The sequence below is a fragment of the Duganella radicis genome (assembly GCF_009720825.1).
Classification (GTDB): domain Bacteria; phylum Pseudomonadota; class Gammaproteobacteria; order Burkholderiales; family Burkholderiaceae_D; genus Rugamonas; species Rugamonas radicis.
On the sequence record NZ_WNKY01000010.1, the window covers coordinates 1 to 55230 of the forward strand.

A 55230-nucleotide genomic window follows, 5' to 3' on the forward strand; every position below is an offset into this window, starting at 1 on the left:
GGCCACCGCGACCTCGCCTGCCGCAGGTCCCGCCGCCGCAGGCACGAAATCCGCTGCCGCGACGACGACCGCCACCGGCACTGCGACCGCCGGCGCCAGGCCTGCCGCCGCGCCGGCTGCGCCTGCCGCCGCCAACACATCCAAGGAGCCGGCACGATGAATCGTCCGCACTACATCCTGCTTCCTGTCAGCCCGCTGTTCATCGCCTTCAGCCTGTTTGGCGCCTTCCTGCTGAACCTCCTGCCCTGGGGCCAGTTCATCGGCGTGCCCGATTTCGTGGCGCTGGTGCTGGTGTTCTGGGGCGTGCATCAGCCGCGCAAGGTCGGCATCGGCACCGCCTTCTTCCTCGGCCTGCTGATGGACGTGCACGACGCCACGCTGCTGGGCGAGAACGCGCTGTCCTACACGCTGCTGTCCTACTTCGCCATCATGTTGCACCGCCGTGTGCTGTGGTTCCCGATCTGGACGCAAGCCATGCACGTGTTCCCGCTGCTGCTGATGGCGCAGTCGGTGCAACTGGTGGTGCGCTTCTTCGTGTCCGGCAAATTCCCCGGCTGGTTCTACTTCATCGAAAGCGTGGTGGCCTCGCTCCTGTGGCCGCTGGCCACCTGGCTGCTGCTGGCGCCGCAACGCCGCGCGGTAGACCGCGACCATACCCGCCCGATTTAACTCCGCGTCCATAGCATGACTGAAATTAAGGACAACCAGCGCGAACTCCAGCAGTTCCGCCTGCGCCTGACGGTGCTGGGCGGACTGGTATTTTTCTGCTTCGCCCTGCTGCTGCTGCGCTTCATCTGGCTACAAGTGGTGAAGTACAGCGACTTCGCCGTGAAGGCGGAAGAGAACCGCATCGCCATCGTGCCCATCGTGCCGAACCGCGGCCTGATTTTGGACCGCAACGGCGTGGTCCTGGCCCGCAACTACTCGGCTTTCACGCTGGAGATCACGCCGTCCAAGCTGCACACCACACTGGACGAAGCCATCGACGAGCTGTCCAAGCTGGTGACGGTGGACATCAAGGACCGCAAGCGCTTCAAGAAACTGCTGGACGAATCCAAAGGCTTCGAGAGCGTGCCGCTGCGCACCCGCCTGACCGACGAGGAAGTGGCGCGCTTCAGCGCGCAGCGCTTCCGCTTCCCCGGCGTGGAAGTGCAGGCGCGTTTGTTCCGCCAGTACCCGCTGGGCGAAACCGCCTCGCACGTGATCGGCTACATCGGCCGCATCAACCAGTCCGAGGTCAAGGCCATCGAAGCCACCGACGACGGCCCGAATTACAAGGGCACCGATCATATCGGCAAGGAAGGCCTGGAGAAAAGCTACGAGAAGCAACTGCACGGCCAAACCGGCTACGAGGAAGTGGAAGTATCGGCCGGCGGCCGCGCCATCCGCACGCTCTCGCGCACCGCCGCCACGCCAGGCAATAACCTGATCCTGTCGATCGACATCGAACTGCAAAAAGTGGTGGAAGAAGCCTTCGGCGAATGGCGCGGCGCGTTTGTCGCCATCGAACCGGAAACCGGCGACATCCTGGCCTACGTCTCGCGCCCCGGCTATGACCCCAACCTGTTCGTCGACGGCATCGACTCGCAAAGCTGGAACGACCTGAATACCTCGCTGGACCGGCCGATGGTGAATCGTCCGCTGTCCGGCACCTACGCGCCGGGTTCCACCTTCAAGCCCTTCATGGCGCTGGCCGCGCTGGAACTGGGCAAGCGCAATCCGTCCACCGCGTATCCCGACCCCGGCTACTTCTACCTCGGCGGCCACAAATTCCGCGACGATAAAGTGGGTGGCCACGGCAACGTCGACCTGCGCCGCTCGGTCATCGTGTCCTGCAATACCTACTACTACCAGCTGGGTAACGACATGGGCATCGACGCCATCACCACCTTCATGAAGCCATTCGGCTTCGGCGAGAAAACCGGCATCGACCTCGATAATGAAAAGACCGGCGTGCTGCCGTCGAAAGAGTGGAAGCGCAAGCGCTTCAAGGGCAATGCCGGCAAGTGGGTGGGCGGCGACACCATCTCGGTTTCCAACGGCTCGGGCTACAACTCCTACACGCCGCTGCAAATCGCCCACGCCATGGCCAACCTGGCCAACAACGGCGTGGTGATGAAGCCGCACCTGGTGAAGATCATTGAGGACGGTGGCACGCGCGCGCGCAAGCTCACCGTGCCGAGCGAAAGCTACCGCATCCCGCTCAAGCAGGAAAACATCGACATCATCAAGAGCGCCATGGTGGGCGTGAACTCGGAGCCTGGCGGTACCGCCTACCGCGCCTTCGCCAATGCCGCCTACACCTCGGGCGGCAAGACCGGCACGGCGCAGGTGGTGGGCATCAAGGCCAACGAGAAGTACAACGCGTCGGCACTGGCCGAACGCCTGCGCGACAACGCGCTGTATACCGCGTTCGCACCGGCCGACAAGCCGAAGATCGTGGTCGCGATGGTGGTGGAAAACGCCGGCTGGGGCGCGGAGATCGCCGCGCCGATCGCGCGCAAGGCGCTGGACTTCTACCTGCTCGGCAAGCGCCCGACCGACAAGGAGACCACCAAGGTGCCGAAGGAAGACGCGGCCGAATTCGTGCCGATCGAAGATCCGGAAGCCGCCGAAGCCGCGGCCGCCGCAGCCGAGGCGCGGCGCGAACCTGCGCCAACGCCCGCGCCGCCGCCAACGCCAGCCGCCACCCCGGCCGCGCAGCCAGCGGCGCCGGTACGGAAGAAACAATAAGGAACACCCATCATGCGCATACACGAAAGACGTTCGCTGTGGCGTCGCATGCGGCCCTACTTCACCGTGTTTGACGGTCCGCTGACCGCGATCATCCTGATGCTGCTGACGGTCAGCCTGATCACGCTGTACTCGGCCAGCATCGGCATTCCCGGCAAGATGGAAGACCAGGTGCGCAACATCTTCCTGGCCTTCTTCGTCATGTGGCTGGTGGCGAACATCTCGCCGCAGATGATGATGCGGATCGCCGTGCCGGCTTACGCGTTCGGGGTGTTCCTGCTGGTGTGCGTGGCGCTGTTCGGCACCATCAAGCTGGGGGCGCGGCGCTGGCTGCACATCGGCGTGGTCGACATTCAGCCGTCGGAATTCATGAAGATCGTCACGCCGCTGATGCTGGCGTGGTTCTTTCAAAGCCGCGCCGGTCACCTGACGTGGAAGTCGTATGCGATTGCGGCGGTGCTGCTGGCGGTGCCGGTCGGCCTGATCGTGCGCCAGCCGGACCTCGGCACGGCGCTGCTGGTGGTCGCCGCCGGTTTTTGCGTGATCTTCCTGGCCGGGCTGGCGTGGAAAGCCTTGATCGGTTTATTCGTGGCTGGCGCGGCGGCGCTGCCGATTATCTGGTCGGTGCTGCACGACTACCAGCGCGAGCGCGTGATGACGCTGATCGACCCGACCACCGACCCGCTGGGCAAGGGCTTCCACATCATCCAGTCCACCATCGCGGTGGGTTCGGGCGGCATCACCGGCAAGGGCTGGACCCACGGCACCCAGGCCCACCTCGAATTCATCCCGGAGCGCACCACCGACTTTATCTTCGCCGTGTACTCGGAAGAATTTGGCCTGGTCGGTAACCTGATCCTGATGGTGCTTTACCTGCTGCTGATCGGCCGCGGCCTGATGATCGCCGGGAATGCACCCAACTTCTTCACCCGTCTGCTGGCCGGTGCGGTCACCATGATTTACTTCACCTACGCCTTCGTCAACATGGGCATGGTGAGCGGCATCCTGCCGGTGGTGGGCGTGCCGTTGCCGTTCATGAGCTATGGCGGCACAGCACTGCTGACGCTGGGCCTGGGCGGCGGCATTCTGATGAGCATCCAGCGCCACCGCAAACTGGTGCAGACCTGATGGGCCTCGCGGATAGCCGTTCGTGGTGGCAGCGCTTGCGCCCCTATGTGCTGGCGTTCGATGCGCCGCTGACGCTGATCATCGGCGCGCTGCTGTCGGTCGGCCTGATTACGCTGTATTCGGCCGGCATCGCCATTCCCGGCAAGGTGTGGGACCAGTTGCGCAATATCGCGGCGGCGGTGCTGGTGATGTGGTTGGTGGCGAACATTCCGCCGCAGACCATGATGCGGCTGGCCGTGCCGGCGTACGCGCTGGGCGTGGCCCTGCTGGTGGCGGTGGCGCTGTTTGGCGTCATCAAGGGCGGCTCGCGCCGCTGGCTGTATATCGGCACCCAGATCCAGCCTTCCGAATTGATGAAGATCGCCATGCCGCTGATGCTGGCGTGGTTCTTCCAGCGCGAGCAGGGGCATTTACGTTGGCAATCCTACGTTATCGCTGCGGTGCTGCTGGCGGTGCCGGCCTGGCTGATCGGGCGTCAGCCTGATCTCGGCACGGCGATGCTGGTCACCATGGCCGGCGCCAGCGTGATCTTCCTCGGCGGCTTGTCGTGGAAAGCGCTGGGCGCCTTGTTCGCTGTCGGCGCGGCCGGCTTGCCGGTGCTGTGGACTTTCATGCACGACTATCAGCGCGACCGCGTGCTGACGCTGATCGATCCCTATCACGACCCGCTGGGCAAAGGCTTCCACATCATCCAGTCGATGATCGCCATCGGCTCGGGCGGCGTGAGCGGCAAGGGCTGGACCAATGGCACGCAAGCGCACCTGGAATTCATCCCGGAGCGCACCACAGACTTTATCTTCGCCGTGTTCTCGGAGGAGTTCGGGCTGCTGGGTAACCTGGTGCTGCTGGTGCTGTATCTGCTGCTGATCTGGCGCGGCATGGCCATCGCGATGAACGCGCCGACGCTGTTCACGCGCCTGCTGGCCGGCGCCGTTACCATGATTTACTTCACCTACGCCTTCGTCAACATGGGCATGGTGAGCGGGATTATTCCGGTGGTGGGCGTGCCGCTGCCGTTCATGAGTTATGGCGGCACGGCGCTGATGACCCTCGGTCTCGGAGGCGGCATCCTGATGAGTGTGCAGCGCCATCGGTGATACTATCTCGCCCTATGCGCTTACAACGTCATCATTTACTTAATCTTTCGACCATTGCCACGGCGCTGGCGCTGGTCGGCTGCGGCAGTGCGCCGGTGGCCACGCAGCCTGCGCCGCGTCCCGTGCAGACCACGGGACCGGTGATCAAATCGCCATCGGCCCACAAGCCCGATCCATCGCTGCCGGTGCTGCCGCCCGCGAACTCGGGGCGCGGCGGCTACTATCAGGACGATGGTCCCGGCGACTCGCCGCCGCCCAACCTGGCCGATACGCCGGACGCCGAGGTGCGCAACGATCCGCTGCTCCCGCGCTCCAACCGTCCGTATGTGGTGTTTGGTAAAAGCTACACGCCGATCACCAACGACGAACCGTTCACGCAGATCGGCGTCGGCAGCTGGTATGGCAAAAAATTCCACGGCCAGCGCACGTCGTCCGGTGAACTGTACGACATGTACAAAATGACGGCCGCGCATCCCATCCTGCCGATTCCATCGTACGCGCGCCTGACCAATATGCTGAGCGGCGCCACCGTGGTGGTGCGCATCAACGACCGTGGCCCGTTCCACGCCAACCGCGCCATCGATGTCTCATACACAGCGGCGCTGAAACTGGGCTTGCTGGGCAAGGGCAGCCACGAACTGAAAATCGAACGCATCCTGCCGGAAGAAATCGACCGCATGTTGGCCACGCGTGAAGGCGTCTCCGGCACCAGCAAGGCACGCCTGACGCCGCAGCCGAAGGACCGTCTGGCGCAAGCCTCCAACGTGCCGACGCCCACCGTGACGGCCACGATGATCAATCAGCCGCTGGTGCTGACGCCGTCGGCGCCCGGCGGCGCGCCGAAAGATATTGAAACGCTGATGTTGGCCGACCGCGCACCGGCAGATTACGCCGCGCCAGTCGCCGCCACAGCGGGTGGCTTTTACTTGCAGCTGGGCGCCTATGCGCGCGCCGAAAACGCCGACGTCGTGCGCAGCAAGCTGGCGAGCAAACTGAATGGACTGGAAGTGGTGCAGGGCGGTTCGGTGTTCCGCCTGTTCAGCGGCCCGTTCACCACGCGCCAGGAAGCGCAGCAGGCGGCGCAAGGGCTGCCGTCGTCGCTGGGTCTCAAGCCCATCGTGGTGCAGCGCTGATTATTTGCAGGTGTGCAGTTCCGCGTTGGGGAAGCCAGCGCGGATTTTTTCCAGCCTGGCTTTGAGCTCGGTGTCGACGTCGCGGAACTGGAAGGCCAGCAGCTTGCTGCCACTCATGCGCGGCGCCACGCGCGCGGTGCGCACGCCTTGCTTCATCAAGGCCGCCAGCTGATTCTGCGCCGCGCCCTCGGTCTTGAACACGCCCAGCGAGATGCCCCAGCGCAGCGGCGAGTTATCCGACATGATGAAGTAATTGCTGATGCCCAGCGCGCGCAGTTCACCCGCCTTCTTGTCGGCACCTTCCTTGCTGCCTTGCGGCGGAATATAAACGATATAGCTCGATATCTCGCTGCCCGGCAGGTTGTGGCGCGACTGGCGGTCGCCCAGTTTCAGCGTTTCCAGCTGATTTTCGAAACGGCGCGCATCGGCCAGCACGAAGCTGCCGATTTCCAGGCAGGCTTCGGGCTTGACGTCCGGCGCTGCCGGTGCGGCGGCAACGCTGGCGGCGTTGGCCTTGTCGGCCGGGATGATGGCCAGCTTGTCGGCGTTCAGTTGGTTGAGCAGGCGCTCCGGTTCGTGTTCGTTGCCGCTGAAGTGGCCCAGATAGCCGCGGCCATACGCAAACAGCGCGGCGTTCACGGCGAGCAGGGACCAGAAAATAAACTTCAGCACAGGATGTTCCTCTATTCGGCGCTGCCGGCGGCGGCATGTAGTCCGATCAGCACAATGTTTTCAACGATACGGTACGGTACTTTCAGCATCGGCGCAATGTAGGGCGCGGCGCCGCCAGAGAGGATGCACTCGGCGGCTTGATGCTGGACGCAGGCATGTTCGATGGCGCCGCTCTGCGCGGCCAGGATGCCGCTCAGGATGGCGTCGTCGGTATTGTCCGCGAATCCATCCGGCAGCTTACCGTCTTGGGCGATCTGCGGCAACTGCGCGGTGTTGCGCGCCAGCGAGCTGGCCATCAGGCCCAGGCCCGGCAGGATCATCCCGCCGAGGAACACGCCCTCCGGCGTGATGGCGTCGATGGTGGTGGCGGTGCCGCAGTTGACCACGATGGCGCGCACACCCGGCGCCAGCGCGCGGCCGGCGATGGCGGCGGCAAAACGGTCGCAGCCCAGTTGCGCCGGATTGCGGTAGCCGTTGGTGACGCCCGCCAGCGACGGCAGTGAGGCGAACCATTCCACCGGCACTTGCGCCATGCAGCGTTGCAGCACATATTCCAGTTGCACGCGCAGGGCGTTGCCGGCGACGTTGGCGATCAGGATGCGCTTGACGCCATGCGTGGCGGCGGCTTCGCACCAGGCCAGTTCCAGTTGCGGCATGTCGGCATGGGCGGCGGCGCCGTGCGCGGTCCACTGGCCCAACTGTGCCCCCTGCGCGGCAGGGGCTACGAGGGCCCATTTGACGCGGGTGTTGCCGGCGTCGATCAGCAGAATCATGTTGGTGCTCCCGAGAGTCGCAGCGAGACGTCGCCGGACAGGATTTCTACGCGGCCGGCATCGGTGTCGAGCAGCAGGCGGCCGATGTCGTCGACGCCGGCGGCGCGTCCTTGTTGTACCACGGCGCCATTGTCCAGCAGGACCACTTCCTTGCCTTGCCACGCGTGCAGGGTGTTCCAGCGCTCGGCAAAGGGCGCGAAGCCGGTGTCGTCGAATTCGTCCAGCACGGCGGCCAGGCGGCTGAGCAGGGCTGCCATCAGCTGGTTGCGGTCCATTTGCGCCAGCCATGGGGCGCTGGCGACTTCGCGACCGATTTGTTGTTCCAGTTCGTCCGGCATCAGCAGGTTGATGCCGCAGCCGATGACGGCCCAGAGGGCGTCGTCGGTCTTCTGCGTTTCGACCAGGATGCCGGCCAGCTTGGCGCCATCGCGCAGCAGGTCGTTGGGCCATTTGATCCGCACCGGCACGCCGAGCGAGGCGATGGTTTCGGCCAGCGCCACGCCGACCGCCATCGGCAGGCCGGTCATCTTGTGCAGCGGGCCTTTGAAGCGCCACGCCAGCGAAAACATCAGCGCGGCGCCGGGTTTGGACAGCCAGCTGCGTCCAGCGCGGCCGCGGCCCGCGGTCTGGTTTTCGGCGATGCGCAGCGTCGGGCCATGCAGGTTGCCGATGCGGGCCAGCAGGTCGGCGTTGGTGGAGCCGGTTTCGGCGACGACTTCAATCGCCACGTGGGTCGCGGAGGTGGCGCAATGCGACGTGATGGCGGGCGCGGACAGCGCGGACGCGGTGCCCTGCGCCCGGGTCGGAGCCGGGGTGGCGTGGAGCGCGTCGTGCGCGGCGGAATGCTTGGTGCTCATGTCAATGCGGCGCGGCAGGGCCGGCGGTTTTACGGGGTTTATGCGGCGCTTTGCTGAACGTCCAATCGTAGATGGCGTTCGGCAGCATGCGCAGCAGCCTGGCGACGATGCCCATCTGCCACGGGATGACGGCGTAGCTGCGGCCGGCCGCGATCACGCCCGCCGCTGCTGCGGCGAATTTTTCAGGCGCCATCAGAAAGGGCATGGGATACGGATTCACTTGCGTCATCGGTGTGTCGATGTAGCCGGGGCAGATGGTGACCACGCGGATGCCATGCGGCTTCATCTCCAGCCGCAGCGATTCGCAGTAGCTGATCACCGCCGCCTTGGATGCGCTGTAGGCTTCCGCGCCGGGCAGGCCGCGTATGCCGGCCACGCTGCCGATGCCCACCAGCCGGCCCGGCGTGCGCTGTGCGCGCATGGGGGCGATGAAGGGCGCAAAGGTGGCGGCGGTGGCCACCACATTGGTGGCGATGATATCGGCGAAGACGGCGATGTCTTCCGCGTACTCGGTGAGCGTGCCGACCGAGATGCCGGCGTTGGCGATCACCACGTCCACGCCGCCCGCATGCGCGAGGAAGGCCTGCGCCGCCTCGTTGATGGCCGCATGGTCGCGTACATCCACCGCGTAGGCGCGGTGCCGCTGTGGGTTGGGGAGCGTGGAGATCAGAGCGGCGAGGGCCTCGCCGCGCCGGGCCAGCAGGCCTAGCGTGGCGCCCTGCGCCGCATACTGGCGGGCCAGTGCGGCGCCTAGGCCGCTGGATGCGCCGGTGATGAAGACGCGCAACGGCGTCATGCTTATTTCTTCTCTGCCTTGGCTTTGGCGACCAGCGCGTCCAGCACCTGCGTCACTTCACCGTGCAGGTCTGCCTCGGTCTTGGCGGCGTTGACGCCGGCATCCGCCATGGTCGGGGAGGTCATGTACTTGCCGTCGACGGCCAGCATCGGCCACGAGTCGACGTTGTAGGCATCCATCATGGCGATCGACTTGCGCACATGGCCGGCCACGCCGAAGCCGCGATAGGTGTCGATGAACTTCTGCTTGTCGATGCCTTGCCTGGCGATGAACTCAAACACCTGCTCGTCGCGGCGCAGCGGGTTGCGGTTGACGTGGATTTCCTTGAAGGCCTTGGCGTGCAGTTCAGGCGTCAGCACGCCCGTGGCTTCCAGCGTGAAGTACATTTTTTCCTGCGGCAGGTCGGTGCCCGGACGCGAGATGTGCATGCGCTTGAAGACGATGTTGTCGCCCTGTTTTTTCACCCAGGCGCTGAGCGACTCATCGAAGGCGGCGCAGTGCGGGCAGGCGTAGTCGAAGAACTCGATGATCTCGACCTTCTTGCCGGTGTCCACCGGTTGCGGCGCGGCCAGCGTCTTGTATTCCACGCCGTTCTTGGGATCGGCCGGGGAAGCGTTGGCGGTCAGCACGGCGGCGCTCAGCACCAGCGCCGGCAAGGCGAATTTCAGGAATCGCATCGTCACTCCTTATTTTTGATTGCGTACGACGGCAACGTCGATGCCGTTTTCGGACAGTTTGCTACGGACCTTGTTCATCGCCTCCACCTGATTGTAAGGGCCGAGGCGCACGCGATGCAGCACGCCGGTGTCGGTCGAACGGTCCGAGATATTGGCTTCGAAGCCCAGCAAGGCCAGCTTGGCGCGCGCGCTTTCGGCGTCGGCCACTTCGCGGAAGGCGCCGGCCTGCAGGTAGTAGATGAATTTGTCGTCGCCTGCGGCATCGGCGGCGGTGGCGGCTTTGGCCGCCGGCTGAGGCGTCACGTTGGCGGCGTTCGGCACGGCGGCAGCCGGCGTCGCCGGCTTGGCTGCCGGTGCGGTTGGCGTGCCCTGGATCTTGTCGACCACCGCTTGCAGCTGGTCGACCGCCGGTTTGGCCGGCGCGGCGGGGGCCGCGGGCGCTGGCTGCTGCTGATCCTTGGCGAAGTCCTTGGCCGCCGCGCGCGCCGCGTCCTTGTTGCCGTACAGCGGCTTGTTAGGGTCGGCGACTTGTCCCGCCGTTGGTTCCGCCGCCTTGCCCGGATGGCCCTTGTCCGTGAACGGCGTCGAGCCCTTGGTAATCATCAGCGCCACGACGACCGCGATACTCAGGCCGATGACCAGGCCGATAACGATGCCGACGAAGGTGTTGCCCTGCTGTTTGCTACGTGGAGTAAAGCTGGAGCGGAAATTCATTGTGCGGGATGTCCTTCGCAATTACATTTTGTTGGGAGCCGAAACGCCGATCAGCGCCAGGCCGTTGCGCAGCACCTGGCGGGTGGCGACCATCAGGGCGATACGCGCGGCTTTCAGCGCTTCGTCGTCCACCAGCACGCGCTCGGCGAAGTAGAAGCTGTGCAGGTTGGCGGCCAGGTCGCGCAGGTAGAACGCGATCTGGTGCGGGCCCAGTTCCGCCTGGGCGCGCGCCAGTGCTTCCGGATAGGCGGCCAGGGTGGCCAGCAGCGCGGCTTCGGTCGGCGCGGTCAGCGGCGACAGGTCGACATTGGCCAGCGACGCTTCGTCGCCGGTCCACTGTTCCAGCATGCGGCAGATGCGCGCGTGGGCGTACTGCACGTAATAGACCGGATTCTCGTCCGAGGTTTTCAGCGCGACGTCGACGTCGAACACGAATTCGGTGTCGGCTTTACGCGAGATCAGGAAGAAGCGCACGGCGTCGCGGCCCTTGGTGATGTCGCCGCCGCCCGACCATTCGATCAGGTCGCGCACGGTGACGTAGGAGCCGGCGCGCTTGGAGATCTTGACCTCTTCGCCGCCCTTCATCACGGTGACCATCTTGTGCAGCACGTAGTCCGGGAAGCCTTGCGGGATGCCGACGTTGACCGCTTGCAGGCCGGCGCGCACGCGGGCGATGGTGCCGTGGTGGTCGGAGCCCTGCACGTTGATGGCCTGGTTGAAGCCGCGCTGGAATTTGACGATGTGATAGGCCACGTCCGGCACGAAGTAGGTGTAGGTGCCGTCCTTCTTGCGCATCACGCGGTTCTTGTCGTCGCCGTAGTCTTCGGTGCGCAGCCAGAGGGCGCCGTCTTCCTCGTAGGTCTTGCCGGACTTGTTCAGCATGTCGACGGCGGCGTCCACCTTGCCGTCCGAGTACAGCGAGGATTCCAGGTAGTAGTTGTCGAACTTGACGCCGAAGGCTTGCAGGTCGATGTCCTGCTCATTGCGCAGGTAGGTCACGGCGAAGGCGCGGATCGATTCGATGTCTTCCACATCGCCCGAGGCGGTGGCTGGCGAGCCGTCCGATGCCGACACGGTTTTCCTGGCTTTGAAGTCTTCGGCGATGTCGGCGATGTAGTCGCCGTTGTAGGCCGATTCCGGCCATTCGGCGTCGCCCGGCTTGTGGCCGCGCAGGCGCGCCTGCACCGAGTTGGCCAGGGTCTGGATCTGCACGCCGGCGTCGTTGTAGTAGAACTCGCGGGTGACGTCGTAGCCTTGCGAGACAAACAGCGACGACAGCGCGTCGCCCAGCGCCGCTTGGCGGCCGTGGCCCACGTGCAGCGGGCCGGTCGGGTTGGCCGAGACGAATTCGATGATGACTTTCTTGCCCTTGCCGGCGTCGCCGGAACCGTAGGCGGCGCCCTGCGCCAGCACGGTCTTGACCACCGACTGCTTGGCGGCGGCGCTGACGCGCAGGTTGATGAAGCCGGGGCCGGCGATGTCGGCGCTGTCGATCAGGCCGTTGCGGGCCGGGTCGGCCAGCAGGGCGTCGACCAGCCTGGTGGCCAGCTCGCGCGGGTTCATTTTGAGCTGCTTGGCCAGCTGCATGGCGACGTTACAAGCCACATCGCCGTGCGACGGGTCGCGTGGTCGCTCCAGCACGACGTTGGCAACCACTTCGGTGCCGGCGAGAATAGGGGCGAGGGCGGCCTGGAACAGGGCGGTAATGTCTTGTTTTTGCTGGGCTAACATGCGCTTAAAAATTCATCAGATAGTGGAAACGGCCGACGCGCCAGCGCCGGCCAAACAGCGGTAATTATAGCTTAGTGGATGAACTTTGCCGCCGTGAAGGCGATGGTGCCGACCACGGCGGAGAGGGCGACGGCGGTGCCGACGAACCACTTGATAAGACGGGCCTCGAGCTTGGCGATGGCCTCGTGCGTTTTTGCGATGTCTTCCCGCGTCGCGTAATTGGATTTGATGACCGCGACGTCAGTTTCGACAGCGTGTACTCTTTCAAGCAAGGCCGCTCCCTGCTCTTCAAGCGTGATCACCTGATCGAGGATTTGATCGGTGGCGGAATCGGATTTTATCTGGCTAGCCATGTGCCGATACTACGCCTGAAAACACGTCAATGTTTGTGTCAAATCAAGCGGAACGGATACAAGTGTTTACATATGTCGTAATCGCCTTGTCATAGGCGCTGCTGTATACTGCGCGATCACAGCCGCCACCCATTCCGGAATTAGCATATGAACAAGCGTCCAACGCTCTCTTTGAAGTCGCCCGCCAAGCCCAAGCCGGCTGCGCCGAAACTGCGCTCCAGCCATGCGCGCGACCTGAAACCAGCGTTGCAGACCGGCTTTCAGACCAAACTCAAGCCCGATTCGCTGGCCTACAGCCTGATCGGCGCCGCCAATGCCATCGCCCAGGTGAAGACCGGCACCAACCTGCCGCAGGCGCTGGCCCAGGTGTGGTCGCAACAGGCGGACGTCACCCCGCAGGCGCGCGGCGCCATGCAGGACATCGCCTACCGCGCCATGCGCCAGCTCGGCCAGAGCGAGGCGCTGGTGGCCATGATGGCGCCCAAAGCCCCGGACCCGCTGGTCTCGGCCCTGCTGTCCTGCGCCCTGGCCCTGATGACGGCGCCGGACGAGACCCTGCCCTACGAAGAATTCACCGTGGTCGACCAGACCGTCTCCGCCGCCGACGCCCACCCGGACACCGCCCGCGCCAAGGGCATGGTCAACGCCGTGCTGCGCCGCTTCCTGCGCGAGCGCAAGGCGCTGCTGGACGCGGCCCTGCTGCAACCGGTAGCAAAATGGAACTATCCACAATGGTGGATCGACGCCGTCAAAACCGCCTGGCCGCAGGACTGGCAGGGCGTGCTGGCCACCGGCAACAGCGCGCCGCCGCTGACCCTGCGCATCAACGCCCGCAAGACCGGCATGGAGCAATATCTGGCCAAGCTGGCCGAGGCCGGCATGGCCGCGACCCGGATCGGCCCCTACGCCGTGCGACTGGACAAGCCGGTCGGCGTGCAGCTGATCCCCGGCTTCGCCGACGGCCTGGTCTCGGTGCAGGACGCCGGCGCCCAGCTGGCCGCGCCGCTGCTGGATGTGAAAGACGGCATGCGCGTGCTGGACGCCTGCGCCGCCCCCGGCGGCAAAACCTGCCACATCCTGGAGCTGGCCGAGGCCAAGGTCACGGCGCTGGACGCCGATCCCAAGCGCCTGGCCCGCGTCGGCGAGAACCTGGCGCGCCTGCAACTGCAAGCCACGCTCAAGCCGGCCGAAGCCCAGCACCAGGACTGGTGGGACGGCCAGCCGTTCGACCGCATCCTGGCCGACGTGCCGTGCACCGCCTCCGGCATCGTGCGCCGCCACCCGGATATCCGCTGGCTGCGCCGCAAGGCCGACACGCTCCAACTTGCAACACTTTCCGGCAAAATCCTCGACAACCTTTGGCAGATGCTGGCACCGGGTGGTAAATTGCTATTCGTGACATGTTCCTTGTGGCCGCAGGAATCCGAGGCGCAGGCAGCCGCTTTTGCTGTACGCAACAAGGCTGTCCGACTGGATGCCCCCGGTCAATTGCTCCCCGCCGGCGGCTCCGGGCAGGATCACGATGGTTTGTTCTACGCGCTGTTTGAGAAAAATGCGTAACCTCTTGAGTACCGGCCCACACGTGACTTTACGATTTTTTCGACTCCTGATCGGATCTCTGCTGATGCTGTTGGCATTGCTGCCGCAGCTGTCGCACGCCGCCGAAGGCGTGGAAATCCGTCGCGCGCTGGTCGAGGCGACCGAAGACGGCTACCGCCTCTCCGCCACCTACGGTTTTGAACTGAGCAACGAAATGGAGCAGGCGCTCCAGTACGGCAAAACCCTGTACTTCTACACCGAAATCGAATTCACCCGGCCGCGCTGGTACTGGTTTGACGAAAAAGCCATCACCGCGCGCCAAACCATCAGCCTGTCGTACAACGTGCTGACCCGCCAGTACAACGTGGCGGTCACCGGCAGCGTGCACCAGAGCTTCTCCTCGCTGGAAGACGCCCTGTTCCTGATCCGCCGTCCCAACCGCTGGCTGGTGGCGCCGCGCGGCGCGCTCAAGGTGGGCGAGGTCTACAACGTCAAGCTGAGCATGGGGCTGGACCCCAACTTCGTGCCCAAGCCGCTCAAGGTCAATGCCCTGAACAATAATGAGTGGCGCCTGGCGTCCGACAAGAAGTCCTTCCAGTACAGGGCCGAGTAAGTGAAGACGGCCCTGCGGTATTTTTTCGTCGTTGGCGGCGCCATCGTCAGCATTCTGCTATTCCTGCTGGCTTCGGCCTCCGACAATTCCGGCTTTTTCGACCGCTACTACGGCTGGCTGCTGGGCCTGAACGCGGCGGTGGCGGTGTCGCTGCTGCTGCTGGTGGCGGTGTCGCTGTTCCGCCTGTACGCCCGCTTCAAGGCCGGCAAGTTCGGCTCGCGCCTGATGACGCGGCTGGTGCTGCTGTTTGCCGCCATCGGCGTGCTGCCGGGACTGGTGATCTTCCTGGTGTCGGTGCAGTTCGTGTCCCATTCGATCGAGTCGTGGTTCAACGTGCCGGTGGAGCAGGCGCTGGAATCCGGCATCAACCTTAGCCGCGCCGGCCTGGACCGCGCGGTCGGCGAGCTGACCGTCACCGCCACCCGCACCGTGCAGGAACTGGCCGACCGCCCGTTCGGCACCGAGCGCGCCACGCTGGCGGCGGTGGTCAAGGGCGAGCCCGGCATGCTGAACGCCATCATCGTCGACGCCGAGGGCGGGCTGGTGGTCAGCGCCCGCGCCAGCCGTAGCGGCAACCTCAGCGCCGACCTGCCGACCCGCGACATGATGGCCAAGGTGAAGAAGGACGAGGTGTACGGCGCGCCCGAGGGCGGCAACGAGCTGCACAGCGACCTGGTCAACGCGCCCATGCCGGCCGAGGCGGTCAACCAGCTGCGCCTGCGCGTGCTGGTCGCCATTCCCGACCATGTCCAGCCCAACGGCACCCACCTGGCGCCGCGCTACCTGCAACTGCTGCAACTGGCGCCGGCCCAGCTGGCGGCCGACGGCGAAACCATCCGCGCCGCCTACGCCGACTACAAGGAGCGTTTCGACGCCCGCGTCGGCCTGCGCAAGATGTACATCGTGACGCTGACGCTGACCCTGCTGCTGGCGGTGTTTGGCGCCATCGCCAGCGCCTTCCTGATTGCCAGCGACCTGGCGCAGCCGCTGCTGCTGCTGGCCGAGGGCACGCGCGCGGTGGCCGAGGGCGACCTGTCGCCGCGGCCCATCGTCGCCACCTCCGACGAGCTGGGCACGCTGACCCAGTCCTTCAACACCATGACGCGCCAGCTGTCGGACGCCCGCAGCGCCGTCGAGCGCAACCGCGCGGCGCTGCAAAACGCCAAGGCCCACCTGGAATCGGTGCTGGCCAATATGTCGGCCGGGGTGATGGTGCTGGACCATGAATTCCACCTGATCAGCTGCAACGACTCGGTCGAGCGTATCCTGCAACAGGCCGGCGTCACCATGATCGGCCAGAAGCTGGACCAGATCGAGGGCTTGCAGGAATTCGGCGGCGCCATCGTGGCGGCGTTCGCGGCGCAGAACGCGCAGTCGGCGGCCGGGCGCAATATCGCGCGCCTGCACTGGCAGCGCCAGATCGAGGTGCCGCGGCCCTCGGCCGGGGTGGAAGGCAACGACCTGACCCTGCTGACGCGCGGCTCGCGCCTGCCGGTCGAGGGCGGCAGCGGCTACCTGGTGGTGTTTGACGATATTTCCGACGTGATCTCGGCCCAGCGCTCGATCGCCTGGGGCGAGGTGGCGCGCCGCCTGGCGCACGAAATCAAGAATCCGCTGACGCCGATCCAGCTGTCGGCCGAGCGCATGCAGATGAAGCTGGAACACAAGCTGATGCCGCCGGACGCCGAGCTGCTCAACAAGGGCACCGCCACCATCGTCAACCAGGTGGCGGCCATGAAGCGCATGGTGGACGACTTCCGCGACTACGCCAAGACGCCGCCGGCGGTGCTGGAGCCGCTCGACCTGAACGCGCTGGTGGACGAGATCCTGCACCTGTACATCAGCGGCGAAGGCAACGATATCATCCACCCGGCGCTGGGGCCCGGCCTGCCTTTGGTGATGGGCGATCCGACCCAGTTGCGGCAGGTCATCCACAACCTCTTGCAGAACGCGCAGGACGCCATGGCCGAGCTGCCGGACGGCGCACCGCAGGCACGCATTGACGTGATCACCGAAGCCATTCATTATCAGGGCGCGGACGGCAATACGCGCACGGCGGTGCGGCTGGCGATCAGCGACAACGGCCCCGGCTTCGCGCCGAAAATCCTGGCGCGGGCGTTTGAACCGTACGTCACCTCGAAGGCGCGCGGCACCGGCCTCGGCCTGGCGATGGTGAAAAAAATTATCGAAGAACATGGCGGACGGATCGATATCCAGAACCATGTCGATAGAAGTGGCGCGTCGGTGCTGATTTTGCTGTTAAAGTTAGCACCGGCGTCGCAAAATAGCTAAAGTGCTATGAACTACAAAAATCATTGCCGTCCATAGACGGCGAAATGAGGACAAGGGAAGATGGCAAACATTCTGGTGGTTGACGATGAAATGGGTATCCGCGAGTTGCTCTCGGAAATCTTGAGCGACGAGGGACATGCAATACAACTGGCGGAAAACGCCCAGCAGGCACGCGAAGCGCGCGCCCAGGGCGCGCCGGACCTGGTGCTGCTCGATATCTGGATGCCGGATACCGATGGCGTCACGCTGCTCAAGGAATGGCAGCGCGACGGCTTGCTGACCATGCCGGTGATCATGATGTCGGGCCACGCCACCATCGACACGGCGGTCGAAGCCACCCGCATCGGCGCCCTGAACTTCCTGGAAAAACCGATCGCCCTGCAAAAACTGCTGAAAGCGGTGCAGGCCGGCCTGACCCGTGCGCAGGAAACCGTGCGCGCGCCGGCGCTGGCGGCGCGTCCGGTGGTGGCGGCGCAGCCGGAAGAAGCCGTATCGACCGGCTTTGTCCAGCCGACCGCGTCGGCGCAGATCGCCGTGCGCGGCGGCGCCACCGTGGCCGGTGCCGACAACCACATGTTCAACCTGTCGTTCGATTTGCCGCTGCGCGAGGCGCGCGACGCCTTCGAACGCATGTACTTCGAACACCACCTGGGCCGCGAAGGCGGCAGCATGACGCGCGTGGCCGAAAAGACCGGTCTGGAGCGTACCCACCTGTACCGCAAGCTCAAGCAGCTGGGCGTGGAGCCGGGCAAACTGGCAAAGAAGGGCGTCTGACCCGGTGAGCAGTCCCACTGACACCGGGGCCGCCCATCACCGGCCGCCGGTGCCGACCTGGCTGGTCACCGGCCCCCGCGCCGGCGCGCGCGAGATGGCCATCGCGGCCCGTCTGCCCAAAGAGGGGGCCAGCGTCATCATTCTGGAGGGTTTGTCGGACGGTGGTTCGGCCTTATCCTTTGATCCCGCGGATGGACCGTTTCCGATTGAAACGACGCCGCAAGTGTTGCCGCAAGTAATACGAATTGCACCAGGCTGCCTGCATTGCAGCGGTAATCTGATTTTGCGAGTAACATTAAACCGTGTGCTGCGCCGCCCCCCCGCGTGGCTCTACATCAGCCTGGCCTCCGCCGAGCACCTGGAACAGCTGCGTTCCTGGTTGTCCGAGGCGCCCTACGGGGCTTTGCTGGATTTGCAAGACGACATCGCGGCCTGATCCCTGCCCGCTGATTGGCCTTGAAATGGTCCGCTTTTAGCCCCAACTGGGTGCTGAAGGCGGAAACGCAGATGTTCCGCCCCTTGTGAAAGGATGCAAAATGAACCTCATCTACAACAGCGAGCAATACAGTGTTGTTGAATTCGGCGCGGACCGCAACCTGGAGGCCTTGCGCTTCGGAGGTTATGAAATCGTCGACAAAGGTGGAAAACGGGAAATTTTCATTGCCGGCGTGCTGGCGCAAAACTTCCGGCGCGACGTCAACGAACTGATCGCGGGCGAGCCGACCATGGCTGAAATCGATGAATTCCTGGGCAGCTACGACGCGCTGATGAGCCAGCCGGTGCTGCTGCATTAAGCTAGGCTGGCCGCACATGGCGTGGTTATAATCACGTCATGTGCCAACTTCTAGGAATGAACTGCAATGTCCCGACCGACATTGTGTTCAGCTTTACCGGCTTTGCCATGCGTGGCGGCCAGACCGATACCCATCACGACGGCTGGGGCATCGCCTTCTTCGAGGGCGCCGGCGTGCGCCATTTCGTCGATCACCAGGCGGCCATCGCTTCGCCGATCGCCGAGCTGATCAAGCGTTATCCGATCAAATCCACCAACGTCATCGCCCACATCCGCAAGGCCACGCAGGGCGTGGTGGCGCTGGAAAACTGCCATCCCTTCGTGCGCGAGCTGTGGGGCCAGTACTGGGTGTTCGCCCACAACGGCGACCTGAAGGAATTCAACCCGGCGCTGGATGGCGCCTTCCGCCCGGTGGGCACCACCGACAGCGAACGGGCTTTCTGCTACCTGCTGCAACAGCTGCGCGCCCGCTTTGGCGAGCAGCGCCCGCCGCTGGAGCAGCTGCGCTCGGCCCTGAGCGCGCTGGTGCACGAGATCGCCACCCACGGCACCTTCAACATGATGCTGTCCTCGGGCGGCGAATTGTTTGCCCATTGTTCCACCAATCTGTTCTATCTGGTGCGCCAGCACCCGTTTGACACGGCCAAGCTGTCCGATGAGGATGTGAGCGTCGATTTTTCACAGGTCACCACGCCCAACGACCGGGTCGCCATCATCGTCACCCAGCCGCTGACCACCAACGAGCAGTGGACCGCCTTCCTGCCGGGCGAACTGAAACTATTTATCGACGGTTGCCCACAGGCTTAAAAATTTTGCGACACAGCCGCGCATTGCTGTCAAAATAAGCAAATGATCGACCTTACCCTACATGACACCGGCCCCCGCAGCCTGCGCGTGCGCGAGTTCTACCTGGGACGCCAGCCCATCCTGGACCGCAACCAAGCTTTGTTCGGCTATGAGTTGCTGTTCCGCAACGCTCCGGTCGGTCCGGCCCATGTGACCAATGACCTGACCGCGACGGCGGCGGTGATCGCCCACGCCTCGCAGCTGGGCATGGAAAAAACCATCGGCGACGCGCTCGGTTTCGTGAATGTGGACGCCACCGTCATCATGAGCGACATCTTCCCCTTCCTGCCGCGCGAGAAGGTGGTGCTGGAGATCATCAACACCATGCCGGCCACGCCGGAAGTCATCACCCGCATCCGCGAGCTGGCCGGCCACGGTTTCAGCTTCGCGCTGGACGATGTCACCGGCGAGAACCCGGACGTGCTGGCGCTGCTGCCGCTGGTCGACTACGTCAAGATGGACATGCGCAACATCCCGCTGTCCGCCCTGATGAAGCTGGCGCCGCGCTTCCGCCAGGACAAGAAAAAGCTGGTGGCGGAAAAGGTCGAAACGCGCGAGGAATTCAAGAATTGCCTGGACCTGGGCTTCGATTTCTTCCAGGGTTATTACTTTTCCAAGCCGGTCATCATGAGCGGCAAGAAGCTGTCGCCGTCGCAGCTGGCGGTGATGGAGCTGATGACGCTGGTCACTTCCGATGCCGACAACCAGGAAATCGAACGCGCCATCAAGCGCGACGTCTCGCTGGCCCTGAACCTGCTGCGGCTGGTGAACACGCCGGCGGTGGGCGCGCGCCAGCGCATCGATTCGCTGAGCCAGGCCGTGACCATTCTCGGCCGCCGGCAGTTGCAGCGCTGGCTGCAAATCATGCTGTACGCCGAGCCGAGCAAGCGCGGCCACAGCATGACGCCGCTGCTGATGCTGGCCACCACCCGTGGCCGTCTGCTGGAACTGTTGGCCGGCAAGCTGCGGCCCAGCCAGCGCGAGTCGGCCGATATCGCCTTCACGGTGGGCATCATGTCGCTGATGGATACGCTGTTCGGCATCGCCATGTCCGAGATTCTGGAGCAGATCCCGGTCAGCGACGAGGTGCGCGGCGCGCTGCTGCACCGCGCCGGTTTCTTTGGCGATTTGCTCAAGCTGGTCGAGTGCATCGAGCGCATTGAGGAAATGGACAGCCACATCGTGCCCACCCTGCGCGACCTCGCCATGTCCACCGACGAACTGGTGGAACTGGAAATGGCCGCGTTTGAATGGAGCGACAACGTGGTGCGCTACGCCCTGTAACGCACCACGCCCGGGTCAGGTCGCATGGCCCGCGCCCGGCCAGTGCTTGACCAGCTCCGGATCGGTGCGCATTTCCCACAGCGCCAGCACGGCCACGGCGACGCCGACGATCACCGAGTTCCACACCAGCTCCGGGTTATCGTCGATGCGCAGCACCCATGGCGACACCGCCACCCAGATCCCCACCAGCAGATTGAGCACCACGGCCCAGAAGTAGGTCTTGTACAGATCGAACGCCGCCAGCAGCACCAGCACCGCGCCCGAGATGAACGCGGTCCATGCCTGCAGCGACGGAACCGGGTAGCCGAATACCCACGGCGTGACGAAGAACCACAGGCCCAGCAGCAGGATCACCTGATCCTGCCAGCGTTTGACGGATGGATTGTTTGCCATATTGCCTCCCAAGTAGATGCCGCCGGCTGGCGGCGTTCTACTTAGTCCGGCAAGACATGCAAAAAGTTCAACCTCAGGAGAGGTTGGGGGCCAGCCAGCGCTCCAGTTCGGCCTTGTCGACGCCACGGCGCGCGGCCATGTCGCTGACCTGGTCGTCGCCGATTTTGCCGACCACGAAGTACTTCGATTCCGGGTGCGCGAAGTAGAAGCCCGACACCGCCGCGCCCGGATACATGGCGAACGAATCGGTCAGCTCCATGCCGATCTCGCCGGCCTGCATGGTGTTGAACATCTCGCGCTTGACGGTGTGCTCCGGGCAGGCCGGGTAGCCTGGCGCCGGACGGATGCCGAGGTACTTTTCGCCGATCAGCTCGTCGTTGCTGAGCTTTTCGTCGGCGGCGTAGCCCCACAGGTCGGTACGCACGCGCTCGTGCAGGTACTCGGCAAACGCTTCGGCCAGACGGTCGGCCAGCGATTTCAGCATGATCGACGAGTAGTCGTCGTGCGCGTCTTCAAAGCGCTTCTCGTGCTTCTCGATGCCCAGGCCGGCGGTCACGGCAAACATGCCGATGTAATCCTTGATGCCGCTGTCCTTCGGCGCGATGAAGTCGGACAGGCACTGGTTAGGGCGCTGCACGCCATCCACCACCGGCTTCACGCCTTGCTGGCGCAGGCCGTAGTAGGTGAAGTCCACGGTCGAACGCGTATCGTCGGTGTAGACCTCGATATCGTCGTCGTTGACGGTGTTGGCCGGCAGCAGCGAGATGACGCCGTTGGCGGTCAGCCAGCGGCCGTCGATCAGCTTCTTCAGCATGGCCTGGCCTTCTTCGAACACCTTGGTCGCGGCTTCGCCCACCACCTCGTCGGTCAGGATGGCCGGGAAGGGGCCGGCCAGGTCCCAGGTCTGGAAGAACGGGCCCCAGTCGATGTAGCGCGCGATGGTGGCCAGGTCGACATTCTTGAATTCGCGGCGGCCGATAAACTTTGGTTTGACCGGTGCGCTGGTACCTTCAAACGCCAGCTTCATCTTGTTGGCGCGCGCGTCGGCCAGCGACAGCATCGGCAGCGCCTTCTTGTTGGCGTGCTGTTCGCGGATGCGTTCGTAATCCTGTTCCAGTTCGGCGATGTACTGCGCGCGCGATTCCGGCGTCAGCAGCGACTGCGCCACCGAGACCGAGCGCGAGGCGTCCGGCACGTAGACCACGGGGCCGTCGTAGTTGTGGGCGATCTTCACCGCCGTGTGGGCGCGGCTGGTGGTGGCGCCGCCGATCAGCAGCGGGATCTTGAGCATGCGGAAGTGCTCGTCGCGCTGCATTTCCTTGGCCACGTGGGCCATCTCTTCCAGCGACGGCGTGATCAGGCCGGACAGGCCGATGATGTCGGCGTTCTCCAGCTTGGCTTTGGCCAGGATCTCCGAGGCCGGCACCATCACGCCCATGTTCACCACTTCGAAGTTATTGCACTGCAGGACCACCGAGACGATGTTCTTGCCGATGTCGTGCACGTCGCCCTTCACCGTGGCGATGACGATCTTGCCCTTCGGTTTGGCGACGATGCCGGTGCGTTTTTCTTCCGCCAGCTTTTCTTCCTCGATGAACGGAATCAGGTGGGCCACGGCCTGCTTCATCACGCGCGCCGATTTCACCACCTGCGGCAGGAACATCTTGCCCTGGCCGAACAGGTCGCCGACGATGTTCATGCCATCCATCAACGGGCCTTCGATCACGTGGATCGGCCGGCCGCCCTTGGCCGCCACGGCGGCGCGCATTTCTTCCGTGTCCTCGGTGATGAACTGGGTGATGCCGTGCACCAGCGCGTGCGCCAGGCGCTTCTCGACCGGGCCGTTGCGCCATTCCAGCGTGGCCGCTTCCTGCTTGCCGGCGCCGGCTTTCAGCGTGCCGGCGAATTCGATCATGCGTTCGGTGGCGTCTTCGCGGCGGTTCAGCACCACGTCTTCCACGCGCTCGCGCAGTTCGGCGGGCAGGTCGTCATACACGCCCACCATGCCGGCGTTGACGATGCCCATGGTCATGCCGGCCTTGATGGCGTGGTACAGGAACACGGTGTGGATGGCTTCACGCGCCGGGTCGTTGCCGCGGAACGAGAACGAGACGTTGGACACGCCGCCCGAGATCTTCGCGTGCGGCAGGTTTTCCTTGATCCAGCGGGTGGCGTTGATGAAGTCCACCGCGTAGTTGTTGTGTTCCTCGATACCGGTGGCGACCGCGAAGATGTTCGGGTCGAAGATGATGTCTTCCGGCGGGAAGCCGACTTTCCCGGTCAGCACCTGGTAGGCGCGGCCGCAGATTTCGATCTTGCGTTCGAAGGTATCTGCCTGGCCTTTTTCGTCGAAGGCCATGACGATGACGGCGGCGCCGTAAGCGCGGCACAGCTTCGCCTGGCGGATGAATTCCTCCTCGCCTTCCTTCATCGAGATCGAGTTGACGATGGATTTGCCCTGCACGCATTTCAGGCCCGCTTCGATCACCGACCATTTGGACGAGTCGATCATGATCGGCACGCGCGAGATGTCGGGTTCGGAGGCGATCAGGTTGAGGAAGCGGGTCATCGCGGCTTGCGAGTCCAGCATCGCCTCGTCCATGTTGATGTCGATGACCTGGGCGCCGTTTTCCACCTGCTGGCGCGCCACGCTCAAGGCCTCGTCGTACTGCTCGTTGAGGATCATGCGGGCGAAGGCCTTGGAGCCGGTGACGTTGGTGCGCTCGCCGACGTTGACGAACAGCGAGTTGTCATCGATGGTGAACGGCTCCAGGCCCGACAGGCGCTGGGCGATGTCCACTTGTGGCACGGCGCGTGGTGCGACGGTCGACAGAATCTCGCCGATGGCCTGGATGTGATCCGGCGTGGTGCCGCAGCAACCGCCCGCCACGTTGATGAAGCCCGCTTCGGCGAATTCCTTCAGCAGCGCCGAGGTGTCGGCCGGCAGTTCGTCGAAGCCGGTGTCGCTCATCGGGTTGGGCAGGCCGGCGTTGGGGTAGATGCAGACGAAGGTATCGGCGATCTGCGACAGCTCTTCGGCGTAGGGACGCATCAGCGCCGCGCCCAGCGCGCAGTTGAGGCCGATGGTCAGCGGCTTGGCGTGGCGCACCGAGTTCCAGAAGGCCGGCACGGTCTGGCCGGACAGGATGCGGCCGGAGGCGTCGGTCACGGTGCCGGAGATCATCAGCGGCAGGCGTTCCTGGGCTGGATGGTCTTCGTAGTATTTGTCGATGGCGAACAGCGCGGCCTTGCAATTCAGCGTGTCGAAGATGGTTTCCACCAGCAGCAGGTCGACGCCGCCGTCGATCAGGCCCTTGGTCTGTTCGTAGTAGGCGTCCACCAGTTGGTCGAAGGTGATGTTGCGCGCGCCGGGATCGTTGACGTCCGGCGAGATCGAGGCGGTTTTCGGCGTCGGGCCGAGGGCGCCGGCGACGAAGCGCGGTTTGTCGGCGCTGCTGTACTTGGCGGTGGCCGCGCGCGCCAGCCTGGCCGCTTCCACGTTCATCTCGTAGGCCAGGTGGCCCATGTAGTAATCGTCCTGCGCGATCCAGGTGGCGCCGAAGGTGTTGGTCTCGATGATATCGGCGCCGCCGGCCAGATAGCGCTCGTGGATTTCCTGGATCACGTGCGGCTGTGTCAGCGTCAGCAGCTCGTTATTGCCTTTGACGAACAGCTCGCGCGCGCCGCTATCCGCTGGCGCCGCGAAATCAATGAACTTGCCGTTCGGGCCGCCGCGATAGGCGGTTTCATCCAGTTTGTACTGCTGAATGATGGTGCCCATGGCGCCGTCGAGAATCATGATGCGGCGGGCGAGGATCTCGCGCAGCTGCGCATCGGTCTTGGACATGACGGGATGGGACACGGTGTTATTCATTTGATATCTCTAAGGTCATAGGGAAGCGCGCCCCAGGCTGAGGGCGGTCTGAGATTATACGGCATCCCTGAATAAGCTTCAGCCAAGAGAGGCATCGCCGCAACAATCTGCTGTTTCAGCCAGTAGCGCGGGCTAGCGCGTCGGTCAGGCGGTCGTTGCCCCAGTACATATCGGGGCCGACGAAGAAGGTGGGGGCGCCGAAGATGTGGAGGGATCTGGCTTCCTCGCCGCGGGCGCGCAGGCGGACTTTGTTGTCGTCGGATTGCGCGGCCGTCAGCAGGGCTGCGGCGTCCAGTCCGATGCCGGTGAGGATGGTGGCGATGACCGCTTCGCTGCCGATGTCTTCGTCGTGCTCGAAGTTGGCCAGCATGGTGCGGGCGCAGAACTCCGCCATCCAAGGCTGGTGTTCGCCCAGCAGCGCCACACGCGCCGCCAGCAGCGAGCGGCGCGGGAATTCGGACGGCTGCCGCCATGGCAGCCCGTATTTGGCGCATTCGCGCGGCATGTCCTGCCAGACGTAGTCGCCCTTGTCCTTTTGCAGCACGAACGGCGAGTTGTCCCAGCCCTGTTCCTTGAAGATGGGGCCCAGCAGGAACGGCTTCCACTGCACCGCCACCTCCTTTTGCCGCGCCAGCCGCAGCACGCTCAGGTAGCTGTAGTTGCTGGCAAAATCGAACCAGCAGGCGATTTCTTTCATGACGGTCTCCTAGGCGTAAATCAGCAGGCAACGGATTTCGATGCTTACCCGTGGCGGCGCATCCGGTGGTGCGGACGGATGTTCAAAAGCCGCGTGCGGCGTGTGGCAGGCCGGTGTCGCGGAATCGAACTGTTTGAAGATCAGCACCTCGTCGCGCGTCATGGCCGGGAAGTAGGACCATGCGTGTTCAGGATTATGCAGCAATTGGTAGATTTCGCCTGTGCGTTCGGGATAAATGATGTCGCTGGCGATCAGGTCTCTGGCAGCCACGGTGCGCGCGTCGCACATGGCCAAAGGCGCGTCCAGCACGGGATGGCGGATCGAGCGCCACAGGTTGAGGATGGCGTAGCGCCGCACTTGTTCCGCGCGCGGGCCAAGCTCGAGCAGCAAGCGCCGCTGCGCCGAGGTGGCGGTGAAGTCGCAGTGCACGCGGCCGGCCGCGCCTGGACGCTGGCCCGCGATGCGGCCGAAGGCTTGCGGCATCCCGGGCTGGCGCTGGCGCACCAGATGGTCGAAGACGAAGGCTTCGCTGGCGCCGGAAACAGACAGCGCCAGTTGCGCCATCTCCGGGTAGTAGTGCCGCACGATGTCTTCCTTGTCGCCGAAATCGCCGAGGGTGGAGGGCGCGTGGCGCAGGGTGTAGCCTTCGCGCTCCAGCGAAGTGGCTGTGCCGCGTGCATCGTGGATGGTGACGGATTTGCGGACGTAGTCGGCATTTTCCGCTGGCTGGCCGTCGGGCGGCGCATACATCCATGTGTGCGGGCGTTGCGTTGTCGGGCAGAGGTATTCCAGCGTGGTGGCGATGGCGGGTGTCATGGCTTGCTCCGTGGTGTGGCGATGGCTCATTGAATCGCATCGGCGGGGCGCGCTCAAACGGTATTTCGGACGCTTTCACATTCCTCATGTGCATGTGATACATTGGCTTATGCCCAATCGACTCCTTGATCTGCCGTCGCTGGACTTGCTGCGTAGTTTTGTCGCAGTCGGTCGGCGCATGAGTATTACCCTGGCGGCGCAGGATCTTTGCCTGACGCAGTCGGCGCTCAGCCGGCAGGTGCAGGCGCTGGAGGCGGCGCTCGGTTATCCGCTGCTGGTGCGCGGCTATCGTTCGATCGAGTTCACCGGCGAAGGACGGCGTTTGTTTCGCAGTGCGGATGCGATGCTGGAGCAGTTGGGGGAGGTGATCGATGCATTGCGCCCGGGCGAGGGTCGGCAAGCCGTCACCATCAACGCCAGTATCGGCGTGACGGCTTTGTGGCTGTTGCCGCGCTTGAACGCTTTTCAGCAAGCCGCGCCGGGCGTGGATGTGCGCGTGGCGGCCAGCAATCGCTTCGCGGATCTGGAACGCGAGCAGATCGATATGGCGATACGCTATTGCCGCGAGGAGGATGCGCCGGCGGGTGCGCTGCGCTTGTTCGATGAGGCGCTGGTGGCGGTGGCGCATCCGTCGCTGGGCGTGCAGGCGATTGAACAGCAATTGCGCGAGCAGACCTTGCTGGAGTTTGATGATGCTTCGCGGCCCTGGCTGCAATGGCCGGCCTGGTTGCGCGCGGCCGGCGCCGGACGAGGCAAGCCGCGCAGCGTGCTGCGGTTTAATCAGTACGATCAGGTGGTGCAGGCGGCGCTGGCGGGGCAGGGCGTGGCGCTCGGTCGCTTGCCGCTGGTGCGCGACCTGCTGGCGCAAGGACGATTGGCGCTGGCCAGCAAACAGCCAGCCGCCGCATCCGATTACGCCTACTGGCTCCACACCCGCGCCGCGCTCTCGCCGAACGCGCGGATCGTCCGCGACTGGATCATCGCACAGGCTGGGGCTCCACAAGCGTAAAGCTGCCGCGTCCCAAGCGCCCGCCGTCGCCGGCACTGCCGCGCGGGACGCTCGTGGCTAGCGCGACTGGCTCAGTTGCAGTGCCGGCTTGGCCAGCTTGGCGGTGCGTGGCGGGGCGGCGAGTTGCGGGCTGCTGTCGCTGTCCAGCTTGAACACGCTCATCGACGATATCAGCGCTTGCGCCTGCTCTTGCAGGCTGGCCGAGGCGGCTGCGGTCTGTTCGACCAGGGCCGCGTTCTGCTGCGTCATATCGTCCATCTGCGTGACAGCCTGATTCACCTGCTCGATGCCGGCGCCTTGCTCGGCCGACGCCGTCGCGATATCACCCATGATGTGGGTGATGCGCTCCACGCTCGCCACCACTTCGCCGATCGCCTTGCCGGCCTGCTCGGCCAGCGCATTGCCGGCATCGACCTTCTCCACGCTGGCGCCGATCAAATCCTTGATTTCCCGCGCCGCCGCCGCCGACCGCTGCGCCAGATTGCGCACTTCGGACGCGACCACCGCAAACCCGCGCCCCTGCTCGCCCGCGCGCGCCGCTTCCACCGCCGCGTTCAAGGCCAGGATATTGGTCTGGAACGCAATCCCGTCTATCACCGCGATGATGTCCACAATCCGATGCGAACTGGCGTTGATCTCGCCCATGGTCTGCACCACTTGCGCCACCACCTCGCCGCCCTTGCTCGCCACGCTGGACGCGCTGCCCACCAGCAGATTGGCCTGCCGCGCATTCTCCGCATTCTGCTTGACGGTGGACGTCAACTGCTCCATCGACGACGCCGTCTCCTCCAGATTGGACGCCTGCGACTCCAGCCGTCCCGACACATCCGCATTGCCGCTGGCGATATCGCGCGTGGCCGCGCCGATGTTGTCGATGCTGGTCCGCACATCCTTCACGATGGTGCGCAGGCTGTCGTTCATCTCGCGCAGCGCGCGCAGCATCTGGCCCACCTCGTCCGGCGCGCCGACATCAAAGTCCGACACCAGATCGCCGCGCGCCACGCTCTGCGCCACAGTGATGGCATTTTGCAGCGGCACCGTCACCGAACGTGAAATCACGCGCGCCACCAGCCCCGCCACCGCGATCAGGCCCAGCATGCAACCCAGCATGGTCCAGCGCGTGCGGTGGAAGGCGGCGATCTTGTCGCTCAACATGCTCTGCAATTCCACATTGGCTGCCGTGTTGAGCTTGAATTGCAGGTCGATGGTCTGGGTTGCCAGGGTGACGTAATCCGGCGCCGGATACTCCGGCGTTTCCTTGTTCAGGATTTGTTCGCTGGCCAGCCGCGTCAGCGCGGCAGCGGCGGCGTTGGCTTCATTCATCAGCGGCCCCAGTTTCGTCCCGATCTCCGGGTTGTAGCTGACCGCTTTGTCGAAGGCGGTATGGGTCTGATCGAGCCTGTCGTTCACCCGGCCGATGATGGACGACAGCGCAATCCGTTCTTCCGGCGTGGCCGTTTTGCGCGCCAGCAGGCCGGCGCCCAGCGCGCGCGTGCGGCCCAGTTCCTCGGTCAGATAGGGCAGCTGGTAGTACATGGACTGGATCAACTGGTAACTGTCGCGGTCCGGATCGAGACTGAGGCCGAAGTGATCGCCCACCCGGTCGTTCAGCTTGAGCAACTGCGGTACCAGCGCGCCATGCGCGGCAAAGCTTTGCGGCACCGTCAGGGTTTTGCCGCTGACACCGGCGCGCAGGGTTTCCCAGTCGCGCCGCGCCTTGTCCCAGATTTTATCGACATCGGGATTGTGCATCTCTTTGACCAGGACATCGACCTTCTGATACGACTGATCGGCCTCGGCCTGCTTGGCCTGGCGTTTCTCCTCGGTGCCTGAGACGCCGCCCAGCACCAGCGCCGCCAGGCCACGATGCTGCTGCGTCAGCTGCACCGTGCGCATGATTTCCGCCACCTGCGGCAGGCCTTGCTGCTCGGCTTCGTAGGCACTCAGCCCTTTGGCGGCCTCTTGCACGTAGAAGTAAGTGGGGATGCAGGCCAGCAGTAGCGCGATCACGCTGAGGAACAAAAACTTGTGCGCCAGGCGCAGTTGGCCAAGGAAGGAATAGGTCGGCATGACAATCTCCAGAGGAGCGCTGTTCTGTGTTCATCATATGCCTGATTTGGTGATAATCGGAGAGATTTCTTTCTGTGCGCCACCTTTTTGTGGCGTAAAATTCTCCCATTTGCCGCGTTGAGGAAATGTTGATGAAGTGCTCTTTACGTTTGATGACCGTTGTCGCCGCGCTGGGTTTCGCCTTGAATGCGCAGGCAGAAAGCATTGCCTCGTCGGCCTCCAGCGCCGGCTCGGCTTCCAGCGGCAGCGTGTCCGATTCGCTGTCCGGTTCCAGTAACAGTTCGCACAACGGCCGCAAGGTGGCGGATGGCGATTACCGCATCATCCAGATCGCCGCCACCCCGGACCATGCCGGCCGTACCCGCGTCACCATGCAGGCGGAAGATCCCGAGCAGCGCATCGTGCTCGACTTGCCGGACACCACCTTCGATCGGCAGCAGCTGGCTGTGGGGGATGCCATGTACGCGCACAACCGCGTGTACGGCATCGAGTTCGGCCGCGCCGATAATCGCCAGCCGTTCTATCTGGTGCTGGCCGACGAGTGGTATGGCGAACTGGCCTCGCGTCCGCTGAGCCTTTGAACCGCGTCACGACGCTGCTGTTGTGCCTGCTATTCAGCGCAGGCGCGGCGCATGCTTCTTCCGCGCGCTTTTGCGACCGCTCGCAAGAACTGAGCGCCGCCGCGCAAGATCGCCTGCTGCGCTTTGCCGCCGTGCTGCGCGAAGAACTGGCCGCCAGCGACGACAGCGTGGCGCTGGTCAGCCGCTCCGGCCTCGACCTGTCGCGCTTCCACATCCGTTATTCGCATGGCGCGCTGGCCTGGCGTTCCACGGCGGGCGTGTGGTCGGCGCGCCAGCTGTACTACGCTTGCGATGAACGCCGCCCGCGCATCTACGACCAAGGCCTGGCCGGTTTCGCGCTCGGCACCGACGATCCCAAGCTGGGCTACCTCAGCATCGTGCGCATGCCGCCGCAAGCGGTGCTGGCGTTGAAGCCCGCGCTGCTCGATACGCAACGCGCGCTGCACCTGCTGGCCGCGCAATACAGCGCCAATGCTTACGCCTACAGCCTGCGCTACCAGAACTGCAATCAATGGCTGATCGAAATGCTGGCCGCGGGGTGGGGCGGTCTGCCGGACAGTGAGGATTTGAGGGGGCGTGCGCAAGCCTGGCTGCGCGATGAACGCTACGCGCCGCAGCCGGTGGAGGTCGGCTCGCGCTTCTGGATGCTGGCCTCGTACTTCGTGCCGCTGCTGCATCTGGACGATCACCCGGACGAGGACCGCGCCGCGCTGCAATTACACATCAGCCTGCCAAGCACAATAGAGGATTTTGTGCGCGCCCGCTTTCCGCAAAGCGAGCGCATCGAACTGTGCCACGATGAAAAACAAGTCGTCATCCATCGCGGCTGGACGCCGATCGCCGAAGGCTGCAAGCCAGCCGAGGGCGACCGTGTCATCTCACTGCTGGATTAGTTCAGTTCAGTGACGAACTTCTCGCGCGGACGGCGCACTTTTTTCAGGTTGACCAGCCAGTCGCCTTCCGGCTGGCGATAGCCCAGCGGCAGGATGACCACGCTGCGCAGGTTGCGCTCTTTCAGGCCGAGGATCTGGTCGACGGCGGCCGGATCGAAGCCTTCCATTGGCGTGCTGTCCACGCCTTCGGCGGCGGCAGCCACCAGCGCCACGCCCAGGCCGATGTAGGCCTGGCGTGCGGCGGCGTCAAAGTTGGCGGCGTCGCCGCGCGCGGCCACGATGCCGTGCAGCTGCTTGCGATAGGCTTCCCAGCCCTCGTTGATGAAACCGCGCACTTCGTTGGTGTAATCGAAAGCGGCGTCGATGCGGGCAGGGGTGATGTTGTCCCAGGCGGCGAACACCAGCAGGTGCGATGCGTCGGTCACTTGCGACTGGCCCCATGCCACTTCGCGGATCTTGGCGCGCAGGCCGTCGTTCTTCACCACGAACACTTCGAACGGCTGCAAGCCGCTCGAGGTTGGCGTCAGGCGGATGGCTTCGAGAATGCGGTTCAGCTTCTCTTCATCCAGCTTTTTGCTTGAATCGAATTTCTTGGTGGCGTAGCGCCAGTTGAGGTGATTGATCACGTCGCTCATATGCATATTCCCTTTGTGTATAAGGCCCGGCGCCAAATGGCCCGGGCGACAAAGCATCATAACGAATATGCGGAGATCGTGCTTGAGACCGCTAATTTTTCAGCTGAAGCGCAGGCCTTCCAGAGGGAAGCCCTTGATGAACTCGGCCGCAGGCAGGCGCTTGCCGCCCGGTTTCTGCAACTGCGTCAGACGCAGCGCGCCGCTGCCGCAGGCGACCACGATGCCGTGCTGCGCATCGGCCGACAGCACTTTGCCGGCCGGGCCGCTGGCGTCGACCAGTTCCGCGCCCCACAGCTTGATGTGGACATCGTTGACCGTGCCGTGCGCACCCGGGAAGGGATTGAAGGCGCGGATCTTGCGGCCAATTTCCACCGCGGATTGGGTGAAGTCCAGCGCCGCTTCTTCCTTGCTGATCTTGGCGGCGTAGTTGACGCCTTGTTCCGGCTGCACCACGGCTTCCAGCTGGTTGTGCCGGTACTTGTTGAGCGCTTCCACAATCATCTTGCCGCCCAGCGCGGCCAGCTTGTCGTGCAGGCTGCCGGTGGTGTCGCTGTCTTCAATCGCCACGCGTTCGATCAGCAGCATCGGGCCGGTATCCAGGCCTTCTTCCATTTCCATGATGGTGATGCCGGTTTCCGTGTCGCCCGCCTCAATCGCGCGATGGATCGGCGCGGCGCCGCGCCAGCGCGGCAGCAGCGAACCGTGGATGTTGAGGCAGGGCTTGATGTCCAGCGTGCTGCGCGGCAGGATCAGGCCATAGGCCGCCACCACCATCACATCGTACGGCGTGGACAGCAGGCGCTGATGCGCGGCCTTGGCTTCTTCGGCGCGCCGCGGGTCCTTGCTGTCCATGCGCAGCGACAGCGGCTGCAATACCTCGATGCCTTTCGACACCGCGTACTGCTTCACCGCCGACGGCTGCAACTGCATGCCGCGGCCGGCGGGGCGGTCGGGCTGGGTCAGCACCAGCGGGATTTCAAAACCGGCCTCATGCAGCGATTGCAGGGCCACGGCGGCAAATTCCGGGGTGCCGGCGAAGATGACTTTCATGGCTTATGCATTCGATCAGTAACGGCGGCCTTGCGCGCGCAGCTGGGCTTCGCGCTGCATGCCGCGTTCTTCCTTTTGCAGCTTGGTCTTGATGCGGTTGCGTTTCAGCGGCGACAGGTATTCAACGAAGACCTTGCCTTTCAGGTGATCCATCTCGTGCTGGATGCACACGGCCAGCAGGCCGTCGGCGTCCACTTCAAACGGTTGGCCCTTGACGTCGAAGGCGCGCACCTTCACTTTCGATGGACGCTCGACGCCATCGTAGACGCCCGGCACCGACAGGCAACCTTCGTCATAGACCTGCTTGTCGTCGCTGCTCCACAGGATTTCCGGATTGATGTAGGCGACCAGGCCGGTCTTGTCCTCGGTGATATCGATGACCACCACCTGCTCGTGCACGTCGACTTGCGAAGCGGCCAGGCCGATGCCGGGCGCGTCGTACATGGTTTCGGCCATGTCGGCCACCAGCTTTTCCAGGCGCTCGTCAAACGTGGTGACCGGCGCGGCCACTTTGTGCAGGCGTGGATCGGGGTAACGCAGAATATTTAAAATTGCCATGATGACTAAGTGAAAACTATGTGAATGCCTTGCTAATGACCCTGTCGCAGCACGGTTTTCCCGAGCGCGGTTTCGCTTGCTAGTTCAGGGTTTTATGGGCAGAATTTGATTCAATTTGGCAAGCTTTACTGCTCTGCTGCCGTGTGCTTGCGGCGCACTTACTGGATCTATTAATGAAAAATTTTAGCACAGTCGGTACCCGCTTAGCATTCACCACCCTGCTGGCGGCCGCCTCGGCGGCCTCGGCCGCGCCCCTCACATGCGAATTCCGTCCCGATGCGCCGGACAGCCACACCGTGGTCAAGGGCGACACCCTGTGGGACATCTCCGGGACCTTCCTGCAAAAGCCGTGGTGCTGGCCCACGGTCTGGGGCATGAACCGCGAGGAGATCGCCAACCCGCACTGGATTTATCCGGGCCAGATCATCTGGTTCGACCGCGCCGCCGGCCGTCTGCGGCTGGGCAACCGCATCGAGGCCGACGGCGGTGTCGCCGCCGTGCCCGGCGACCGCTTGCAGCCGCGCATCCGCACCGAGGGCCTGGGCAAGGACGCGGTGCCGTCGATTCCGCCCGGCGTGATTGAACCGTTCCTGACCCAGCCGCTGATCATCGAAGACGACGAGCTGAAATCGGCGCCGCGCATCATGGCCACGCAAGAGGGCCGCGTGTTCCTGGGCAAGGGCGACAAGGCTTATGTGCGCGGCGATTTGAAGGGCAACAGCGCGTTCCAGGTGTTCCGTCCGGGCACGCCGCTGAAGGATCCGGTCACCAGGCAAGTCATCGGCTACGAAGCGTTCTACCTCGGCACGCTGAAATTGCAGACCGAGGCCAAGCCGGGCGCCGATGTGCACACCTTCACCGTGTCCACCGCCAACCAGGAAATGGGCAAGGGCGACCAGTTGCGCGCCGTGCCGCCGACGCCGCTGCAAAACTATGCGCCGCATCCGCCCGGGCAGCCGGTGGTCGCGCGCGTGGTGGCGGTCTACGGCGGCGTGACGCACGCCGGCCAGAACCAGATTGTCAGCATTAATCGCGGAAAGCTTGACGGGCTCGATATCGGCGCTGTGCTACAGCTGTACCATGCGGGAAGAACTGTGAGCGATTCCACGGCCAAGACCGGCTGGTTCGGGCGCGAACAGCAGGTCAGGCTGCCGGATGAGGAAGTGGGTAGCTTGTTTATCTTCCGCACGTTCAAGCATATTTCCTACGGCTTGATCATGCAGGTGACGGCGCCGGTGGAAGTGGGCGACGTCGCCAAGTCGCCGGAGTAACCCGTGCCGTGCAAGCCACGGAATCCCCTGCCGAATTGACCTGGCCAGAGCTGGCGGGCTGGCTGCGTCTGCAACAGGCCGATGGCGTCGGCCTGCTGACCGCGCACAAGCTCCTGGAATGCTTTGGCACCCCGGCCGCCATCTTCGAAGCCAGCCGCGCCCAGTTGCTTGAAATCGTCACCCCGCGCCAGGCGGACGCCTTGCTGTCGCCGCTGCGCGCCCGCCGCGCCGACACGCCGTTGGCGGCCGCCTTCGGATCGTCTGATGCCGCTGCCGGATCGCATGGCGCCGCGTTGCCGGCGGCCGGGCAGGGCTGGGTGGAGGCGCAGTTGGACGCCATGCTGGCCTGGCAGGCGCAGCCCGGCCACCGTCTGCTGCCCTTCGGCCATCCCCTCTATCCGGAATACCTGAGCCAGATCGTGGCCGCGCCCCTGCTGTTGTTCGTGAAAGGCCGCCTCGACCTGCTAGCGAACCGCGCGGTGGCCGTGGTCGGCTCGCGCAACGCCAGCCGCCAGGGCATGCTGAACGCCGAACGCATGGCGCAAACCCTGTCCGATGCCGGCGTCACCGTGGTCTCCGGCCTGGCCCTCGGCATCGACGCCGCCGCCCACCTCGGCGGCCTGAGTGGGCCCGGCGGCACCGTCGCCGTGCTTGGCACCGGCATCGACCGCATCTATCCCGCCCGCAACGCCGCACTCGCGCGCCGCATCGCCGAAGAAGGCTGTTTAATCAGTGAATGCGCTCTCGGCACGCCGCCCACGCGCGACAACTTCCCGCGCCGCAACCGCATCATCAGCGGCCTGTCGCGCGGCGTGCTAGTGGTGGAGGCGGCGGAAAAATCCGGCTCCCTGATCACCGCCCGCCTGGCGGCCGGGCAGGGCCGCGATGTGTACGCCGTTCCCGGCTCGATTCATGCGACACTATCGAAAGGCTGCCACGAACTGATACGCGAGGGCGCCCGGCTGGTGGAATCCGGCGCCGATGTGTTGGCCGACATGCAATTGCTGGCCGACGGCCAGGCCGGCGCCCGTGCCGCGCTGGACGATAGTTTCGTCGACCGCGTGCTGGACGCCATGGGCGATGATCCGGTGCAGGCCGATGTGCTGGCCGAGCACCTGAACCAGCCGGCCGGCGAGCTGCAAGGCCAGTTGCTGGCGCTGGAACTGGCCGGCCTGCTGGAACGTTTGCCGGGAGGAATGTTTCAGCGCCTGAGAGCATGAACAACACTTGTCTCCGATTCGTTTTAACTGATAGAGTAGAGCCATGTTCGACGTCCTTGTTTATCTCTACGAGACTTATTACCGTCCCGATGCCTGCCCTGAACCGGCGGCCTTGGCCAAGAAGCTGTCGGCTGTCGGTTTTGACGATGTCGAGATCTCCGAAGCGCTGGTTTGGCTCACCGACCTGACCGCCATGGCAGGGGTGGAACATTCGCTGACCGCCGCTTCCACCGGTACCCGCTTCTACGTGGAAGAGGAAACCGACGCGCTGGGCGCGGCCGCCATCGGCTTCATCCAGTTCCTGGAATCGGCCAAGGTGTTGTCTCCGCTGCAACGCGAAATCGTCATCGAACGGGCGCTGGCGCTGGACGAGGCGCCGGTGTCGTTGGGCAAGCTCAAGGTCATCGTCCTGATGCTGCTGTGGAGCCAGGGCAAGGAACCGGACGCCCTCATGTTCGACGACCTGTTCGGCTCGGACGAAGACCAGGCGCCCCGCCTGTTGCATTAAAGCCCGTAAAAACTTCCCTCAATGCAACAAACAACGCCATAATCGGCGCGGAATTGTTGTAGGCTTGCGGTGCGATCGGCAATCCGCTTATTATTGGCGCTTTGACAAGACTGTCACGGAAACATGCAGATTGCCCCGCGATCCATGTATGATGCGCATGCTGTCCCCCCAAAGTGTTAAAAACGAGATACTAAAATATGAGCAAAACCCTCATCATCGCCGAAAAACCGTCGGTCGCGAATGACATCGCGAAGACGCTGGGCGGCTTCACCAAGCACGATGAGTACTTTGAATCCGACGAGTACGTGTTGTCCTCCGCCGTCGGTCACCTGCTGGAAATCGCCGTCCCGGAAGAACACGACGTCAAGCGCGGCAAATGGAGCTTTGCGCACTTGCCGATGATCCCGCCTTACTTCGCGCTGAACCCGATCGCCAAGACCGAGGCGCGCCTCAAGGTGCTGAACAAGCTGATCAAGCGTAAAGACGTCACCACCCTGATCAACGCATGCGACGCGGGCCGCGAAGGAGAACTGATCTTCCGCCTGATCGCGCAGAACGCCAAGGCCAAGCAACCGGTCAAACGCCTGTGGCTGCAATCGATGACGCCGACCGCGATCCGCGACGGCTTCTCGCACCTGCGCAGCGACGACGAAATGATGCCGCTGGCCGACGCCGCCCGCTGCCGCTCGGAAGCGGACTGGCTGATCGGCATCAACGGCACCCGCGCCATGACCGCCTTCAACTCGAAGGAGGGCGGCTTCTACCTGACCACCGTGGGCCGCGTGCAAACGCCGACCCTGTCGATCGTGGTCGAGCGCGAAGAAAAGATCAAGAAATTCGTCCCGCGCGACTACTGGGAAGTGCGCGCCGAATTCGTCTGCGCCGCCGGCGTGTACGAAGGCCGCTGGCTGGACACCAAGTTCAAGAAGGACGAAACCGATCCGGAAAAACGCGCCGAGCGCCTGTGGAGCAAGGCCGCGGCCGACTCCATCGCGCTGGCCGTGCGCGGCAAGCAGGGCAACGTCACCGAGGAAGCCAAGCCGACCACCTCGATCTCGCCGGGCCTGTTCGACCTGACCAGCTTGCAGCGCGAAGCCAACTCGCGCTTCGGCTTCTCGGCCAAGAACACGCTGGGCCTGGCGCAGGCACTGTACGAAAAGCACAAAGTGCTGACCTACCCGCGTACCGATTCGCGCCATCTGCCGGAAGATTACCTGGCGACCGTGCAGCAGACGCTGGAAGTGGTGAAAGAGAACAACAACTATCACCAGTTCGCCAAGCAAATCCTGGACAAGGGCTGGGTCAAGCCGAACAAGCGCATCTTCGACAACACCAAGATCTCGGACCACTTCGCGATCATCCCGACCACCATCGCGCCGAAGAACCTGTCCGAGCCGGAACAGAAACTGTACGACCTGGTGACGCGCCGCTTCCTGGCGGTGTTCTTCCCCGCCGCCGAGTTCCAAGTCACCACCCGCTTTACCGAAGTGTCGGGCCACACCTTCAAGACTGAAGGCAAGGTCATGACCAATCCGGGCTGGCTGGCGATCTACGGCAAGGAAGCCGACGGCGACGATAAAGAGAAGGAAGGCAACAACAAGAGCCTGGTGCCGGTCGCCAAGGGCGAGAAGGTGCTGACCGATCGCGTGGACGCCAACGGCCTGGTCACCAAGCCGCCAGCACGCTACACCGAGGCGACGCTGCTGTCCGCCATGGAAGGCGCCGGCAAGCTGGTGGAAGACGACGAACTGCGCGACGCCATGGCTGGCAAAGGCCTGGGCACGCCAGCCACGCGCGCCGCCACCATTGAAGGCCTGCTGACCGAGAAGTATCTGCTGCGCGAAGGCCGCGAACTGATGCCGACCGCCAAAGCTTTCCAGCTGATGACGCTGCTGCGCGGCCTGGGCGTGAACGAACTGACCGCGCCCGAGCTGACCGGCGAGTGGGAATACAAGCTGTCGCAGATGGAGAAGGGCAAAATCTCGCGTGACGAATTCATGCGTGAGATTGCGCAGATGACGCAGGTGATCGTCAAGCGCGCCAAGGAATACGACAACGACACGATTCCGGGCGACTACCACACCATGCGCACGCCGTGCCCGAACTGCGGCGGCGTGGTGAAGGAAAACTATCGCCGCTTCGCCTGCACCAAGTGCGACTTCTCGATGAGCAAAACGCCCGGCGGCCGCCAGTTTGAAATCGAGGAAGTGGAACAACTGTTGAAAGACCGCACCATCGGTCCGCTGCAAGGCTTCCGCTCCAAGATGGGCCGTCCGTTCGCGGCGATTCTGCGCATCGTGCGCGATGAGGATATCAACAACTTCAAGCTGGAGTTCGACTTCGGCCAGAACGACGATTCGGAAGATTCGGAACCGGTGGACTTCAGCGAGCAGACGCCGCTGGGGCCGTGCCCGAAGTGCAATGGCGGCGTGTACGAAATGGGCCTGGCCTACGTGTGCGAACACACTGTGGCCAAGCCGAAGACTTGCGACTTCCGCAGCGGCCGCATCATCCTGCAACAGGAGATCCTGCCGGAGCAAATGGCCAAGCTGCTCAACGACGGCAAGACCGACCTGCTGCCAGGCTTCATCTCGCAGCGCACGCGCCGTCCGTTCAAGGCCTTCCTGGTGAAGGGCAAGGACGGCAAGATCAGCTTCGAGTTTGAAGAGCGCAAGGCCAAGCCGGGTGCGAAAGGCAAAGCCGCCGCAGCGGAGGAAGGTGCCGAGGAAAAAGCCGCGCCGGTGAAAAAAGCCGCTGCGGCGGTGAAAAAGCCGGCGGCGAAAAAAGCCGTAGCCAAGAAACCAGCGGCCAAGAAAGCGGCACCTAAAAAAGCTGCCGCCACCGCAGAGTAAAAAAACGGGACCTTCGCGGTCCCGTTTCTTATTGTGTCGCACCTTTCTCCAGCGCCGCAAGATAAGCGCTGGACGCGGCGGCCCGCGCCATCTTCTCCTGCATGTGCGCGACCTCGTATGCGTGGATATCGTTAATGACCTGCTGCGCGGCCTCGTAGCGGTCGATTACATCGTCGTCGTGGAAAAGCAGCTGGCCGTCTTCGATGCTGATGACATCGCGGTGTTCATCGACGATAGTGAACATCTCGCGCACCGCCGCGATCCAGCGATCACGATTCGCATAAAACTCCGCCTGCTCGGCGAGCGTGCGATTCAAGGTTGAAACCAAGCCCTGCTGATATTCATGCACCTTCTCCGCCGGCAACGTGGCGATAGCTGCGGCAAGCTGCTCCATTACCGCCGGCACGAACTTGGCAAACATCTGCTGATGTGCCTGATGCAGCTCTGTGAGTTTGGCGACCGTATGAAGCGCCTGGCGGGTGCCATCGGCGGTCGCCACACTCTCCAGCGTAAAAAGCCGCTCCAACTGCAACCCAGCTTGCGCCTGCTGATACGCCGTCTGCGCCTGCTGCGCCACTCCGCCAACCTGCCGCGCGAGTTGAATCAATTGAAGTTCAGTTGGATGCATTAGCCAATCCGGATCGATAAAAAGATTGTAAATTCTATCATTTAATGAATACCATTCGATCCACAAGGAGTATCCTGATGACCTTTCTCCAATCGCATAACCTATGATGAACGAGCTATCAGAAGAAGTCCGTCGCGAGCTATTGCCGGGGGAGCAAGTGCTTTGGTCGGGCAGGCCGCGTCAAGGCCTGGTACTGCGTGGTTCCGACGCGCTCGGAATTCCCTTTAGTTTGTTGTGGTGTGGCTTTGCAATATTTTGGGAACACAGCGTCGTCACGTCGAACGCCCCCGCATTCTTCAAGTTGTGGGGCATTCCCTTCGTGCTCGTCGGCCTGTATATGGTTATCGGCCGATTTTTCTTCGAAGCACGGCAACGTGCGCGCACTTTCTACGCGGTCACGCCCGAGCGCATACTCATTGTGTCCGGCGTTTTTTCGCGGCAGGTTAAATCGTTGAGTTTGAACACGCTCTGCGATGTCTCGCTGACTGAAGGCCGCAACGGCGAGGGCGACATCACGTTCGGACCGCAAAGCCCTTTCCCGTCCTTTTTCGGCAATTCAGGATGGCCGGGCGCACGGCAGCAATCCCCCAAGTTCGAGCTGGTGACGGGAGCCAAGTCGGTATATGAGAAAATCAGAGAGGCTCAGCGTGGTTCGTTTGCCACCTGAGCGGGAAGTCTATGCGATGTTCAGGGGTGAAACATGAAGGCGATCAAAGCGGATATCACCGAGCTGGCGGTCGATGCCATTGTCAACGCCGCCAATTCATCGTTGCTCGGCGGTGGTGGTGTTGATGGCGCTATTCATCGCGCGGCGGGGCCTGAGCTGGTGCAGGAATGCCGCTTGCTCGGCGGCTGCAAAACGGGCGACGCTAAAATCACCAAGGGCTACCGGCTGCTTGCCAGGCACGTCATCCACACCGTGGGACCGGTGTGGCGCGGCGGTGATCATGGCGAGCCGCAACTGCTGGCGTCCTGCTATCGGCGCTCGCTGGAACTGGCGGTGGCGAATGGTGTGCACAGTATCGCCTTCCCCGGCATCAGCACCGGTATTTATGGCTATCCCGTCGAGCAGGCTGCCGAGATCGCTGTTGCGACCGTGCGCGCTGCGCAGTTTAAAGGTGCGGTGATCTTCTGCTGCTTTTCCGAGGCAGATCTCCGCGTCTATGAACGCATACTCAATAGCGACGGAATTGAATAGCGTTGGGGAGTAACGCTAAAGCATGGAGAATATGTATGACCGTTTTAGACACTGGACCGTTTTACCATGGTACGAAAGCTGATTTGCAGGTCGGTGATTTTCTGACTGCCGGTTTCAGATCCAACTATGACGACAGCGTGGTGATGAATCACATCTATTTCACGGCCCTGCCGAAGGGGGCCGGACTTGCTGCGGAAATCGCCAAGGGGAATGGCAAGCCTCGCGTCTACATTGTTGAGCCAGCCGGGGAGTTTGAGAATGATCCCAACGTCACCGATAGAAAATTCCCAGGTAACCCGACGCGGTCGTACAGGTCCAAGTCGCCTTTAAAAATTGTCGGCGAGCTCGACAGCTGGGAGCTCTTCGATTCCGAGTTCGTGCAAAATCTCAGAAGCCGCGTTGCGGCAGGCATGGGAGAAATTATCAATTAGTGGGTGGAGCATGGCGATACGTATCGTTCGGTTGGGCACGGAGCGTGCCAAAGATGAAGGCGTTCGCATTGGCACGGTGCGTCGTCCGCCGCGAGGTGTGCCCAAGGCCAAGTTCGCTTCGGATAATTGGTACGATGTTTGGTATCCGAATTTGTCGCCCAGCGCGGAGACCATGCAGCTGGGGCTGCATGCCGAAACACCGGCGCAGTGGAACAGTTTCGTACGCAAATACAAGGCCGAGATGGCAGAGCCCGAAGCCGCCCATTCTATCGCGCTGTTGGCGACACTCTCACATCAAACCAATTTTTCAGTCGGTTGCTATTGTGAAGATGAGTCCCGCTGCCACCGTTCAATCCTGCGCGAGCTTCTCATCAAGGCTGGCGCCAAAATGACATAGTTGTCTAACGATTTCTGAGGCGTCGGCGAGCGTGGATCACGGCCAGGATGTTGATCGTATCCAGTTCGATACGATAGATGAGCCGGTAATGGAATACGATGCGTTGACGCAGGTTTGCATCGTTCGCTTCGGGAACAACTGCGCCTAAATGGGGAAAGCGATCCAAGTCATCAGCAACCGCCAGAATCTTTTTGACTACCCTGGATGCATTTGATTGCGAGTCCTGGGCGATACGATCAGCAATCGCTTCTATATCCTCGGTCGCGGAATCGGACCATATTATCTGCCTAGCCATTTGCTGAGGCGCTGCTTCACGTCTTCTTGCGAAAGTGAACCACCAGCTTTGATACGTTCCTCGCTGTTCTTGACCTTTGTGAGGACGTAAAGATGGTATTGAATGTCGTCGAGCGAGCAGTCGTCCGGCAACGAATCCAGAAGGCTGATGACTTGTTGCTTGGCGGGGGACATGTTCTTCTCCGATTGAATGCGTTCCATGAACTTTAGTATAGCTCCAGTCAATGCCATTGACCGACCTCACTATATTTGCCGGAACAATCTGTCTTACCTGAGGTCGTCCGTGTAGAAGTAGATGGTGCCTTTGATGGCATCACAGCGGATGTGCAGGGCGGTGGCGAATTCCGCTGGTGTGGGTTCGCGCAGGGCTTGCTTGATGAGGGTGATGGACTCGGTCGAGGCGCCCGGCGCGGCGCGGTAGGCCAGGATGTGGTCGTAGTCGGGGCGGCTGTCGATTTGTTTTATCAGGTAGCGTTGTTTGCCGCTGCCGATCTGCATGTAGGTGGCGGTGCCGTTGGCGCCGGTCTCTGGCGACAGTTTGCGAAACATGAGCACTTTGTCGACCACGATGGTCGATGCCGCGTACTGCGTTTTGCCGCCTTGTTCGAAATGACCCAGCACCAGATCCGCTTTGAAATGCTTGAGCGGCGAGGGCGCTTGCGGGGCCAGGCGCGAGAGTTCGAATTTTTCTGGCGCGATGGTCCACAAGGCGGTCTTGCCGTCGAGGCGGCGACGCAGTGCGGCGTCGGTGACGGGATCGGCGACGTGCACTTGCAGCACCACTTGATAATCATGTGGCGCATGGAACATCGGCAGGTGCGACGCATACAGGCCCTCTTTGCCGCCGAACAGGGCCATGCCGTGTTCGCCGTAGGTGGCGTCGGCAGCGTGGGCGCTGCCGGCCAGCAGTAATGCAAGCAGTGCCGTCTTCATGCGCGCACCAGCAGTTTGCCGAGGTGGTCGCCGGTGAACAGCGAATTCAGCGCCGAGGGAAGTTGTTCAAAGCCGTCGATCACGGTTTCTTCGAAGATGATTTCGCCCGCCTTTACCCATGGGCCGACGATGCGGATCATTTCATCCATGCGGTGCAGGTAGTCGCGCGCCAGCAGGCCCTGGATGGTGGCGCGCTGGTACAGCATGTGGTGCAGCAGGCGCGGGCCGAGTTCCGGCGTCTCCAATCCGCCGCTGTATTGGCTGATCTGGCCGCAAATGACGATGCGCGCGCGGCGATTGATCAACGGGATGACGGCGTCCGTCACCATGCCGCCGACGTTGTCGAAGTAGACGTCCACGCCACCAGCGAGGCGTTTGATTTCCGCGCCCAAGGCATCGGCATTGGCAAACGCTTTGTAGTCGATGGCCCAATCGGCGCCGAGCTTGTCGCGCAGCCATGAGCACTTGGCTGCGCCGCCGGCGATGCCCAGCACGCGCGCGCCGTGGCGCTTGGCGAACTGCACCACCAGCGATCCCACCGCGCCAGCCGCGCCGGACACGACCACCACTTCACCCGCATGCGGCTTGCCCGACTCGGTCAGGCCAAACCATGCGGTGCGGCCGGGCATGCCCAGCACGCCGAGTGCGGTGGTCACTGGCGCAACCTCGGGATCGATGCGCTTCAAGCCGCTGGCGTGCACGCGGGCGTGGGTTTGCCAGCCGGTGTAGCTTTGCACCCAGTCGCCTTCGGCAAAGCCGGACGCCTTCGACGCCAGCACTTGCGCCACCACGCCGCCTTGCTGCACCGTGTTGAGCGGATGCGGTTCGGCGTCGTAGGTCGGCTTGCTCGACTGGCCGATACGCATGTAAGGATCGACGCTGAAATAGCGCGCTTCAATCAGCACTTCGCCATCGGCCAGCGTGGTGTCCAGCGCTTGTTCGACGCGTTCGTAGTGGTCGGTGGTGATCTGGCCCGCCGGCTGGCGGCGGTAGATCCATTGTCGGTTCGTGATCATAGTCGTGGAATGGTAAGATGACGGGCTTGTCCAGTAAAGCAACTTAAACTCACTTTTCGTATCCCATCAGGAAACTATGAATCTCAGCGATTTGCGCATTTTCGTCAGCGCGGCGCGCCGGCCTTCGCTGGGCGCGGCGGCGCTGGAGATGCATCTGACGCCGTCGGCCGTGTCCAAAGCCCTCAAGCGACTGGAGGACGAATTGGGCAAGCCGCTGTTTGATCGCAGCAGCAAGCAACTGGTGCTCAATGACAGCGGCCAGTTGCTGCTGAAGCGCGCACAGACCTTGCTGGCGCTGGCCGACCAGGCCAAGGCTGATCTGATGGGCGAGCAGGCCGCCATCGATAGCCGCATCGGCGGTCCGGCCATCCTGCTGTGGCGGCACGGCCAGATGCTGTCGCGAGCGCTGAGCGCGTATCCGGAAGCCAGCCTGCGCATGCAGGCCATGTTTGAAGACGAGGCATTGGCCGCGTTGGCGCGTGGCGATATCAACGCCGCCATCGTCACCAGCGATGTGATCGAAGGACGTGGCGAGCATTGGTCGGACGAGTGGGAGGTTACGCGATTGGGCAGCGTCACGCTGCATCTGATGGCGGGCAAGGCGCATCCGCTGGTGAAGGCGCGCAAGTTAAAAGCCAGCGCGGCGCAGGTGTTGAAACATGATTTCGCCTGCCCGTCGCGCTCGATGTTCTGCGGCGTGCAGCGCGGCGCGCATTCCGATGGCTGGCGCGACGATCAACTGCCGCGCAAGATCCGCTACTGGACCGACGACCTGCAATTGTTGCTGACGCTGGTGAAGGCAGGGCAGGCATTGGCCTATCTGCCCGACTTCGCGCTGGCCGACAGCGAACTGCGCCGCATCGAGGTCACCGACTGCGCCTTTGAATGCGTGGAGCAGGTGGCGCTGGTGTGGAATCGCGCGCGGGCCGGCGCCTGGCAGCGTGAATTGGCCGAGTCACTTGCCGGATACAACTCGTAACTTTTCTTACGGAACTGTGGTCGTCTTGCTGTGAAGCGGCCGCGTTGAATGCTCAGGAACGCTGATGAACAGCGATCTGCCAACCCAAGAAAAGGAACATAGTCATGAAAACCAAAACCCTGATGATTACCGGCCTGCTTTCGATGATCAGTGCTGCCGCCTTCGCGCAGACGCCAGTGGCCCAGGTCCACCAAGACAACGTGCAGATCATCCAGGACAGTCAACGGATTCATCAAGACAACCGCGAGATCCAGCATGACAACGCTGTGATCGCGGTCAAGAAAGGCGAGGTGGCCGCAGGCAAGCAGGAACTGCGTGCTGAGAAGCACGAGCGCAATGCCCTGGCCCGCGCTGAGAACGCCGAGCTGAAGAAAGGCGATCTGGCCGGCGCCCGTCAACTGGATCAAGCCCGCCGCGACGAGCAGCACGCAATCAATCAGCAAAAGCATGAAATCCGGCACGATGAGAAAGTGATCGCCCATAAAAAGGCGGACAAGCAGGAAGCCAAGCTGGCGCGCCATGAAGACAAAGCGGAGCGTCACGAAGACAAGGTCAAGCGCGATCACGACGCCGGCAAGATTTAATTGCGATTTCGGCAAGAAAAACCGGGCGCCTTCAAAACGTCCGGTTTAGTGCTATATTGAAGGGATCATGACTGTTACGCTCAACACTGTTACCTCCAATGCGGCTTACCAGCCGTATGTGCCGACCGTCTCCCCGGCGCCGTCGGCCGCGGCCTTGTCGTCGCAGGCGGTGAGCTTGTCGGCGCAGTCGGCGGTGGTGGCTTCGCTGGGCGCGTCGACCGGCGCCACGGTGTACACGCCGAGTGGTTTGCTCACTGCCTTGCAGCAGGCGGGCACGGTGGAAGAACCGGTCAGCGTGCCGGAAGAAGGCAGCAATGTTGATACTTCCACCACGGCGCAGCAGGCGCTGGACCAGGGCATTGTCTCCACGCTGGCGACCAATCCTTCGGCGTCCGGCATTTACACCGGCGCCGGCACTGTTAGCGGCGCGCTGTCTGAACAAGCCGCCGCCAACTGGGCGGAACTGCTCAAAACCAATCCCAATCTGGCCAGCACGGTCGTCTCCAGTTCCTATGACATGGGCCTGGTCAGTTCGCTTTCCGTGACCGCGTAAGCACTTGGGCGTTTGCTGTGGTAAACTATTGATTCTTTAGGGTAATCGTACTTCTTCTACCCGAATCGCAGTTTCAATTGTGGTCACGCTTCTTTAATTCCCTAGCCTTCACGGGCGCATTCATCATGAAAAATTTGAAAATTGGCACGCGCCTTGCGGCGGGCTTTGGCTTGGTATTGGCGTTGATGATCTTGATGACGGTGATCGGCATCCGTCACATGCACACGGTGGCCTCGGCCACGCGCGACATGATGCAGCAGCCGCTGGCCAAGGAGCGCATGATTTCGGACTGGTATCGCCTGATCCACACCAGCGTGCGCCGCACGTCGGCCATTTCCAAGAGTTCCGATCCTTCGCTGGGACCGTTCTTTGCCGAAGAGACGGCCGCCTCCACGGCCGAGGTGAACAGTTTGCAGAAGAAGGTCGAGCCGCTGCTGGCAAGCGATGAGGAAAAAGCCATCTTCACCGGCATGATGGACAACCGCAAGCGCTACCTCGCCTCGCGCGACGCCATTGTCGCGCTCAAGAAGGAGGGCAAGTTTGAAGAAGCGGCCGAGGTGCTGGACAAGCGCTTCACGCCGGATGGCAAGGCCTATCTGGCTTCGCTGAGCAGTCTGCTGGATTTGCAGCGCAAGAGCATCGACGCCAATGCGGAGCGGATTGAAGCGCTGTACGAGAGCAATCGCACCTTCATGGTGGTGTTTGGTCTGGTGGTGCTGGCGCTGGGTGTGATGTGTGCGTGGCGCCTGACGCGCGGCATTACTGTGCCGCTGAGCCAGGCGGTGGATATCGCCGTGGCCGTGGCGCACAAGGATCTGACCTCGCATATCGAAGTCAGCAGCACGGACGAAACCGGCCGGCTGCTGGACGCTTTGCAGAAAATGAATGACGGCCTGATTGGCATCGTGAACGAGGTGCGCAATGGCACCGAAAGCATTTCGACCGCGTCGAGCCAGATCGCCGCCGGCAATCTGGATTTGTCGGGTCGTACCGAGGAACAGGCCTCCAGTCTGGAAGAAACCGCGTCGTCGATGGAAGAGCTGACCCAGACCGTGAAGCAGAACGCGGACAATGCGCGCCAGGCCAACCAGTTGGCGGTGAAGGCTTCGGAAGTGGCGCAGCGCGGCGGCGGCGTGGTGTCGGAAGTGGTGGATACCATGGAAGCCATCACCGGCTCGTCGCGCAAGATTGCCGACATCATCAGCGTGATTGACGGCATCGCCTTCCAGACCAATATCCTGGCCTTGAATGCGGCGGTGGAGGCGGCGCGTGCCGGCGAGCAGGGCCGCGGTTTCGCGGTGGTGGCGTCGGAAGTGCGCAACCTGGCGCAGCGCAGCGCGGCGGCGGCCAAGGAGATCAAATCGCTGATCGACGATTCGCTGGAGAAGGTCGATGCCGGCAGCAAGCTGGTGACGCAGGCCGGCAGCACCATGCACGAGGTGGTCGACAGCATTCAGCGCGTGACCGACATCATGGGCGAGATTACTTCGGCTTCGCTGGAGCAGAGCAGCGGCATCGAGCAGGTGAATCAGGCCATCGGCCAGATGGATCAGGTGACGCAGCAGAACGCGGCGCTGGTGGAGGAAGCCGCAGCCGCGGCGTCCTCGCTGCACGATCAGGCCGATGCGCTGACGGCGATTGTGGCGGTGTTCAAGCTGCAAGAGGCGCCGGCGGGCCGCTTGCAGCTGCGCTAGTCGCCGTCGTTTCGGCCTTCGCCGGAATGACGTGCTTTACTGTGCTTGCAGTTCGACGTTGATCATGTTGTCGTCGGGCTTGCGGTCGATCAGCTTGTTGTCCGGGTCGATGCCGGCTTTCGCTGGCTTGCCGTTGACGATCACCGTGTAGCGGTTCTCTTTCTGCGTGATCAGCATGCGTTCGCGCAGCAGGCTGTTGCCTTCCTTGTCATCGACGCCGACGTCGATCCAGTCGCGCAACGGCGTGTCTTTCTCTTCGCCTTGCTCGCCCGCGCGCACCTTGGCGGCGCTGACGGCGAAGCTGACTTCATACCGCCCATCGCTCAGCTTGCGGGCCGTGGCCGAGGTCGCATGGTTTTCATACAACACGATGTCGTTGAACAGGTCGTCGATCAAGTAGGCCTGATCGGCCGGCGTCACCTTGCGCAGCGCATCGACCAGTACCGTCACGCTCGGATACGGACCGGACTTGCGGCCATACTGTGTCAGCAGTTCCTTCAGCGCGCTGTTGATCGTGGCCTCGCCGAGGATATCCTGCAACTGGTACATGGCCAGGCTGCCCTTGCGGTACTGGATGTAGTTCTGGTTTTCATTCTCCGCCAGCGGCAGTTCCTTCTTGCGCTCCAGCGCGCGGCCCAGCAGGTACTGATCGAGGTCGTAGTGCAGGAAGCGGCGCATTTTTCCGGCGCCGAAGTTTTTCTTCATGACCATCAGCGCCGAGTACTCGGCCAGCGTTTCGCTCAGCACTGAGCTGCCGCGCGTGTTGCCGCCCACCAGCTGGTGGCCCCACCATTGGTGCGCCACTTCGTGCGCGGTCACGTAGAACGGGTAGTCGATGTCCTTCGGATTCTTGTCGTTGACCTTGGCGATGAAGCCCACCGATTCCGAATACGGAATGGTGTTCGGATACGACTGCGCAAACTGGGCGTAGCGCGGGAATTCGACGATGCGCACCAGCTTGTGCTGATACGGGCCGAAGTTCCTGGTGTAGTAATCCAGCGATTCCTTGATGCCCTTGTCCATGCGCTCCAGGTTGTATTCGTGGCCCTGCTGGTAGTACAGCTCGATGCCGACGTCCTGCCACCAGTCGCGCTTGACCAGGTAGCGCGCCGACTGGAAGGCGTACATGTTCAGCATCGGCTGTTCCATCTTGTAGTGGAAGTAGCGGCGGCCTTTGCTGGTCCAGTCCTTGACCAGCATGCCGGGGGCGATGGCGGTCTGGTCGGCGCTGGTGCCGACGGTGGCGTCAAAGCTGATCCAGTCGGCATCGTTGCCGGCGAAGTTGTTGGCCAGGCCGGCTGGATCGTCGCGCGGCAGCATGCGTTCGCGCGCGGCCAGTTTATGTTTCTTGCGGTCGCGCGCATCGCTCAGTTCCCAGTCCTGCTGGTAGCCGATGTGCGGCATGATGCCATTGTTGAAGAAGGTGCCGTTGGCGATCACCGGCGTGTCGCGGCCCAGTCCCAGTATGCCTTGCGGCGTGTAGCTGATTTCAAAATCCATGGCCAGCTGCGCGCCCGGCGCCAGCGGGGTGCTCAGCTTATAGCTGTAGAAGCCCAGTTCGGCATCCTGCACGCCGTTGCGCACCTGCTGGCTGAAACGCACGTGGTACTGCGCCACGCTGTTGTCCTGCGAGATGATGATGTCGCTGACCGGTTGCGCGGTTTTGTTCTGCAATACGTAGCGGCCCTTGACGGTCAGGGCGCGCTGTTCCGGCCAGATGTCGACGCCCAGCTTGACGTCGGTGATGCGCGGTTGCGGCAGCACGGCGTATTGCTTGTACTTGCGCTCGTAGTCGGCTTTTTCGGTTTCCTTGTGATAGGCCGATTTGAAACAGTCGGCCACGTATTGGTTGTAGAACAGCACGCCGCCGGCGCCGGCAAAGATGATGGCGCCGATGGCAATGGTGGTCAGCACCGGCACGGTCAGCGCGTGGCGCGCCAGTTGCAGGCGCTGGCGCCAGCCGTCATTGGTGCCGCGCGCCCAGAACAGCAGGGACAGCACGATCAGCAGCAGCGCCGCGCCGCCCCAGTAGGCTTCGTACCAGCGCTCGCGCAGCAGGAAGTGGCCGTAGCCGTTCATGGCCGAGTAGGTGATGCTTGGCATGTTGCCGTAGATGAGCATCGGATTGTCCAGCCCGATGCCGGGCGCCGTCACGCTGATGATGTAGTAGACGATCATCGCGAAGTAGGCCAGGTAGCGCTGGTTGATCAGCACTTGCAGCGCGATCGCCAGCACCGCCGTCAGCGCATAGCCCGGCATCTGCACCAGGAACAGGTGGTACAGGTACAGCCCCGGTTGCAGCAGGAAATAGCCCTGGAAGATTTGCACCGCCATGCCGGTCAGCATGACGATCAGCATCAGCAGCGCTTGCAGGCCGATCAGCGCGAACAGCTTGGCCAGCAGCGGCAGCCAGCTCGGCACCGGCAGCGCGTCCAGCATCTGGCCCATGTGGGCTTCGCGCTCGCGCCAGATCAGTTCGCCCGCGTAGAAGGTGGTGATCACCATCATGAACAGGGCGAAGGTTTCGCTGACGATTTCCAGCACCTGATACGTCACCGGATAGGTGGTGGTGCCAAACATCGAACCCATGTCCAGCGAGGCGGCGCCCATCATCAGCACGCCGGCCAGCACGATCACCAGGAAGTAGATGTTCTTGGTGGTTTCGCGCAGGTTGAGCCAGCTGGAACGCAGCAGCAGCCGGCCCAGGCTGCGCGCCGCGAAGTCGGGCTTTTCCTGGGTGTTGGTGGAGGTGTGCGACAGGTGCTGCGGGATCTCGCCTTCGCCGGTGCTAGCGCGCTTGCCGTGGCCGCTGTCGCTGGTGGCGATGAAATGGAAGCGCCAGTAGCCGACCAGCAGGCCGGCCAGCGCGGCGCCGGCCCAGATCACGCGGTTCAGCAGGTACACGCCCTCCGGCAGGAACATGCGGGTATTGCGCTCGATGATGGGCCAGTACTCGGTCAGGCGGATCACGGCGGTGGTGCCGAAGGGGTCGATCAGGGCGGCGAAGGTTTTGTAGTCGAGGTCGCGCGCCAGGCCGGGCGCCACCATGTAGCCGATCAGCATCACCACGCTGGAGATGTAGACCGGCAACATGCGCCGCGTCAGCGCGGCCAGGATGAAGAACACCGCGCCGAAGATGAAGATGTTGGGCAGGATGACGATCAGGTAGGGGATGAGGTAGGCGATCGCATCCGCATGCGCCAGCCGCTCGGGATCGATGCCGGGGATGAAGCTGCCCAGCCACGCGCCCAGCAGGATGCTGGTGAAGATCACCGCCAGCGTGAGGTAGGCGCCGAGGAAGCGGCCGAACATGTACTGGTGCTTTTTGATCGGCGCACTAAAGAAGAAGTGCTGCATGTCGTATTCGAAGTCCTGCTGGACCGAGCGCCCCATCATGGCGGCAATCACGATCACGCCCAGCGAGCCGAGGAAGCTGGTGGTGAACATCAGCGAGCGCGGCGAATCGATCAGCTGGCTGCCGAAGGTGATCGAGGCGCCTTTGAAGAAGCCGCCGGCGGCGGCCATCCACAACATGGTCAGGGCCAGGAAGCCGAGGAAGTACACCCACGTGGACAAGAGCTTGAGGCGCTGGCGCGCTTCAAAAAAGGCGATGGCAAACATGATCCGGCCTTAATCGCAGCTGTTCGCGGCGCGGTGGCGGCCGGCGATGGTGGCGAAATAGACGTCTTCCAGATCGCCGATGGCTTCCTCGAAACCGTCGCCCGGATCGTCGTCGCTGTAGACGTGGATCAGGGTGCGGCCGGACAGCAGGCGCGAGGAGATCACCGGATGGCGCAGCTGGAACGATTGCAGGTCGCGCTTGTCGATGAAGCGGGCCCAGATCTTGTCGCTGACCTCGTGGATCAATTCCTGGGTCGGGCCGCACAGCAGCAGGTGGCCCTTGTTGATGATGGCCATGTTGGCGCACAGGTCGGCCACGTCGCTGACGATGTGGGTGGACAGGATCACGGTCTTGTCCTCGCCGATGTCGGACAGCAGGTTGTGGAAGCGCACGCGCTCCTGCGGGTCGAGGCCGGCGGTCGGCTCGTCGACGATGATCAGCTTGGGATCGCCCAGCAGCGCCTGGGCGATGCCGAAGCGCTGGCGCATGCCGCCGGAGAAGCCGCCCAGGCGCTGGTGGCGCACCTCGAACAGATTGGTCTGTTGCAGCAGGCCGTCCACCACCTCGCGCCGGCGGTGGCGGTTGCTCAGGCCTTTCAACACGGCGAAATGGTCCAGCAGTTCGTAAGCGGTCACTTTCGGGTAGACGCCGAAATCCTGCGGCAGGTAGCCCAGCAGGCGGCGGATTTCATCTTTTTCGTCCAGCACGTCCAGGTCGCCGAAGAACACCGAGCCGGAATCGCATTCCTGCAAGGTGGCGAGGGTACGCATCAGCGTCGATTTGCCGGCGCCATTGGGGCCGAGCAGACCGAACATCCCGGTCGGGATGGTGAGCGAGATATTGTCCAGCGCAACGACGCCGTTGCTATACGTTTTGGACAAGTTGCTGATGCTTAATTCCATGCTAACTCCAGATTCTGCACGACAAACCACTTTTCACATGATGGCATTGTATTGAATTTGATCCACAGGAGGGGCGCCATTGCGATGGGCGGCAAAATGGTGCGCCAGAGTGCAGGATTGGCGGAACAGGCCGTTCGGCCTGAGGTGTGGTTGAATAGACAACTTATTCAATTCCTAAACAAAACCTGCTCGCGGTTGAACCACCAGCGGCACAGGGTCAGCAACAGCCCGGCTGTCACCGTTGTTGACAGTAATATCACGGAGAACATGCGGTAGTCCATGGTTCCTTTGACCAACTCCTTCATCGCCAGTGAAACGTTGGTGAGTGGTACCATGGCCCATTTCCAGTTCAATTCCACGCCGGGCAGCAGCGCCACCAGCGTCGGCAGGATGGTGACGATGATCAGCGGCGAGATCAGGCCGGCCGCCTCCTTGTAGCTTTTGGCGTAGACCGAGATCGACAGCAGGATGGCGGCAAAGATGGCGGCGGTCGGTACCAGCATCAGCGCCACCATGGCCAGGTCCAGCAGGCCGATGGCGCGCACCATCAGCACCAGGTCGCCGCCGATGGACGGGCCGAAGAAGTGCAGCAGCAGGCCCACGCTGGCGATCATCAGCAGCGCCGAGGTCAGGCCGATGGTGAACAGCATCAGGAACTTGGCCAGCACGATGGCGGTGCGCGAGACCGGCGCCAGCAACAGGGTTTCCAGCGTGCCGCGCTCCTTTTCGCCGGCGCCGGTGTCGATCGCCGGGTACATCGCCGCCATCAGGCACACCATCAGCAGCACATAGGGCAGCATGCCGCCGATCACCGCGCCCATCTGCTCGCGCTTGTCGGCGGTGGAGTGGTCTTCCAGCGTGATCGGATCGAGCGCGAACGCCAGTTGCTGCTTGTTGAGGTTGAAGGCCGAGAGGGCGCGCTCGCGCAGTTCGCGGTTCTCGCCGCCGATCACCGACTGTACCCGCTTGCGGGTCAGGTCGATGGTGGCGGCGCTGTTGTAGTGCAGCTGGATCACGCCTTGCCGCTGGGCGCCGAGGTGGTCGTTGAGGCCGGGCGGGATCACCAGCGCAAACTTGATGCGCTCGGTGGCGATGGCGCTTTTGATGTCATCCGCGCTGGCCAGCACGATTTCATGGAAGCCTTTTTCTTTGGCGAAGCGCTCGGCCAGTTGCGGCGCGCGTTCCTTGCCGAAGATGGCGTAGGCCATGTCGGCCGTGCTGGCCTGCTTGAACATGCTGGAGCTCAGGAAGCCGAAGCCGCCAAAGATCAGCGGCATGGCAAACACCGGGATGAAGACGGTGAAGAAGAAGGTACGGCGGTCGCGCGCCAGTTCCAACAGTTCCTTGAGGTAGATGGTCCACATGGCTCAGCCTCCCTGATTGATGACGCCGACAAAGGCGTCGTACAGATCGGCGCTGCCGCCGAGGTGGCGCAGCTCGTCCATGCTGCCGTGGAAGGCGGTCCTGCCGTGGTTGATGATGCAGACGCGGTCGCACAGCTTCTCCACCTCGTGCAGGTGGTGGGTGGAGAAAATCAGCGGCACGCGCAGGGCCTTGTAGCTGGCGATGAAGTCCAGCAGGATCTTGGCCGACATCACATCGAGGCCGGTGGTCGGCTCGTCGAGAATGACGATTTGCGGCTCGTGCACCACGGTGCGGGCGATGGCGCATTTCTGCTTCATGCCGGTGGACAGCTGGTCGGCGCGCTTGTTGCCGAATTCATGCATTTGCAGCAGCTCGAACAGCTCGTCGCAGCGGCGCTTGAGGTAGGCCGGGCTCATGCCGTGCAGGCGGCCGAAGTATTCGATGTTTTCGCGCGCGGTCAGGCGGCCGTACAGGCCGGTGGAGCCGGACAGGAAGCCGATGTGCTGGCGCGCGGCGACCGGATTGGCCAGCAGGTCGACGCCGTTGGCGTGGATGCTGCCGGCGTCCGGCTTGAGGGCGGTGGACAGCAGGCGCAGGGTGGTGGTCTTGCCGGCGCCGTTGGGGCCGAGCAGGCCCAGCACTTCGCCCGGTGCGCAGCGGAAGCTGACGTCGCGCACCGCGTGGAACCAGCCGTCGTGATGATCGCGCGGATCGCGCGCCGTGGCGTGTTTGCTGGCGCGGGCGGGCAGGCGAAAGCGTTTGGCCAGGCTTCTTACCTCGATCATCGTGGTTGCCCCAAGTTGAAAGTTTCAAGAATAGCATGTCAAAATTCTTGCACGCAAGCTACTGCTTCGAGAAATCCTTGCTATAGTCGCACACGGGAGCGTAGCGAAAAATGAATCCGCAACTGAAGGAAAAAATACTGGCAGTCATGCAGAGCGGCGTCGACCGCGAAGAGTCCACCGGCTTCTTCCGCGTGGCGCTGGGCCTGTATTACCTGTCCGGCCTGATGACCAAGGAAACCCTGGACTTCAAGCAGCTGGACCGCGACTTCAACCGCTTCATTTACCACACCATCGGCAAAGGCCACAGCATCACCAGCATCCTGCAATACATGAGCGGGGAGAAGGTGGTGAAAGTGGTGGAATCGAAGCGCTTCCTGAAAGCCTTCGGCGAGCACTGCACCGAGGTGCCGCTGGAGAATATCCCCTTCCTGCTGGGCCTGAACCTGGGCGTGGCCAAGGACATCTCCGGGATCGACGTGCGCGGCCCGGTGGCCGACTACATCGAGCGCCAGCGTCAGCTACGCGAAGAGGCCGATGCCAGTTAAAATGTGGCTTTCCATCTGAAGACACGAGTTTGCACATGGCCGCACATCATCACACTCCCCTCGACCGTTTCA

55 protein-coding genes (1 of these 55 only partly in view) are annotated in these 55230 nt (G+C 63.1%); 30 read left to right on the forward strand and 25 right to left on the reverse strand.

The features are described 5' to 3' along the window. The first annotated feature begins 156 nt into the window (after nucleotides 1-156). From mreD to GM676_RS11355, 5 genes are read left to right on the forward strand one after another with little or no spacing between them, the layout of a single operon-like run. Nucleotides 157-669, forward strand: a complete 513-nt coding sequence (gene mreD / locus GM676_RS11335; protein WP_155463671.1) for a rod shape-determining protein MreD — start codon at nucleotides 157-159, stop codon at nucleotides 667-669. Nucleotides 670-684: 15 nt separating this feature from the next. Then, a complete protein-coding gene (gene mrdA, locus GM676_RS11340; RefSeq protein ID WP_155463672.1) occupies nucleotides 685-2733 on the forward strand; it encodes a penicillin-binding protein 2 in 2049 nt (682 codons plus the stop codon). Nucleotides 2734-2745: 12 nt separating this feature from the next. Continuing rightward, a complete protein-coding gene (gene rodA / locus GM676_RS11345; protein ID WP_155463673.1) occupies nucleotides 2746-3861 on the forward strand; it encodes a rod shape-determining protein RodA in 1116 nt (371 codons plus the stop codon). Then, nucleotides 3861-4958 carry a rod shape-determining protein RodA gene (gene rodA / locus GM676_RS11350; protein ID WP_155463674.1) on the forward strand — a complete coding sequence of 366 codons (1098 nt, stop codon included), beginning with the start codon at nucleotides 3861-3863 and terminating at the stop codon, nucleotides 4956-4958. The genes rodA (GM676_RS11345) and rodA (GM676_RS11350) overlap by 1 nt, the downstream gene beginning before the upstream one ends. Nucleotides 4959-4972: 14 nt before the next feature. Continuing rightward, entirely contained in the window at nucleotides 4973-6091 is a 1119-nt protein-coding gene (locus GM676_RS11355) for a septal ring lytic transglycosylase RlpA family protein (RefSeq protein WP_155463675.1), read from the forward strand. On the opposite strand, the gene GM676_RS11360 is transcribed toward GM676_RS11355, so the two are convergent. The 8 genes from GM676_RS11360 to GM676_RS11395 all read right to left on the reverse strand — a co-directional run bounded on the left by GM676_RS11360 (nucleotide 6092) and on the right by GM676_RS11395 (nucleotide 12664). Next, entirely contained in the window at nucleotides 6092-6763 is a 672-nt protein-coding gene (locus tag GM676_RS11360) for an SPOR domain-containing protein (RefSeq protein WP_371866195.1), read from the reverse strand. Between the two features lie 11 nt (nucleotides 6764-6774). After that, complete coding sequence (locus tag GM676_RS11365; protein WP_155463676.1) at nucleotides 6775-7536, reverse strand: type III pantothenate kinase; 762 nt, start codon at nucleotides 7534-7536, stop codon at nucleotides 6775-6777. Next, a complete protein-coding gene (locus GM676_RS11370; protein WP_155463677.1) occupies nucleotides 7533-8393 on the reverse strand; it encodes a biotin--[acetyl-CoA-carboxylase] ligase in 861 nt (286 codons plus the stop codon). Before GM676_RS11370 ends, GM676_RS11365 begins: the two co-directional genes overlap by 4 nt. 1 nt (nucleotide 8394) lies before the next feature. Then, nucleotides 8395-9189: an SDR family oxidoreductase gene (locus GM676_RS11375; RefSeq protein WP_155463679.1), complete on the reverse strand. Its 795-nt coding sequence runs from the start codon at nucleotides 9187-9189 to the stop codon at nucleotides 8395-8397. A 2-nt stretch (nucleotides 9190-9191) separates the two neighbouring features. Next, nucleotides 9192-9866 carry a thiol:disulfide interchange protein DsbA/DsbL gene (locus GM676_RS11380; protein WP_155463681.1) on the reverse strand — a complete coding sequence of 225 codons (675 nt, stop codon included), beginning with the start codon at nucleotides 9864-9866 and terminating at the stop codon, nucleotides 9192-9194. Nucleotides 9867-9875: 9 nt separating this feature from the next. Beyond that, nucleotides 9876-10580, reverse strand: a complete 705-nt coding sequence (locus GM676_RS11385) for an SPOR domain-containing protein (RefSeq protein ID WP_155463683.1) — start codon at nucleotides 10578-10580, stop codon at nucleotides 9876-9878. Nucleotides 10581-10601: 21 nt separating this feature from the next. Next, a complete protein-coding gene (gene argS / locus GM676_RS11390; RefSeq protein ID WP_155463685.1) occupies nucleotides 10602-12311 on the reverse strand; it encodes an arginine--tRNA ligase in 1710 nt (569 codons plus the stop codon). Between the two features lie 71 nt (nucleotides 12312-12382). Further along, complete coding sequence (locus GM676_RS11395) at nucleotides 12383-12664, reverse strand: hypothetical protein (RefSeq protein ID WP_211923209.1); 282 nt, start codon at nucleotides 12662-12664, stop codon at nucleotides 12383-12385. 147 nt (nucleotides 12665-12811) lie between these two features. On the opposite strand from GM676_RS11395, the gene rsmB reads away from it, so the two are divergent. From rsmB to GM676_RS11435, 8 genes are all read left to right on the forward strand, one after another. Continuing rightward, nucleotides 12812-14224, forward strand: a complete 1413-nt coding sequence (gene rsmB / locus GM676_RS11400; RefSeq protein ID WP_155463687.1) for a 16S rRNA (cytosine(967)-C(5))-methyltransferase RsmB — start codon at nucleotides 12812-12814, stop codon at nucleotides 14222-14224. A 64-nt stretch (nucleotides 14225-14288) separates the two neighbouring features. Next, complete coding sequence (locus GM676_RS11405; RefSeq protein WP_229262639.1) at nucleotides 14289-14816, forward strand: DUF4390 domain-containing protein; 528 nt, start codon at nucleotides 14289-14291, stop codon at nucleotides 14814-14816. Then, nucleotides 14817-17108: a sensor histidine kinase gene (locus tag GM676_RS11410; RefSeq protein ID WP_371866197.1), complete on the forward strand. Its 2292-nt coding sequence runs from the start codon at nucleotides 14817-14819 to the stop codon at nucleotides 17106-17108. Nucleotides 17109-17168: 60 nt separating this feature from the next. Further along, nucleotides 17169-17882: a response regulator gene (locus GM676_RS11415; RefSeq protein WP_155463691.1), complete on the forward strand. Its 714-nt coding sequence runs from the start codon at nucleotides 17169-17171 to the stop codon at nucleotides 17880-17882. A 4-nt stretch (nucleotides 17883-17886) separates the two neighbouring features. Continuing rightward, complete coding sequence (locus GM676_RS11420) at nucleotides 17887-18318, forward strand: GTPase (protein ID WP_371866198.1); 432 nt, start codon at nucleotides 17887-17889, stop codon at nucleotides 18316-18318. A 100-nt stretch (nucleotides 18319-18418) separates the two neighbouring features. Continuing rightward, nucleotides 18419-18676 carry a BTH_I0359 family protein gene (locus GM676_RS11425; protein ID WP_155463693.1) on the forward strand — a complete coding sequence of 86 codons (258 nt, stop codon included), beginning with the start codon at nucleotides 18419-18421 and terminating at the stop codon, nucleotides 18674-18676. A 38-nt stretch (nucleotides 18677-18714) separates the two neighbouring features. Then, nucleotides 18715-19482 (forward strand): class II glutamine amidotransferase, encoded by a 768-nt coding sequence (locus tag GM676_RS11430; RefSeq protein ID WP_155463695.1) that lies wholly within the window; start codon nucleotides 18715-18717, stop codon nucleotides 19480-19482. Between the two features lie 42 nt (nucleotides 19483-19524). Beyond that, on the forward strand, nucleotides 19525-20805 hold the full coding sequence (locus GM676_RS11435; protein ID WP_155463697.1) for an EAL and HDOD domain-containing protein: 1281 nt from the start codon (nucleotides 19525-19527) through the stop codon (nucleotides 20803-20805). A 15-nt stretch (nucleotides 20806-20820) separates the two neighbouring features. Here the strand turns inward: GM676_RS11435 and GM676_RS11440 are convergent, their stop codons facing one another. The 4 genes from GM676_RS11440 to GM676_RS11455 all read right to left on the reverse strand — a co-directional run bounded on the left by GM676_RS11440 (nucleotide 20821) and on the right by GM676_RS11455 (nucleotide 26615). Further along, nucleotides 20821-21198: an SPW repeat protein gene (locus GM676_RS11440; RefSeq protein ID WP_155463699.1), complete on the reverse strand. Its 378-nt coding sequence runs from the start codon at nucleotides 21196-21198 to the stop codon at nucleotides 20821-20823. Nucleotides 21199-21271: 73 nt separating this feature from the next. After that, nucleotides 21272-25045 carry a methionine synthase gene (gene metH / locus GM676_RS11445; protein ID WP_155463838.1) on the reverse strand — a complete coding sequence of 1258 codons (3774 nt, stop codon included), beginning with the start codon at nucleotides 25043-25045 and terminating at the stop codon, nucleotides 21272-21274. Nucleotides 25046-25187: 142 nt separating this feature from the next. Further along, on the reverse strand, nucleotides 25188-25769 hold the full coding sequence (locus tag GM676_RS11450) for a 2-hydroxychromene-2-carboxylate isomerase (protein WP_155463700.1): 582 nt from the start codon (nucleotides 25767-25769) through the stop codon (nucleotides 25188-25190). 9 nt (nucleotides 25770-25778) lie between these two features. Further along, the gene (locus tag GM676_RS11455) at nucleotides 25779-26615 is read right to left on the reverse strand and encodes a CmcJ/NvfI family oxidoreductase (protein WP_229262641.1); all 837 of its coding nucleotides are present in this window, start codon (nucleotides 26613-26615) and stop codon (nucleotides 25779-25781) included. Nucleotides 26616-26694: 79 nt separating this feature from the next. Between GM676_RS11455 and GM676_RS11460 the strand changes: the two genes are divergently transcribed. Then, nucleotides 26695-27594 carry a LysR substrate-binding domain-containing protein gene (locus GM676_RS11460; RefSeq protein WP_155463701.1) on the forward strand — a complete coding sequence of 300 codons (900 nt, stop codon included), beginning with the start codon at nucleotides 26695-26697 and terminating at the stop codon, nucleotides 27592-27594. 57 nt (nucleotides 27595-27651) lie between these two features. On the opposite strand, the gene GM676_RS11465 is transcribed toward GM676_RS11460, so the two are convergent. Then, a complete protein-coding gene (locus GM676_RS11465) occupies nucleotides 27652-29664 on the reverse strand; it encodes a methyl-accepting chemotaxis protein (RefSeq protein WP_155463702.1) in 2013 nt (670 codons plus the stop codon). Nucleotides 29665-29789: 125 nt separating this feature from the next. On the opposite strand from GM676_RS11465, the gene GM676_RS11470 reads away from it, so the two are divergent. Together GM676_RS11470 and GM676_RS11475 are read left to right on the forward strand one after the other, a co-directional pair. After that, nucleotides 29790-30245 carry a hypothetical protein gene (locus GM676_RS11470; RefSeq protein ID WP_155463703.1) on the forward strand — a complete coding sequence of 152 codons (456 nt, stop codon included), beginning with the start codon at nucleotides 29790-29792 and terminating at the stop codon, nucleotides 30243-30245. After that, nucleotides 30242-31138, forward strand: a complete 897-nt coding sequence (locus GM676_RS11475; protein WP_155463704.1) for a DUF2145 domain-containing protein — start codon at nucleotides 30242-30244, stop codon at nucleotides 31136-31138. The genes GM676_RS11470 and GM676_RS11475 overlap by 4 nt, the downstream gene beginning before the upstream one ends. Here the strand turns inward: GM676_RS11475 and GM676_RS11480 are convergent. The 3 genes from GM676_RS11480 to def all read right to left on the reverse strand — a co-directional run bounded on the left by GM676_RS11480 (nucleotide 31135) and on the right by def (nucleotide 33381). After that, nucleotides 31135-31773 (reverse strand): NAD(P)H-dependent oxidoreductase, encoded by a 639-nt coding sequence (locus tag GM676_RS11480; RefSeq protein ID WP_155463705.1) that lies wholly within the window; start codon nucleotides 31771-31773, stop codon nucleotides 31135-31137. The genes GM676_RS11475 and GM676_RS11480 overlap by 4 nt on opposite strands. Nucleotides 31774-31872: 99 nt before the next feature. Continuing rightward, the gene (fmt, locus tag GM676_RS11485; RefSeq protein ID WP_155463706.1) at nucleotides 31873-32823 is read right to left on the reverse strand and encodes a methionyl-tRNA formyltransferase; all 951 of its coding nucleotides are present in this window, start codon (nucleotides 32821-32823) and stop codon (nucleotides 31873-31875) included. Between the two features lie 15 nt (nucleotides 32824-32838). Then, nucleotides 32839-33381 (reverse strand): peptide deformylase, encoded by a 543-nt coding sequence (gene def, locus GM676_RS11490; RefSeq protein WP_155463707.1) that lies wholly within the window; start codon nucleotides 33379-33381, stop codon nucleotides 32839-32841. Nucleotides 33382-33554: 173 nt separating this feature from the next. Here def and GM676_RS11495 point away from each other — a divergent pair, with 173 nt between their 5' ends. The 4 genes from GM676_RS11495 (at nucleotide 33555) to GM676_RS11510 (ending at nucleotide 39232) form a co-directional block, all read left to right on the forward strand. Beyond that, the gene (locus GM676_RS11495) at nucleotides 33555-34652 is read left to right on the forward strand and encodes a LysM peptidoglycan-binding domain-containing protein (RefSeq protein WP_155463708.1); all 1098 of its coding nucleotides are present in this window, start codon (nucleotides 33555-33557) and stop codon (nucleotides 34650-34652) included. A gap of 8 nt (nucleotides 34653-34660) precedes the next feature. Continuing rightward, nucleotides 34661-35872, forward strand: coding sequence for a DNA-processing protein DprA (dprA, locus tag GM676_RS11500; protein WP_371866199.1), 1212 nt, complete (start codon nucleotides 34661-34663; stop codon nucleotides 35870-35872). Between the two features lie 43 nt (nucleotides 35873-35915). Further along, complete coding sequence (locus GM676_RS11505; RefSeq protein ID WP_155463709.1) at nucleotides 35916-36380, forward strand: Smg family protein; 465 nt, start codon at nucleotides 35916-35918, stop codon at nucleotides 36378-36380. 197 nt (nucleotides 36381-36577) lie between these two features. Beyond that, a complete protein-coding gene (locus GM676_RS11510) occupies nucleotides 36578-39232 on the forward strand; it encodes a DNA topoisomerase III (protein WP_155463710.1) in 2655 nt (884 codons plus the stop codon). A gap of 28 nt (nucleotides 39233-39260) precedes the next feature. Here the strand turns inward: GM676_RS11510 and GM676_RS11515 are convergent, their stop codons facing one another. Continuing rightward, on the reverse strand, nucleotides 39261-39926 hold the full coding sequence (locus GM676_RS11515) for a hypothetical protein (protein WP_155463711.1): 666 nt from the start codon (nucleotides 39924-39926) through the stop codon (nucleotides 39261-39263). Nucleotides 39927-39963: 37 nt separating this feature from the next. On the opposite strand from GM676_RS11515, the gene GM676_RS11520 reads away from it, so the two are divergent. Genes GM676_RS11520 through GM676_RS11535 form a run of 4 tightly spaced genes read left to right on the forward strand, consistent with a single transcriptional unit; the run spans nucleotide 39964 to nucleotide 41886 of the window. Next, nucleotides 39964-40527, forward strand: coding sequence for a PH domain-containing protein (locus tag GM676_RS11520; RefSeq protein ID WP_211923210.1), 564 nt, complete (start codon nucleotides 39964-39966; stop codon nucleotides 40525-40527). Between the two features lie 33 nt (nucleotides 40528-40560). Continuing rightward, nucleotides 40561-41058: an O-acetyl-ADP-ribose deacetylase gene (locus GM676_RS11525; RefSeq protein ID WP_155463712.1), complete on the forward strand. Its 498-nt coding sequence runs from the start codon at nucleotides 40561-40563 to the stop codon at nucleotides 41056-41058. 35 nt (nucleotides 41059-41093) lie between these two features. Further along, a complete protein-coding gene (gene arr / locus GM676_RS11530; RefSeq protein ID WP_155463713.1) occupies nucleotides 41094-41489 on the forward strand; it encodes an NAD(+)--rifampin ADP-ribosyltransferase in 396 nt (131 codons plus the stop codon). A gap of 10 nt (nucleotides 41490-41499) precedes the next feature. Continuing rightward, nucleotides 41500-41886 (forward strand): DUF488 domain-containing protein, encoded by a 387-nt coding sequence (locus GM676_RS11535; RefSeq protein ID WP_155463714.1) that lies wholly within the window; start codon nucleotides 41500-41502, stop codon nucleotides 41884-41886. 4 nt (nucleotides 41887-41890) lie between these two features. Here GM676_RS11535 and GM676_RS11540 read toward each other — a convergent pair whose 3' ends face one another. The 4 genes from GM676_RS11540 to GM676_RS11555 all read right to left on the reverse strand — a co-directional run bounded on the left by GM676_RS11540 (nucleotide 41891) and on the right by GM676_RS11555 (nucleotide 44129). Continuing rightward, nucleotides 41891-42181 (reverse strand): type II toxin-antitoxin system RelE/ParE family toxin, encoded by a 291-nt coding sequence (locus GM676_RS11540; protein WP_155463715.1) that lies wholly within the window; start codon nucleotides 42179-42181, stop codon nucleotides 41891-41893. Next, nucleotides 42166-42354 (reverse strand): hypothetical protein, encoded by a 189-nt coding sequence (locus GM676_RS11545; protein WP_155463716.1) that lies wholly within the window; start codon nucleotides 42352-42354, stop codon nucleotides 42166-42168. The genes GM676_RS11540 and GM676_RS11545 overlap by 16 nt, the downstream gene beginning before the upstream one ends. Nucleotides 42355-42447: 93 nt before the next feature. Then, the gene (locus tag GM676_RS11550; protein ID WP_155463717.1) at nucleotides 42448-43113 is read right to left on the reverse strand and encodes a hypothetical protein; all 666 of its coding nucleotides are present in this window, start codon (nucleotides 43111-43113) and stop codon (nucleotides 42448-42450) included. Further along, nucleotides 43110-44129 (reverse strand): NADP-dependent oxidoreductase, encoded by a 1020-nt coding sequence (locus tag GM676_RS11555; protein WP_155463718.1) that lies wholly within the window; start codon nucleotides 44127-44129, stop codon nucleotides 43110-43112. Before GM676_RS11555 ends, GM676_RS11550 begins: the two co-directional genes overlap by 4 nt. Nucleotides 44130-44205: 76 nt before the next feature. Between GM676_RS11555 and GM676_RS11560 the strand changes: the two genes are divergently transcribed. From GM676_RS11560 to GM676_RS11575, 4 genes are all read left to right on the forward strand, one after another. Next, complete coding sequence (locus tag GM676_RS11560) at nucleotides 44206-45108, forward strand: LysR family transcriptional regulator (protein ID WP_155463719.1); 903 nt, start codon at nucleotides 44206-44208, stop codon at nucleotides 45106-45108. 104 nt (nucleotides 45109-45212) lie between these two features. Next, nucleotides 45213-45692 carry a hypothetical protein gene (locus GM676_RS11565; protein WP_155463720.1) on the forward strand — a complete coding sequence of 160 codons (480 nt, stop codon included), beginning with the start codon at nucleotides 45213-45215 and terminating at the stop codon, nucleotides 45690-45692. A 67-nt stretch (nucleotides 45693-45759) separates the two neighbouring features. Beyond that, on the forward strand, nucleotides 45760-46245 hold the full coding sequence (locus GM676_RS11570) for a hypothetical protein (protein ID WP_155463721.1): 486 nt from the start codon (nucleotides 45760-45762) through the stop codon (nucleotides 46243-46245). A 125-nt stretch (nucleotides 46246-46370) separates the two neighbouring features. Beyond that, nucleotides 46371-47939, forward strand: a complete 1569-nt coding sequence (locus tag GM676_RS11575; RefSeq protein ID WP_155463722.1) for a methyl-accepting chemotaxis protein — start codon at nucleotides 46371-46373, stop codon at nucleotides 47937-47939. A gap of 36 nt (nucleotides 47940-47975) precedes the next feature. Here GM676_RS11575 and GM676_RS11580 read toward each other — a convergent pair whose 3' ends face one another. The 4 genes from GM676_RS11580 to GM676_RS11595 form a co-directional block, all read right to left on the reverse strand. Next, nucleotides 47976-51560, reverse strand: a complete 3585-nt coding sequence (locus GM676_RS11580; protein WP_155463723.1) for an ABC transporter permease/M1 family aminopeptidase — start codon at nucleotides 51558-51560, stop codon at nucleotides 47976-47978. 9 nt (nucleotides 51561-51569) lie between these two features. After that, nucleotides 51570-52463 (reverse strand): ABC transporter ATP-binding protein, encoded by an 894-nt coding sequence (locus GM676_RS11585; RefSeq protein WP_155463724.1) that lies wholly within the window; start codon nucleotides 52461-52463, stop codon nucleotides 51570-51572. 167 nt (nucleotides 52464-52630) lie between these two features. Beyond that, entirely contained in the window at nucleotides 52631-53827 is a 1197-nt protein-coding gene (locus GM676_RS11590) for an ABC transporter permease (RefSeq protein WP_155463725.1), read from the reverse strand. 3 nt (nucleotides 53828-53830) lie between these two features. Then, complete coding sequence (locus GM676_RS11595) at nucleotides 53831-54613, reverse strand: ABC transporter ATP-binding protein (RefSeq protein ID WP_155463726.1); 783 nt, start codon at nucleotides 54611-54613, stop codon at nucleotides 53831-53833. 110 nt (nucleotides 54614-54723) lie between these two features. Here GM676_RS11595 and GM676_RS11600 point away from each other — a divergent pair, with 110 nt between their 5' ends. Continuing rightward, the gene (locus tag GM676_RS11600; protein WP_155463727.1) at nucleotides 54724-55158 is read left to right on the forward strand and encodes a hypothetical protein; all 435 of its coding nucleotides are present in this window, start codon (nucleotides 54724-54726) and stop codon (nucleotides 55156-55158) included. Between the two features lie 35 nt (nucleotides 55159-55193). Next, nucleotides 55194-55230: the 5' end (the start) of a 2-polyprenyl-3-methyl-6-methoxy-1,4-benzoquinone monooxygenase gene (gene coq7 / locus GM676_RS11605; RefSeq protein WP_155463728.1), read on the forward strand. It continues 605 nt past the right edge of the window; the window shows 37 of its 642 coding nt (coding positions 1-37); it begins with the start codon at nucleotides 55194-55196; its stop codon lies off the right edge, out of view.

Excerpts from the sequence above, each read along its gene's own strand:
- GM676_RS11450 (WP_155463700.1), bottom strand. The coding sequence starts at position 25,769 with ATGAAAGAAATCGCCTGCTGGTTCGATTTTGCCAGCAACTACAGCTAC.
- GM676_RS11595 (WP_155463726.1), bottom strand. The coding sequence starts at position 54,613 with ATGATCGAGGTAAGAAGCCTGGCCAAACGCTTTCGCCTGCCCGCCCGC.
- rsmB (WP_155463687.1), top strand. The coding sequence starts at position 12,812 with ATGAACAAGCGTCCAACGCTCTCTTTGAAGTCGCCCGCCAAGCCCAAG.
- GM676_RS11590 (WP_155463725.1), bottom strand. The coding sequence starts at position 53,827 with ATGTGGACCATCTACCTCAAGGAACTGTTGGAACTGGCGCGCGACCGC.
- GM676_RS11585 (WP_155463724.1), bottom strand. The coding sequence starts at position 52,463 with ATGGAATTAAGCATCAGCAACTTGTCCAAAACGTATAGCAACGGCGTC.
- GM676_RS11580 (WP_155463723.1), bottom strand. The coding sequence starts at position 51,560 with ATGTTTGCCATCGCCTTTTTTGAAGCGCGCCAGCGCCTCAAGCTCTTG.
- GM676_RS11505 (WP_155463709.1), top strand. The coding sequence starts at position 35,916 with ATGTTCGACGTCCTTGTTTATCTCTACGAGACTTATTACCGTCCCGAT.
- GM676_RS11570 (WP_155463721.1), top strand. The coding sequence starts at position 45,760 with ATGACTGTTACGCTCAACACTGTTACCTCCAATGCGGCTTACCAGCCG.
- GM676_RS11520 (WP_211923210.1), top strand. The coding sequence starts at position 39,964 with ATGATGAACGAGCTATCAGAAGAAGTCCGTCGCGAGCTATTGCCGGGG.
- fmt (WP_155463706.1), bottom strand. The coding sequence starts at position 32,823 with ATGAAAGTCATCTTCGCCGGCACCCCGGAATTTGCCGCCGTGGCCCTG.
- GM676_RS11565 (WP_155463720.1), top strand. The coding sequence starts at position 45,213 with ATGAAAACCAAAACCCTGATGATTACCGGCCTGCTTTCGATGATCAGT.
- GM676_RS11395 (WP_211923209.1), bottom strand. The coding sequence starts at position 12,664 with ATGGCTAGCCAGATAAAATCCGATTCCGCCACCGATCAAATCCTCGAT.
- def (WP_155463707.1), bottom strand. The coding sequence starts at position 33,381 with ATGGCAATTTTAAATATTCTGCGTTACCCCGATCCACGCCTGCACAAA.
- GM676_RS11435 (WP_155463697.1), top strand. The coding sequence starts at position 19,525 with ATGATCGACCTTACCCTACATGACACCGGCCCCCGCAGCCTGCGCGTG.
- GM676_RS11355 (WP_155463675.1), top strand. The coding sequence starts at position 4,973 with ATGCGCTTACAACGTCATCATTTACTTAATCTTTCGACCATTGCCACG.
- GM676_RS11510 (WP_155463710.1), top strand. The coding sequence starts at position 36,578 with ATGAGCAAAACCCTCATCATCGCCGAAAAACCGTCGGTCGCGAATGAC.
- GM676_RS11540 (WP_155463715.1), bottom strand. The coding sequence starts at position 42,181 with ATGGCTAGGCAGATAATATGGTCCGATTCCGCGACCGAGGATATAGAA.
- GM676_RS11455 (WP_229262641.1), bottom strand. The coding sequence starts at position 26,615 with ATGAGCCATCGCCACACCACGGAGCAAGCCATGACACCCGCCATCGCC.
- GM676_RS11430 (WP_155463695.1), top strand. The coding sequence starts at position 18,715 with ATGTGCCAACTTCTAGGAATGAACTGCAATGTCCCGACCGACATTGTG.
- GM676_RS11460 (WP_155463701.1), top strand. The coding sequence starts at position 26,695 with ATGCCCAATCGACTCCTTGATCTGCCGTCGCTGGACTTGCTGCGTAGT.
- GM676_RS11380 (WP_155463681.1), bottom strand. The coding sequence starts at position 9,866 with ATGCGATTCCTGAAATTCGCCTTGCCGGCGCTGGTGCTGAGCGCCGCC.
- GM676_RS11575 (WP_155463722.1), top strand. The coding sequence starts at position 46,371 with ATGAAAAATTTGAAAATTGGCACGCGCCTTGCGGCGGGCTTTGGCTTG.
- GM676_RS11415 (WP_155463691.1), top strand. The coding sequence starts at position 17,169 with ATGGCAAACATTCTGGTGGTTGACGATGAAATGGGTATCCGCGAGTTG.
- GM676_RS11385 (WP_155463683.1), bottom strand. The coding sequence starts at position 10,580 with ATGAATTTCCGCTCCAGCTTTACTCCACGTAGCAAACAGCAGGGCAAC.
- GM676_RS11440 (WP_155463699.1), bottom strand. The coding sequence starts at position 21,198 with ATGGCAAACAATCCATCCGTCAAACGCTGGCAGGATCAGGTGATCCTG.
- GM676_RS11600 (WP_155463727.1), top strand. The coding sequence starts at position 54,724 with ATGAATCCGCAACTGAAGGAAAAAATACTGGCAGTCATGCAGAGCGGC.
- GM676_RS11555 (WP_155463718.1), bottom strand. The coding sequence starts at position 44,129 with ATGATCACGAACCGACAATGGATCTACCGCCGCCAGCCGGCGGGCCAG.
- GM676_RS11535 (WP_155463714.1), top strand. The coding sequence starts at position 41,500 with ATGGCGATACGTATCGTTCGGTTGGGCACGGAGCGTGCCAAAGATGAA.
- mrdA (WP_155463672.1), top strand. The coding sequence starts at position 685 with ATGACTGAAATTAAGGACAACCAGCGCGAACTCCAGCAGTTCCGCCTG.
- rodA (WP_155463674.1), top strand. The coding sequence starts at position 3,861 with ATGGGCCTCGCGGATAGCCGTTCGTGGTGGCAGCGCTTGCGCCCCTAT.
- rodA (WP_155463673.1), top strand. The coding sequence starts at position 2,746 with ATGCGCATACACGAAAGACGTTCGCTGTGGCGTCGCATGCGGCCCTAC.
- metH (WP_155463838.1), bottom strand. The coding sequence starts at position 25,045 with ATGTCCAAGACCGATGCGCAGCTGCGCGAGATCCTCGCCCGCCGCATC.
- arr (WP_155463713.1), top strand. The coding sequence starts at position 41,094 with ATGACCGTTTTAGACACTGGACCGTTTTACCATGGTACGAAAGCTGAT.
- GM676_RS11545 (WP_155463716.1), bottom strand. The coding sequence starts at position 42,354 with ATGTCCCCCGCCAAGCAACAAGTCATCAGCCTTCTGGATTCGTTGCCG.
- GM676_RS11425 (WP_155463693.1), top strand. The coding sequence starts at position 18,419 with ATGAACCTCATCTACAACAGCGAGCAATACAGTGTTGTTGAATTCGGC.
- GM676_RS11365 (WP_155463676.1), bottom strand. The coding sequence starts at position 7,536 with ATGATTCTGCTGATCGACGCCGGCAACACCCGCGTCAAATGGGCCCTC.
- GM676_RS11480 (WP_155463705.1), bottom strand. The coding sequence starts at position 31,773 with ATGAGCGACGTGATCAATCACCTCAACTGGCGCTACGCCACCAAGAAA.
- GM676_RS11550 (WP_155463717.1), bottom strand. The coding sequence starts at position 43,113 with ATGAAGACGGCACTGCTTGCATTACTGCTGGCCGGCAGCGCCCACGCT.
- GM676_RS11525 (WP_155463712.1), top strand. The coding sequence starts at position 40,561 with ATGAAGGCGATCAAAGCGGATATCACCGAGCTGGCGGTCGATGCCATT.
- mreD (WP_155463671.1), top strand. The coding sequence starts at position 157 with ATGAATCGTCCGCACTACATCCTGCTTCCTGTCAGCCCGCTGTTCATC.
- GM676_RS11405 (WP_229262639.1), top strand. The coding sequence starts at position 14,289 with ATGCTGTTGGCATTGCTGCCGCAGCTGTCGCACGCCGCCGAAGGCGTG.
- GM676_RS11465 (WP_155463702.1), bottom strand. The coding sequence starts at position 29,664 with ATGCCGACCTATTCCTTCCTTGGCCAACTGCGCCTGGCGCACAAGTTT.
- argS (WP_155463685.1), bottom strand. The coding sequence starts at position 12,311 with ATGTTAGCCCAGCAAAAACAAGACATTACCGCCCTGTTCCAGGCCGCC.
- GM676_RS11375 (WP_155463679.1), bottom strand. The coding sequence starts at position 9,189 with ATGACGCCGTTGCGCGTCTTCATCACCGGCGCATCCAGCGGCCTAGGC.
- GM676_RS11470 (WP_155463703.1), top strand. The coding sequence starts at position 29,790 with ATGTTGATGAAGTGCTCTTTACGTTTGATGACCGTTGTCGCCGCGCTG.
- GM676_RS11560 (WP_155463719.1), top strand. The coding sequence starts at position 44,206 with ATGAATCTCAGCGATTTGCGCATTTTCGTCAGCGCGGCGCGCCGGCCT.
- GM676_RS11370 (WP_155463677.1), bottom strand. The coding sequence starts at position 8,393 with ATGAGCACCAAGCATTCCGCCGCGCACGACGCGCTCCACGCCACCCCG.
- GM676_RS11495 (WP_155463708.1), top strand. The coding sequence starts at position 33,555 with ATGAAAAATTTTAGCACAGTCGGTACCCGCTTAGCATTCACCACCCTG.